This is a genomic window from Herbaspirillum frisingense, assembly GCF_047325095.1.
GTDB classification, from domain to species: Bacteria; Pseudomonadota; Gammaproteobacteria; order Burkholderiales; family Burkholderiaceae_D; genus Herbaspirillum; species Herbaspirillum frisingense.
In genome coordinates, this window is sequence record NZ_CP168558.1 from 1,133,097 (window position 1) to 1,190,767 (window position 57,671).

Genomic DNA, 57,671 nt, shown 5'->3' on the forward strand with positions numbered 1-57,671 from the left:
TGGCGGCCAGTTCTTCCCCTGGAATTTCTTCGTCCCGCTGCAACAGCCCTATGTGGCCGGCCTCAAGCGCCTGCAGGGCCTGTGGATCTACGTCAGCCGGGGTACCGGCTACTGGGGCCCGCCCAAGCGCCTGCTGGCGCCTTCCGAGATCACCCGGGTACGCCTGACGGCGCGCTGAGCTCCGACCCGGCGTCTTCCTGCCGTGCCAGCCCCCGCATGGCGTGCGGTGGCTGACCGAACAGGCGCAGGCAGACCCGGCGCATGCGGTCCGCGTCGCCGAACCCGGTAGCGCGGGCGATGCTCTCCAGGGTGTCCTGCGATTGTTCGATACGTAGCCGCGCCGCCTCGGCCCGCATCTGCTCGATGGCGCGTGCCGGCGTCTGGCCGGTCTCGGCCGCGAAGCTGCGGTCGAACTGGCGGCGGCTCAGGCAAGCCACCTCGGCCAGCACATCCACCGTCAACTCGTGCTGCAGGTGTTCGCGGGCATAGGCCAGGGCGCGGCGGATGCGCTCGGAGCCACCATCGATTTCCTGTAGCGCCGAGAACTGCGACTGGCCGCCCGGCCGGCGGTAATACACCACCAGCTCACGTGCCACCGAGCGCGCCAGTTCGGCTCCGTGATCGTCCTCGATGAGCGCCAGTGCCAGGTCGATACCGGCGGAAATGCCGGCCGAGGTCCACACACTGCCATCGCGCGAATAGATGCGGTCGCTGTCCACCATCACCTGCGGATGCATCTGCTGCAGCTTGGCCGCCATGCGCCAGTGCGTGGTGGCCCGCTTGCCATCCAGCACGCCCGCCGCCGCCAGCACGAAGGCCCCGGTGCAGACCCCGGCGATGCGTCGCGAGCGCGCTGCCGCCCGCACGATGTAGCGCCGCAGTTCGGGCGACACCAGGCCTTCGCGAGGGGCGCCACCGCCCGCCACCACCAGCGTATCGAAGCTGGTGCGGCCGATGCGTTCGGTCTGGATCATGGCCCCGGCCGAACTGCGGATCAGTCCGCCCGCCTCGGAATGGAGCGTGAGCCGATACAGCGAGCGACCCGCCACCCGGTTGGCCGCATCGAAGGCCGACAGGGGGCCGGTGAAGTCGAGCATGCTGCAATCGGCGAAGATCAGGAAGGCGGTATCACGCGGGGACATGGTGCAAAAAACCTCAAATGGCCTGAAGTGCCGGAATTATGACATTCAAGCCATGGCCGTGCACGGCACACTGCAGCGCATCTCCACCCGTGCCAGCCATCATGAAAACCCTTCCTGCCGTTCCATCTTCGCCCCCGGTCACCGCGCTCCAGGTAGCCTCCCCGCATCGCTGGAAGGTATTGGCCGCGGGAGTGGCGGCCAATGCCAGCTTCGCCGCCGTGTTTTCCGGCATTCCCGTGACCTCGCTGGTGCTGCGCAGCGATTACCAGCTCAGCAATGCGCAACTGGGCTGGGTGCTGGGCCTGTTGAGCCTGGGCGTGGCGCTGGGCGAATTACCCTGGGGTCTGCTGACTGATCGCCTGGGCGACCGCAAGGTGCTGCTCGCGGGCCTGCTGGGCTGCAGCGTCGCGCTCGGCCTGTTGATCCTGAATGCCTTGCCCGGTCACGGCACTGCGGCCTATGGCTGGCTGTGCGGCGGCCTGATGCTGGCCGGCCTGCTGGGCGGCAGTGTCAATGGCGCCAGCGGCCGCGCCATCATGGGCTGGTTTGCTGACGGTGAGCGCGGTCTGGCCATGAGCATCCGCCAGACGGCCGTGCCACTGGGTGGCGGCGCTGGTGCACTGGTGCTGCCGTCGCTGGCGGCCCATGCCGGCTTTGGCGCGGTCTATGGCGCATTGATGGCGGCTTGCCTGGGCAGTGTCGCCCTGGTCCTGCTGTGGCTGCGCGAACCGCCGGTCATGCCGCATGTGATCGCATCGACCACACCAGCCGCGCCCGCACTGCGTCGTCTGCTGGTATGGCGGCTGGCCCTGGGCATCGGCCTGCTGTGCGCGCCGCAGGTGGCGCTGATCAGCTTTGGCGGAATCTTCCTGCACGAGGCCGGTCAGGCTGGCCTGCTGGCGATCAGCGTGCTGCTGACCCTGGTGCAGGTGGGGGCGGCGCTGGCCCGCATTGCCAGTGGCCGCTGGACCGATCGCCGTGGCCGCCGGCGCGCCTATCTGCGGACCTGTGCGCTGGCCAGCGCCGCGCTGTTCGCCCTGCTGGGCGGACTCGCTTCCCATGCCATGTCGACGTCCTTGTTCTGGCTCTCGCTGGTGCTGGTGGTGGCAGGCGTGGTGGTATCGGCCTGGCACGGCGTGGCCTATACCGAACTGGCCGTGGTGGCCGGTCCGGCCCAGGTCGGCACCGCCCTGGGGCTGGGCAACAGTTGCGTGTTCCTGGTCTTCTTCCTCTGCGCCCAGGCCGTGCCGCTGCTACTGCAGTGGCAGGGCTGGCCGGCAGTGTGGCTGGGTACGGCAGGGGTGGCGCTGCTGGTGTGGTTCCTGTTCCCGCCGCCACCTTCGTCGCCCGCGTGAGCCGCCTGAATCAGCGAAAAAGACTGGTCTTAGACGACCGGTCTAATTTTTCGTTAGAATGGTCGCCATGCGAGAAAACTACGGCGAAAACAAACGCAACATCCTCCTGGCCGGCCGCGCAATCATTGCGCAGAAAGGCTTCTCCGGCGTTGGTCTGTCGGAAATCCTGGCCGCTGCCGACATCCCCAAGGGTTCCTTCTATCACTACTTCGGTTCCAAGGAACAATACGGCCGCGAACTGATCGAGCACTATGTGGCCGGTTACCTCGACCGGCTGGAACAGGTCCTCGGTCAATCCAGCCATGACAGCAGCGCCCGGGAGCGTCTGCTGACCTACTGGGGCTACTGGCTGGAAAGCCAGTGCTGCCAGGAAGTGGAGCAACGTTGCCTGGTGGTCAAGCTTTCGGCCGAGGTGGCCGATCTTTCCGAAGATATGCGTCAGGTCCTGCACGCCGGCACGCAGCGCTTTATCGAACGCATTGCCACCTGCATCGAAGAAGGTATCGCCGAAGGGTCCTTGCACACCGTGCTGGAACCGCTGGCCACGGCCACCATGCTCTATCAGCAATGGCTGGGTGCCAGCCTGCTGACCAAGCTCAGCCGCGACCGCAGACCGATGGAAGCCGCCATGCTGGTGACCCGGCGCGTACTGGTGCCGCCGCAATAGCGCGATAGCGCAACATGAACGTCGTGCTCTCACCCTGATTGAACAGAACACTGAAAGGAATACCCATGACCCAGATTGCCAAGACCAACCGCCGCATCGTCCTCGCCTCGCGTCCGACCGGTGCCCCCGGCCCCGACAACTTTCGCCTGGAAGAAGTCGCCATCCCCGAACTGCTGGAAGGGCAGATCCTGTTGCGCGGCGAGTGGCTGTCGCTGGACCCCTACATGCGCGGCCGCATGAGCGACGCCCCTTCCTACGCCCCGCCGGTGGAAATCGACGGCGTCATGACCGGTGGCGTCGTGTCCAGCGTGGTGGCCTCCCGTCACCCCGATTTCAAGGAAGGTGAGCGCGTGATGGCCTATACCGGCTGGCAGGAGTACGCCATCTCCGACGGTAGCGGCGTCAACAAGCTGCCCGCCGATTTCGCCCATCCCTCGCATGCACTGGGTGTGCTGGGCATGCCGGGTTACACCGCCTATGCCGGCCTGATCGATATCGGCCAGCCGCGTGCAGGTGAAACGGTGGTGGTCGCGGCCGCCACCGGTGCCGTCGGCTCGCTGGTGGGGCAGATCGCCAAGCAGCGCGGTTGTCACGTGGTCGGTATCGCCGGCGGTGCGCAGAAATGTGAATCGGCGGTCAAGGAACTGGGTTTTGACGCCTGCATCGACCACCGCGCCGCCGACTTCGCGCAGCAGCTGCAGGCCGCCTGCCCGCGTGGCATCGATGTGTATTTCGAAAATGTCGGCGGCGCCGTGCTGGACGCCGTCTTCCCGCTGCTCAACATCCACGCCCGCGTGCCGGTGTGCGGCCTGATCGCCCACTACAACGGCGCTACCCTGGCCACCGAGAGCGCCGCCTTCCTGCGTCGTGTGCTGACCCAGCGCATCCGCGTGCAGGGTTTCATCATCTTCGACTACTACGTCAACCGTCCCGACCTGTATGCCGCCTTCCAGAAGGAAGTCGGCACCTGGCTCAAGGAAGGCAAGCTGCACTACCGCGAAGACGTGGTGCAAGGCCTGGAAAACGCGCCGGAGGCCTTCATGGGCCTGCTGCAGGGCAAGAACTTCGGCAAGCTGGTGGTCAAGCTGGATTGAGGCGCCGTTCCCTGGCGCATCTGCTCATCCCGGGGCTACGCCCCGGCAACCGGTGCGGCGGCGATCCCGCTGCCCCCACAAGGATCCATTCATGATTCCGTTTTCCGTTCTTGATCTATCCCCGATCAACCAGGGCAGCAACGCCGCCCAGGCCTTCAACAACAGCAAGGAACTGGCGCAGCGCGCCGAAGCGCTGGGCTACAAGCGCTACTGGCTGGCCGAGCACCACAACATGCCCGGTATCGCCAGTGCCGCTACTGCGCTGGTGATCTCGCATGTCGCCGCCCATACCCGCAGTATCCGCGTCGGCTCCGGCGGCATCATGCTGCCCAACCACTCGCCGCTGGTCATCGCCGAACAGTTCGGCACCCTGGAATCACTCTATCCCGGTCGCATCGACCTGGGCCTGGGTCGCGCTCCCGGTTCCGACCAGCGCACCGCGCGCGCCCTGCGCCGCCACATGGGCGGGGATACCGCCGACAACTTCCCGCAGGACGTGCAGGAACTGCAGGAATATTTCGACGACCCGTCTGACTACCAGTCCCTGCGCGCCGTCCCCGGTGCCGGTCTCAAGGTACCGATCTGGTTGCTCGGTTCCAGCATGTTCAGCGCCCAGCTGGCGGCCGAACTGGGTTTGCCGTTTGCCTTCGCCTCGCACTTCGCCCCCGGCTTCATGAAGTCGGCGATCCAGATCTATCGCGAGCGCTTCAAGCCCTCAGCCACCCTCAAGAAACCCTATGTGATGCTGGCCCTGAACGTCTTCGCCGCCGATACCCAGCGCGAAGCCGAGCGCCTGTTCACCTCGCTGCAGCAGCAATTCCTGAACCTGATCCGTGGTACGCCCGGCCAGTTGCGACCGCCGGTGGATGACATCGACGCGCTCTGGCAGCCGGGCGAGCAAGCGCACGTCGAGCGCTCGCTGGCCTGTGCGGTGGTGGGTGACCGCGACACCGTGCAGGAAGGCCTGCAGGCCTTCATCGACGAACATGCGCCCGATGAGCTGATCATTACCGCGCAGATCTTCGATCATGCGGCGCGCCTGCATTCCTTCGAGATTGCTGCCGAGGCACGTGCCGCCCTGCAGGAAAATGTGACGATCTAGTCCAGTGCTAACGCTACGGAAAAAAGGCGGCAGGGACCACGTCCCAGCCGCCTTTTTTCTCGCCTTCAATCGAAGGCTTATTCCATCCCCAGCATCCGTGCCAGGCTGTTGCCGCTCTTCTCGCTGACCAGGTGGATATGTTCTTCCAGCGACAGCAGATGGGCTTCCATGGCCGCCACCGCGCCCTCGGCATCGCCCCGTTCGATCAGGTCCACGATATGGGTGTGTTCGTCATGCTCGCAGGCCGCATAGCCGGCCGGCTCATGCAGCGCCACGATCAGCGAGCAGCGTGACACCAGCTCGCTCAGGTAGCGTTGCAACGTGGCATTGCGCGACAGTTCGGCCACCCGCATGTGGAAGGACGACGCCAGCCGCGCCCAGTGCGTCTGCGCATAGCTGTGCATGACCTCGTGTTCTTCCTTCAGCTGCCGGCGCAGCTTGGCCAGGTCGGCGCGGGTGGCGTTCTGCACCGCCAGGCGCATGATGGCGCCTTCCAGTGCACGTCGCGCCTGGAAGATTTCGCGTGTCTCTTCCGGCGTCGGCATGGCCACCACCGCCCCGCGATTGGGTCGCAACTCCACGATGTGTTCATGTGCCAGTTTCTGCAAGGCCTTCTGCACCACCGTGCGTCCCACGCCGAACAGCTCGCACAGGGCCGCCTCCGGCAGCTTGGTCCCCGGCGTCAGGCGCTGGCTCATCACGCTGTCGAAAACGGTCTGGTAGATGCGGGCGATGATGTCCTCGCCCACTTCGCCGTCCAGTACCAGTGCCGGGGCATCGGTGAGCGCGTCGTGCCGCACGCGGGGACGGCCGGCGCGGCTCTGTCGGGCCGGTGCCGGGCTCACCTCCGGAGGCTTGCGGGTACGGGAAGAGGGCTTGGCAGTCTTGCGGGGAGAGGTGTCGCTCATCGTCTTGTCGAGTGGTGGTTCGCGCCCGGAACTCAGCCGGCGCCGCCTTGCAGCGTGCGCCAGATGCGGGTCGCCAGCCCGATCAGGGCCAGGTCGCTGCCCGCCGGGCCCAGCAATGATACGCCGATCGGCAGCCCGGCGGGGCTGGTAAAGGGCAGGCTCACCTGCGGCAGACCCGCCAGTCCGGCCACACAGGTCAGGCGGAAGGTGCGTGCGCGCACCTGATCGATCTCTGCCGCGCTGGCACCGCGCAGCGGCGCCACGCTGGATGCGGAGGGAATCACCGCCACCCCGTCGGCCCCCAGCAAGGTGCGCACCCGATGACGTACCAGGTCCTGTTTCTCCCGCGCGGCGCGGGCGGTCTCGGCGCTGGTCTCACGCGCCATGTCCCAGCGTGCCTGCACGGCCGGGCCGAACAGCGGCCGGGTCTGGCTGATCCAGTCACCATGGCATTGCCAGGCGTCGTAGGCCGAGGCACTGACGTAGGCCTGGCGCCACCTTTCCAGCTCTCCCTCCGCGCCCGACAGGCGCATGTGTTCGCCCGGCATGGTGCTGCGCAGGCCCTCATAGACCCGGTGCAGGACCGGGTGGAATTCGGGATCGGCCAGTTCCAGCATGTCGAACGGCAGCAGCACCTTGCGCAGCGGTGTATCGGCGGTTCCCGGCAGCAGTGTCCGGCCGACGCTCTCGAAGACCTCGGGGTCGTGCGCCAGCCAGGTGGCAGTGTCGAAGCTGGGGCACAGCGGCGCCATGCTGGCCGTGGACAGCAGGCCGAAGCTGGTGCGCAAGCCCCACACGCCGCAATAGCTGGCCGGCACCCGGGTCGAGCCGCCGGTATCGGTGCCCAGTGCGAAGTCGCACAAGCGTGCTGCCACGGCTGCCGCCGAACCGCTGGAAGAGCCACCCGGCACCCGCTCCGGCGCGGCACTGTTGATCGGCGTGCCGTAGTGGTGGTTGTCACCGTGGATGCTGTACGCCAGCTCATCGGTCAGGGTCTTGCCGACCAGCGTGGCACCGGCCTGCAGCAATTGATCGACCAGTGCATTGCTGCGCCGGGGGATGGGGTGTGTGCGCAGCCAGTCGGGATTGCCGGCGCCGGTGGGCTGGCCGGCCACGTCGAACAGGTCCTTGGCCGCGAAGCGCAGCCCAGCCAGCGGACCGCTGGCGGTGCCGGCGAGGGTGAAACGTCCATGCGCAACGAAGGCGCCGACGTGGTCATCGATGTCGAAGGCGGTGGTGGCGTTGGCGTTGGTGTTGGTGTTGGTGTTGGTGATGGCAGGGGCAATGCCTGAAGCAGTATTCAACTCATTCTCCAGAAACGGATGCCGGCCTCAGAAAGGCTGGCGCAATTGTTCCAGCGATGCGACGTGGTCGCAGATGGCACCGGGGGTAGTGAACCAGATCTCTCCCCGGTCGCGGGCGGCCGCCAGGTGTTGCAGGGCGCTGCGCAGATGGCGCAGACGATAGGGCTGGCCCACCAGATAGGGGTGCAGGGCGATCCCCATTACCAGCGGCTGTTGCACCGACTGTTCCAGCATCTCGTCGAAGTTGTCCACGATCATGCGGGCGAAATCGCGCCCGTCCATCTGGCGTGCCACGATCATGGGAATGTCGTTCAACTCCTGCGGATAGGGAATCGACCACAGCGTCTCCCCGCTGCGCGTGAGCATGTGTACCGGCTGGTCGTCATGCGCCCAGTTCAGGGTGTAGCGATATCCCGTTTCCTGCAACAGGTCCGGCGTGACCAGGCTCTCCGAAATCCAGGGCGAAAGCCAGCCGGTGGGGGCCACCCCGCTCTCGGCACCGATGCGCTCGCGGCAGTGACGCAGCAGCGCCGCTTCTGCCGCTTCGTCCAGCCTGCCTTGCTGATGGGCGTTGGTGTGGCCGTGACCGATCAACTCATCCCCTCGCGCCACAAAGGCCGCCACCAGCTCGGGGCAGTGATCGTAAAGTGCGGTATTGATCAACACCCCGGCTGGCAAGCCCAGTTGCTCGAAGAGTTCGAGACAACGCCAGGCGCCGACCCGGTTGCCGTATTCCCGCCAGGCGTAGTTGAGCACATCCGGTTCGGGGCACACCGGTCCCAGCTTGGCCCCCAAGCCCTCGCCGAAGGCAAAGTGCTCGATGTTGAAGCCCAGGTAGACCGCCAGTCGGGCGCCATTGGGCCAGCGATAGTGCGGCCGGCGATGGATGGCCGAATAGCCGAAGCGGCCATGCGAGGGCAGGGCGCCATAGGTATCGCGGCCGGCGTCTTGTCCCAGCGCAGCGTCGGCGCCTGGTGGCAGGATGGTGGTCTGCATGCGTCCTCCCTCAGAGTTCGGCCAGACCGGCGCGCACCAGCATGCGTTCGGCGCTGTCGTTCCACACGTCCATCTGTACGATCAGCCCGTGGCGCACCACGTAGCGGTCGACGTAACGGTTGCCTTCGAAGGCCTCGCCATCGGGCCACACGCCGTACAGCGTGCCGCGGTTATAGACGATGGCCTGTTCCAGCGTGGCACCGGTCACCACTTCGGTCGCTTCGAAACGCTTCTTGACCCAGCCGTAGCGTCCGGCATTGAAGGCCGCACATTGTGCAGGATCGATCATCTCGCGCCCGCCGGTAAACCGGATTTTCAGCTCCGGCGAAACGAAACGGCGCGCCGCCACCGGATCGGGAATCATCAGCACACGCAGGTATTCATCTACCAGCGCGGCAGGATCGTAGGTCAGGGGGCTGCTTGATGATGGTGCGGCGTGCATCATTTTCTCCAGGGTCTGCACAATATCTGTGCGTTATTGACTGCAATTAAAATAGGTTATCGGTGGCAATAATCTCTAATAAATGCTGCGACTATTAGATAAATATTGTCGGCAATAATTAGGCGATACGGTGCTGCTTGGCATAGCCCTTGCATAAGTCATGCCGGGCAGAGCACTCACTCAATTACTGGAACCTACTGGAGGGATTCACATGATCCGTTTCACGCGCCGTACCCTGATCGCCGCTGCAGCAGCCACCGTCGCCACCGCACTGTCGCCGCTGGCGCTGGCCGCCGACACCATCAAGATCGGTCTGGTCACCGCCCTGTCGGGCCAGTCCGCACAGGCCGGCGAAGCCTTGACCCGCGGCATGAGCATTGCCATCGACGAGATCAACGCCAAGGGCGGCCTGCTCGGTGGCCGCAAGCTGGAACTGGTGCGCCGCGATGACGAAGGCAACCCCGCCAAGGGTGTGGTGGCGGCGCGCGAACTGATCTTCAAGGAAAAGGTGGCGGTACTCTTCGGCGGTCTCGATACGCCGGTGTCGATGGCCATCGTTCCCATCATCAATCAGGAAAAAGTCCCCTTCGTCGGTCCCTGGGCGGCGGGCACCGGTGTGACCAAGAACGGCGCCAATCCCAACTACGCATTCCGCGTCTCGGCCGTGGATGAACTGGTGGACAAGGCCATGCTCAACTATGCGCAAAAGACCTTCAAGAGCAGCAAGGCCGGCCTGATCCTGGTCAACAATCCCTGGGGCGAGTCCAACGAGAAGGGCATCGTCGCCGCACTGGCCGAGAAGGGCATGAAGCCCGCCGGCATCGAGAAGTTCGAAGCCAGCGACGTCGACGTGGTGCCGCAACTGAGCCGCCTCAAGGCCGCCGGTGCCGATACCCTGTATCTGGTGGGCAACGTCGGTCCCTCGGCGCAGGTGGTCAAGTCGCTTGATCGCATGGGCTGGAAGGTGCCGGTGGTGTCGCACTGGGGACCGGCCGGCGGCCGCTTCACCGAACTGGCCGGACCAAACGCCAAAAACGTCCACTTCATCCAGACCTTCAGCTTCTTCGGCAAGCTCTCCCCGGTGGGCGAGAAGGTGGTTGCCGAGCTCAAGGCCAAGTATCCCGCCATCAAGGGGCCGGACGACATCACTCCCGCCGTCGGCGTGGCCAATGCCTATGACGGCATGCAGCTGGCCGCGCTGGCCATCGCCAAGGCAGGTTCCACCAATGGCGATGCAGTGCGCGAGGGCTTCTACAAGATCGATCGCTACGAAGGCCTGATCAAGACCTACGTCAAGCCGTTCAGCCCCGGTGTGCATGACGCCCTGCAGGCCGACGACTATGTCTGGGCGCAGTTCATCGACAACCGCATCCTGCCGGTCGGCCTGAGCCAGTAACGCAAACTTGGAAAGAAACGCGCCACCTTTCGTCCGTGCAGGGCCACGGGTGGCGCCAGGAGAACACGATGTTGCTGTTGTCGGCACTGATCAGCGGATTCGGACTGGGGAGCATGTACGGTCTGATGGCGCTTGGTTTCTACATGACGTATGCCGTTTCCGGCACCGTCAATTTTGCACAGGGCAGCTCCATGATGCTGGGCGCCGTGCTGTGCTTCACCTTCGCCCAGACCCTGGGCTGGCCGATGTGGCTGGCCATCCTGCTGGCCCTGGCAGCCTGTGCGCTCTACGGATTGCTGGTGGAGATACTGGCGGTGCGCCCCTTCGCGCGCCAGGGCTCCAATGCCTGGCTGATGTCCACCGTGGCGCTGGGTATCGTGCTCGATAACCTGGTCATGCATACCTTCGGCAAGGAACCGCGCAGCCTGCCTTCGCCGCTGGCGCTGTCGTCCATCGAACTGGGCGGCATGGGCCTGGGTGTGTACCCCCTGCACCTGCTGATCCCGGCCATTGGCCTGGCGCTGGCCGCCTTGCTGCATACCGTCTCGCGTCGCACCCGCTGGGGGACGGCCCTGCTGGCGGTGGTGCAGAACCGCGATGCGGCGCGCCTGATGGGTATTCCCATCACCCGTGCGATTGCGGTCGCCTTCGCGCTTTCGACCCTGCTGGCCGGCGTGGCCGGGGTGCTGATTGCGCCGCTGTTCAACGTCAATGCCGACATGGGTACGCTGTTCGGCCTGAAGGCCTTCGCGGTGGCCATCCTCGGTGGCATCACCAGCGCCTGGGGTGTGATGATCGCCGGCCTGCTGTTCGGCATGGCCGAGGCACTCATCACGGCCACCCTCGGTTCCGGTTACACCCAGATCATCACCTTCGCTTTGGTGATCGTGGTGCTGGCCATTCGTCCCAACGGCCTGTTCGGCCGCGCACAGGTGAAAAAGGTATGAATCGTCTGCCCCCTTCCATTGCCCGCAGTCCGCAGGCTACGGGCTCCACCTTGGCAGCATCGGCCGCATCGGCCGCGCCTTCCTCCTCATCCAACATCAAGCTCGGATTGGGTACGCCCGCCGCACTGATGTTTTCTGCGCTGAGCCTGATCGCCGCCATCACGCTGGCGCTCTCGATCAACAGCTACTACGTCTTCGTGCTGGCCGGCATTGCGCTGGTGGCCATCGTCGGCATCGGTCTGAACGTCCTGATCGGCCTGACCGGACAGGTCTCCTTCGGCCATGTCGGCTTCTATGCAGTGGGCGCCTATACGGTAGCCATCCTCACCACCAAGGCCGGGCTGTCGTTCTGGCTGGCCTGGCCACTGGCAGCGGTGGTTGCGGGTGCGCTGGGCATGCTGTTGGCGCTGCCGGCACTGCGCGTGAAGGGGCCTTACCTGGCCATGATCACGATTGCCTTCAGCTTCATCATCCAGCACGCCATCATCGAACTGCGCGACCTCACCGGTGGCCAGAACGGCATCATGGGTCTGGCCGCACCATCCTTCATGGGTTTGCAGGCCGAGCGCGCGATTGCCGTGCTGGGTCTGGTAACGGCGGCGGTGGTACTGGCCGCCTACTGCTGGCTCTCGCGCGGCAGCTGGGGCGCAGCCATGCGCGCCGTGCGCGACAGCGAGACGGCGGCCGAATCCATCGGTCTCAATCCGCTGGTGATCAAGACCGTCGCCTTCGCGGTGTCGGCTGCACTGGCCGGCCTGGCGGGTGGCCTCTTCGCGCCGCTGTCGACCTTCGTCACGCCGGACACCTTCAGCTTCATGCAGTCCATCCTCTTCGTACTGGTGGTGGTGCTGGGTGGCTCCGGTTCCATCCTTGGCCCGGTGATCGGTGCCGTGATCGTGGGTGCGCTGCCGGAACTGCTGTCCAGCCTGGAAGACTATCGTCTCCTGTTCTTCGGTGCCTTGCTGCTGCTGGTACTGTGGGTCGCCCCGGATGGCGTGACGGGACTGCTGGGCAAGCTCGCTGCGCGCCTGCGCAAGCCAGCCGTCTTCGCACCTTCCGTCATCGCTCCGCAGGACGATGACATGGCCCAGCCGGCGCTGCCGTCGAGGACGCGCCGCACCTTGTCCGCGGACGGACTTACCATGGTCTTCGGCGGCGTGCGTGCCGTCAGCGATCTCGGCTTCGAGGTGCCCGGTGCCGCCGTCACCAGCCTGATCGGCCCCAACGGCGCCGGCAAGACCACGGCGCTGAACATGCTCTCCGGCTTCTATCGCCCCAGCGCCGGTCGCTTTGTGCTGGGCGATACTGAACTGGCCGGCCTGCCGGCCTTCCGCATCGCCCGTCATGGCGTGGCCCGTACCTACCAGACTTCGCAACTGTTCGGCAGCCTGTCGGTGGCCGACAACGTGGCGCTGGCCTGTGGTCGCGGTCGCCTGGGCGGCCTGCTGTCCTCGCGTGGCTTCCTGGCCGGCGCGGTGCGCGAACGTAGCCGCCGCCTGCTGGACTTCTGCGGCTATCGCGGCGCACTCGACATTCCCAGCGCCGATCTGGCCCACGTGGACCGTCGACTGGTGGAAATCGCCCGGGCGCTGGCCGCCGATCCCGACGTGCTGTTGCTCGATGAACCGGCTGCCGGCCTGTCGCGCGAAGACAAGACACTGCTGGCGCAACTGCTGACCCGCATCGCCGAGGCCGGCATCAGCGTGGTGGTGGTCGAGCACGATATGGAACTGGTGATGCAGATTTCGCGCCGCATCGTGGTCCTGGACGCCGGCCAGCGCCTGGCCATCGGCAGCCCGCAGGAAGTACAGAACGACCCCGCCGTGCGCAAGGCCTACCTGGGCGAGGGCGGCCAGCAGCCGGTGGCGGCGGCCCGCGCTGCAGTGGCCGGTGCCAGCGAATTGCTGGGCGTGGGCGAGCTGGTCACAGGCTATGGCGCCGAACCGGTCCTGCATGGCATCAACCTGCAGGTCAGGCAGGGCGAGATGATTGCGCTGCTGGGCGCCAATGGTGCCGGCAAGTCCACCCTGATGCGCGCATTGGCCGGTTTGCATCGTCCGGTAGAAGGCGGCATCCACGCCGGTGGCGTGAACCTGATGCACCTGCGCGCCGAGCAGATCGTGCGCCATGGCGTGGTACTGGTGCCGGAGGGACGGCAGGTGTTCCCTGAACTCTCAGTGCTGGACAATATCCGCCTCGGTGCCTTCCTCTATCCGCAGGATGTGGACGCGCGGGTAGAGGAGATGCTGGGGCGTTTCCCGCGCCTGCGTGAGCGCCTGCATCATCGCGCCGGCCTGCTCTCTGGCGGCGAGCAGCAGATGCTGGCCATCGCCCGTGGCCTGATGTCGCGTCCGCGTGTGCTGCTGCTGGATGAACCATCGCTGGGACTGGCGCCGAAGGTGATCGCCGAACTGTTCGCGGCACTGGACCAGTTGCGCCGCGAAAACATGACCATCGTGCTGGTGGACCAGATGGCGGCCCTGGCGCTGTCGCTGGCCGACCGCGCCTATGTGATCGAAGGCGGGCGCGTGGTGGCACAGGGCACGGCCGCCGAGATCGCCGCCAACGATGCGCTGGCCAAGGCCTATCTGGGCGCACACTGAGGACACAGAGGAATCAGCATGGAATCGACACAACCGTTCGAGATCAACCTGCCGGAGGTGGTGGCCGAAGTGCGTCATGCCTTCCAGCGTTATGAAGTGGCCCTGACCACCAACCAGGTCGAAGTGCTGGATGAACTCTTCCTCGATGGACCGCATACCGTACGCTACGGCGCCACCGAGAACCTGGTCGGGACCGAGGCCATCCGCGCCTTTCGCCAGGGGCGCTCGCCGAAGAACCTGATGCGCACCCTGCGCCAGACCGTCATCACCACCTACGGTCAGGACTATGCCGTCGCCAATACCGAGTTCACCCGCGAGGGGGAAACGCGCACCGGCCGCCAGAGCCATACCTGGCTGCGCCTGCCGCAGGGCTGGCGCATCGTCGCCGCGCATGTTTCCTGGATGGATGCACCGAAAACGACACCGGCCTGAACGCCGCACCGTCCCCGGTTATCATCGCCGCATTGCCTTCCCATCCAATATAAAAACCTCAGGAGTCAGCCATGTTGTATAGCAAGACCTGTCTGGGCGGTATGGTCACCGCCCCTCATCACCTGGCCGCCCAAGCCGGCGCGCAGATCCTGCGCGAAGGCGGCAATGCGGTCGAAGCCATGGTGGCTGCGGCGGCCGCCATCGCGGTGGTCTATCCGCACATGAACGGCATCGGCGGCGACGGCTTCTGGCTGATCAGCGAGCCCGGTCGCGAGCCGGTGGCCATCCGCGCCTGCGGACCGTCGGCGGGTCTGGCGACCAAGGCGTTCTATGCCGGGCATGGCTACAGCGCGGTACCCACCCGTGGCGCGCATGCGGCGCTGACGGTGGCCGGCGCCGTGGGCGGCTGGTCGGCCGCGCTCGATTACGCGCAACGCTTCGGCCGCGCTCTGCCGCTGCCGGTGCTCTTGGCCGACGCCATCCGTCACGCACAGGCCGGGGTCCCCATCACCCGTTCGCAACATGAACTCACCCGCGACAAGTGGGCCGAACTCAAGGACCAGCCTGGCTTCGCCGCCACCTATGCCGCGGCCGGCATTCCGGCCCAGGGCACGGTGCTGAAACAGCCAGCCCTGGCCGCCAGCCTGTCGCGCCTGGCCGAAGCCGGGCTGGACGACTTCTATCGCGGCGACCTCGCCGCCACCCTGGCTGCGGGCCTGGAAGCGGCCGGCAGCCCGGTGCGTCGTGCCGATCTGGAAGCCTTCCGCGCCCAGATCGTGCAGCCGTTGATGGTGCAATTGCGCTCAGGCCGCGTCTACAACCTGCCGCCGCCGACGCAGGGCGTTTCCGCGCTGATGATCATCGGCCTGTTCGACCGGCTGGGGATCACCGAGGCCGACGGCTTCGCCCATATCCACGGCCTGGTGGAAGCGACCAAGCGTGCTTTCATCCTGCGTAACCGGCATGTCACGGACCCGGCCCACATGAGCGTGGATGCGGCCCACTGGCTGCTGGCCGAGGCACTGGACCAGGAAGCCCGCCAGATCCACCTGCAGCAGGCCGCGCCATGGCCGCATCCGGCCAAGCCCGGCGACACCATCTGGATGGGCGCGGCCGATGCGCAGGGCCGCGTGGTCAGCTACATCCAGAGCATCTTCTGGGAATTCGGCAGCGGCGTGGTGCCGGCCGATACCGGCATCGTCTGGCAGAACCGTGGCGCCAGCTTCACCCTGGACGATGGCGCCAACCAGCTGCAACCCGGCAAGCTGCCGTTCCATACCCTCAATCCCTCGCTGGCGCGTCTGGAGGATGGCCGTACCCTGGCCTACGGCACCATGGGTGGGGAAGGGCAGCCGCAGACCCAGGCCGCCGTATTCACCCGTCATGTGCTCTTCGGCCAGAACCTGCAGGCCGCCGTCAGCGCACCGCGCTGGCTGCTGGGGCGGACCTGGGGCGATGTCTCCACCAACCTGAAGGTCGAAGGCCGGGTACCAGCCGCCACCATCGACGCCCTGCGCCAGGCAGGTCACGAAGTACAGGTGGTGGAGGAATACACCGACATGATGGGACACGCCGGCGCAGTCTGCGTGCATCCGGATGGCGTCATCGAAGGCGCCACCGATCCCCGCGCCGATGGCGTGTGTGCCGGCCTGTAAATCTCCATTCCCCACCCCGCGACGGATGGCCGCGATCCTCACAGATCGTCGCCATCCGTTGTCTTTTTGCATTTCCCGTCTGTCGGGAAATGCTGTCTATTGCGCGCTTTTGCCTGCAGTCATGTCGCTTCGAGGGAGAAGCGCTGTGGAGTATTGGTGAGTATTTTCCTGCGTAAAAATTTTCTCGAAGTTTTTCGGGAAATGCGATGAAAAACCATAGTTGTTCTGGCAAGATGCCGAAATACCCAAGCGGTTCACAGGGGAGCCGTCATGCATCCAGTCGTATCGCAGCATTTTGTCTGAATTGAACAAGAAAAACGCCCCATCTCCGCCGAATCTGTCGTCGCTGATTACGCTGGGGGTGGTTATAACCGTGCTCATCACGACCGTGTCAGTGCTGATTCTGGTGGATCAGTTCACGCGCGGCTACGCGCGTTCGGAATCCGAAACACGCATGAAGCAGCTGGCCTGGCAGATGCAGGACGCGCTTGAGCGCGGCATGAGTGAACGCGAAATCGATCTGCGCCTGCTGTTGCAACGCCCGTCCATCCGCGCCGCGACCGACGTGGCGCGCGTGCGCCGGGTGCTCAACGAACTGCAGTCCAATGTGCCGCACTATGCCTGGATCGGCCTGGCGCAACCCGATGGCGCCGTGCTGGCGGCTACCAATGGCTTGCTTGAAGGTGTCAGCGTGGCCGAGCGCCCCTGGTTTCAGGAAGGCCGGAAAAGCGAATACGCGGGCGACTACCATCCCGCACTCCTCCTGAGCAAGAAGCTGCAGCCGCAGTCCGATCCCTGGCGTTTCGTCGACCTCTCCGCACCCGTGCAGGATGCAAATGGCCATCTGGTGGGGGTGCTGGGCATGCACCTGTCCTGGAGCTGGGCCCGCGATATCGCCGCCAAGCTGCTCGACCCCACCGGCAACCGCTATGACGTCGACGTGATCATCGTGCGCGATGACGACACCGTCATCCTCGGTCCGCGCAATCTCGAAGAAACCAAGATCGATACCGCCAGCCTGCGTGCCGCGCGCGCCTCGCGTACCGGCGGCTCGCTGCTGGAGACCTGGCCCGACGGTCTGCGTTATGTCACCGGTTACGCCCGTACCGGTCAGCAGGGCGGCATGAAACTGAACTGGAGCGTGCTGGTGCGCCAGCCCGAGTCGGTGGCGCTGGCCGCCTTCCGCGATCTGGAACGACGCGTGATCGTGGTAGGCACGCTCTCCGGGGCCGTGCTGGTGATCCTGGCCTATGTGCTCACGCGACGCCTGGTGGCGCCCATCAACGCACTCTCGGCAGCGCTGGAGCAACGCGCCGCCGGTCGCTCCGACGTCTCCATCCCGCGGGTGGACAGCTATCGCGAAATCCATCTGCTGTCCTCCACCCTGGTCAACATGGTGGCGCGCGAAGAAAGCTATCTGCGCGAAGTGCGCTCCCTCAATGAAAGCCTGGAGCATCGCGTCGCCGAGCGCACCAGCCGCCTGCACGAGACCGCCACCGCCCTGCAGCAGGCGCTGGACCAGCAACAGGCCAACCAGATCCAGCTGGAAGAAAGTGCCGCCGAACTGCGCGCCATCCTGGAAAACGCCCAGGACGCCTTCATTGCCGCCGACGAACACGGTCGGGTGGTCGAATGGAACCGTCAGGCCGAACTGCTGCTGGGCTGGCCACGTGACCAGGCCATGGGGCGCGACATGGCCGAACTGATCATCCCGCCCGACATGCGCGCCGCCCACAATCGCGGCATGGAGAAGTTCTTCGAAGATGGCACCAGCGTGGTCATCAACAACCGCATCGAACTGCAGGCCCTGCATCACGATGGACATGAATTGCCCATCGAGATCACGGTCGGGCATGTCAAGCGCCAGAGCGGCCACCTGTTCATCGCCTTCCTGCACGACATCACCGAACGGCTGGCCTTCCGCGACCAGATGCGCGAGCTGGCCCTCACCGACGTACTGACCAGCCTGCCCAATCGCCGCGCCTTCAGCGACCGCCTGCCCGAGGGCATGATGCGCGCGCGCCGCGCCCACCAACTGCTGGCGTTGTTCTTCATGGACCTGGATGGCTTCAAGGGCATCAACGACCGCTATGGTCACGAAGCCGGCGATGAACTTCTGGTCGAGTTTGCGCGGCGTCTGCAACAATCGGTGCGCGACGTCGATACCGTGGCGCGCCTGGCCGGTGACGAGTTCGTGGTGATCCTGGAAAACCTGCAATCCCAGGAAGACGCCCTGATGGTGGCCGAGAAGGTCCTCCATACCATCCGCGAACCCTTCCAGCTGACCCACTCCACGGTCAACATCTCCAGCAGTATCGGGGTGGCGGTCTATCATCCCGACCTGGACGGCGAAGTCGGCCCCGAAGAACTCCTGGCCATGGCCGACAAGGCCATGTACGCCGCCAAGCGCCTAGGCAAGAACCGCGTCGAACTGGGCAAGGTGTCCGACGTCTGATCGGCCGGCGCTGCCGGCCGCTATTGTTTTCTCCTGCAAGTCACCTCTTCTCGCCCGGCCCTACCTCGCTCCGCCCGCACGTCATCACCTTGCCGGCCCACGTTTACGTCTTGTTTACACCCCCGCCCCAAACATTTACCCGGATTTAATGCCGCTTTCCCTATCGTTCCACTGTCGCTGATTCCGGTTCCCGGAGCGGCGGGACACAACGTCAACAATGGAGTGGGAAATGTGGCAAACGGATTTTCTCTACGTGGGTATGCTGCTGCTCTGCGGCATCTCGATGTGGGCATTCATCGCCCTGTGCAGCCGTCTGGAACGGCAGGAAGGCGAGAAGAAATGAACCTCATGTATCTGCTGGGGCTGGTCGTTTCCATTGCCCTGTTGCTGTACCTGGTCTATGCGCTGATCAAGCCGGAGGACTTCTGACATGGACAGCAACAACTACCTCCAGCTCGGCCTCTACCTGGCCGTGCTGCTGATTCTCTCCCTGCCGCTGGGCTGGTACATGGCCCGCGTGATGGAGGGCAAGTCACGCGTGAACCGCCTCTTCGGCGGCGTCGAACGTGTCTTCTATCGCCTCTGTGGCATCAGCCGCGAGCAAGACATGGACTGGAAACAGTACGCCATCGCCGTGGTGCTGTTCAACTTCCTCGGGCTGATCGTGGTGTACCTGCTGCAGCGCCTCCAGCAATGGTTGCCGCTCAATCCGCAGGCCTTGCCCACCATCAGTCCCGACTCGTCCTTCAACACCGCGTTGAGCTTCGTTACCAATACCAACTGGCAGGGCTATGCGGGTGAAGCCACCATGAGCTACCTGACCCAGATGGCGGCGCTGGCGGTGCAGAACTTCCTCTCGGCGGCCACCGGTATCGCGATCGCCTTCGCGCTCATTCGCGGCTTTGCCCGCCACAGCAGCAAGGGCATCGGCAACTTCTGGGTGGACTTGACCCGCAGCGCGCTCTATGTGCTGCTGCCGCTGTCGGTGGTGCTGGCGCTGGTGCTGGTGCAGCAAGGCAGCATCCAGAACTTCCGCGCCTACCAGGAAGTGAAGACGCTGGAAGTGACCCACTACACCGTGCCAAAACTGGATGCTGCCGGCCAGCCTTTGAAGGATGCGAAGGGCGAACCGCTGGTCGATGCCCAGAGCACCGACCGGCAGACCTTGCCGATGGGGCCGGTGGCCTCGCAGGAAGCCATCAAGATGATCGGCACCAACGGCGGTGGCTTCTTCAATGCCAACTCGGCCCACCCCTACGAGAACCCGACTCCGCTCTCCAACTTCCTGCAGATGCTGGCCATCCTCATCATTCCGGCCGCGCTCTGTACCAGCTTCGGCGTGCTGGTTGGTGACCGGCGCCAGGGCTGGGCCATCCTGGCCTCGATGACCTTGCTGTTCGTGGTGCTCACGCTGGTACTGATGTACAGCGAATCGCAGACCAATCCCATGCTGGCATCGCTGCACGCTTCCGGCCCCGGCATGATGGAAGGCAAGGAGACCCGCTTCGGCATCCCGGCCTCGGCCCTGTTCGCTTCCATCACCACGGCGGCTTCCTGCGGTGCGGTCAATGCCATGCACGACTCGCTCTCGCCACTGGGCGGACTGGTGCCGATGCTGCAGATGCAACTGGGTGAGGTGGTGTTCGGCGGCGTCGGCTCGGGCCTGTACGGCATGCTCATCTTCGCGGTGCTGGCGGTGTTCATCGCCGGCCTGATGATCGGCCGTACGCCCGAATACCTGGGCAAGAAGATCGGCGTGTTCGACATGAAGATGATGTCGATCGCCATCCTCATGACCCCGGCCCTGGTGCTGATCTTCACCGCCCTGTCGGTGATGGTGGAGGGCGGCCTGGCCGGCATCGCCAACCCCGGTGCGCATGGTTTCTCGGAAATCCTGTACGCCTTCAGCTCGGCGGCCAACAACAACGGCAGCGCCTTTGCCGGGCTCTCGGCCAATACGCCGTACTACAACATCACGACCGGCCTCTGCACCTGGCTGGGCCGCTTCGGCATCATCGTGCCGGTGCTGGCCATGGCCGGTTCGCTGGCCGGCAAGAAGCGCCTGGCGGCCACCTCCGGTACCTTGCCCACGCACGGTCCGCTGTTCGTGGCCCTGCTGATCGGCGCGGTGATCCTGGTGGGTGCGCTGACCTATGTGCCGGCACTGGCGCTGGGTCCGGTGGTGGAACACCTGCAGATGATGGCGATGTAATTGAATCGATGGCTTGCGCGGCAGGGGCGTAGATGGCCCGCGCCGCGCAGCAACCCGCAACGGAAAACCTATGACTACCCCTTCCAGCAATACTCCGGCCGCTGCCAGCAAGCTGCAGGCCGATGCCATTCCGTCCGCCGCGCAGACCGCGCGCTGGATGTTCGATCCGAAGATCGTCAAGCCGGCCCTGGCCGATGCCGTACGCAAGCTGTCGCCACGCGTGCAGTGGCGCAATCCGGTGATGTTCGTGGTCTATCTCGGTAGCATCCTGACCACGCTGCTGTTCATCCAGGCGCTGGTCGGCAAGGGTGAGGCGCCGGCCGGTTTCATCGGTGCCGTAGCCGCCTGGCTGTGGTTCACGGTCCTCTTCGCCAACTTCGCCGAGGCCCTGGCCGAGGGCCGCAGCAAGGCCCAGGCCGCGGCCCTGCGCGGGGTCAAGAAGAGCGTGACGGCCAAGAAGCTACGCAATGCGGCCTCGGTGGCAGGCGCTGCGAACGCCGCCCGCCAGTGTGAAGTGGTGGAAGGCGACAGCCTGCGCAAGGGCGACCTGATCCTCATCGAAGCCGGCGATACCGTGCCGGCCGACGGTGACGTCATCGAGGGCGTGGCCACCGTGGACGAGAGCGCCATCACCGGCGAATCGGCACCGGTGATCCGCGAATCCGGCGGTGATTTTTCGGCTGTCACCGGCGGTACGCGCGTGCTGTCGGACTGGATCGTGGTGCGGGTCTCGGTCAATCCGGGCGAAGCTTTCCTGGACCGCATGATTGCCATGGTGGAAGGCGCCAGCCGCAAGAAGACCCCCAATGAACTGGCCCTCACGCTCTTGCTGGTGGCGCTGACGCTGGTGTTCCTGCTGGTGACGGTGACCCTGCTGCCGTTCTCGATCTTTTCCGTGACCGCCGCCGGTGCCGGTGCGCCGGTGTCGGTCACGGCCCTGGTGGCGCTGCTGGTGTGCCTGATCCCGACCACCATCGGGGGCCTGCTCTCGGCCATCGGTGTGGCCGGCATGAGCCGCATGATGCAGGCCAATGTGATCGCCACCTCCGGCCGTGCCGTGGAAGCCGCCGGTGACGTCGACGTGCTGCTGCTGGACAAGACCGGCACCATCACCCTCGGCAACCGCCAGGCCGCCGCCTTCATGCCGGCACCGGGCGTGGCCGAGCGCGAACTGGCCGATGTCGCCCAGCTGGCTTCGCTGGCCGATGAAACGCCGGAAGGCCGCAGCATCGTGGTGCTGGCCAAGAACCGCTTCAATCTGCGCGAACGCGAAATGGCCGGCCTGGGCGCGGAATTCATCCCGTTCTCGGCGCAGACCCGGGTCTCCGGCATCGACCTCGGCAGCCGTCGCATTCGCAAGGGTGCTGCCGATGCCATCCGCAAGCTGGTGCGCTCGGCCGACCAGCGGCTGCCGGCGCAGGTGGAGAGCGACGTGGAAGCCATCGCCCGTCGTGGCGGTACGCCGCTGGTGGTCATCGAATGGCACGCCGAGGCGGCCGTGGTCAACCAGGGTGCGCCGATCCGCATCCTCGGCACGGTGGAGTTGAAGGACATCGTCAAGGGCGGCATCAAGGAACGCTTCGGCGAACTGCGCCGCATGGGCATCAAGACCATCATGATCACCGGCGACAACCGCCTGACCGCTGCTGCCATCGCTGCCGAAGCGGGTGTCGACGACTTCCTGGCCGAGGCCACGCCGGAGCAGAAGCTGGCGCTGATCCGCCAGCACCAGGCCGAAGGCAAGCTGGTGGCGATGACCGGCGACGGCACCAACGACGCCCCGGCGCTGGCCCAGGCCGATGTCGCCGTGGCCATGAACAGTGGCACCCAGGCGGCCAAGGAAGCCGGCAACATGGTCGATCTGGACTCCAATCCGACCAAGCTGATCGAGATCGTCGAGATCGGCAAGCAGATGCTGATGACGCGCGGCAGCCTGACCACCTTCAGCATTGCCAATGACGTGGCCAAGTATTTCGCCATCATTCCCGCCATGTTCGTGGCGACCTATCCGCAGCTGGGCGCGCTGAACGTGATGCATCTGGCCAGCCCCGACTCGGCCATCATGTCGGCAGTGATCTTCAATGCGCTGGTGATCGTCGGCCTGATCCCGTTGGCCCTGCGTGGAGTGCGTTATCGCGCCCTGGGCGCGGCCGTGCTGCTGCGTCGCAACCTGCTGATCTATGGTCTGGGTGGTCTGTTGGTGCCGTTCGTGGGCATCAAGCTGATCGATATGCTGCTGGCCGTGTTCGGCCTGGTATGAACTTGTCTCCTAGCTCCAAGGGAAGCCTCATGAAAACCTCTACTCCTCATCCTTTGCGTCCGGCCATCACGCTGTTCATCCTGCTGGGCGTGCTGCTGGGCGGCCTCTACCCGCTGCTGGTGACCGGCCTGGCGCAGGCCTTCTTCCCGCAGCAGGCCAATGGCAGCCTGATCGAACGCCAGGGACAGCCGGTCGGCTCCGAACTGATCGGCCAGAACTTCAGCAGCCCGGCCTATTTCTGGGGCCGCCCCTCGGCCTCGGGCACCTTCCCCAACAATGGTATGGCCTCCGGTGGCAGCAACCTGGGCCCGACCAATCCGGCCCTGAAGCAGGCCGCCGAAGACCGTGCCAAGGCCCTGCAGGAAGCCGATCCCGGTAACACCGGCGCCATCCCCATCGACCTGCTGACGGCCTCGGCCAGCGGCCTGGACCCGCACATCAGCCCGGCCGCTGCCGACTACCAGGCCGCACGCGTGGCCCGTGCGCGTGGCGTGAGCGTAGAGCAGGTGCGGGCGCTGATCCGTGGCAATAGCGAGACCCCGCAATGGGGGCTGTTCGGTGAACCACGCGTCAATGTGCTCAAGCTGAACCTGGCACTGGATGTGGCAGCACCATTGCGCGCGCAGGCCGATCCCAAGTAAGTCAGACGTCCGCGCAAGCCAGGCCGGGGGCACGCGTTTGCCGTGCCCCCGGCCTTTTGCCACTACAATGCCAGCAACCCGAATACCCGCCATGGACCAACGCCCCGACCCCGACGACCTGCTGGAACGCGTGATGCGCGACGAAGAGCGCCAGGCACGCGGCCGCCTGAAGATCTTCTTCGGATTCTCGGCCGGTGTCGGCAAGACCTTTGCCATGCTGGAAGCCGCCCAGGCGCTGGCTGGCCAGGACGTGGACGTGATCGCCGGCGTGGTCGAAACCCATGGCCGTGCCGAGACCGAGGCGCAACTGGCCGGCATTGCACGCCTGCCCATGCGCATGGTGGCCTACCGCAATCGCCAGTTGCCCGAGTTCGACCTGGATGCCGCGCTGGAACGCCGGCCCGGCGTGATTCTGGTGGACGAACTGGCGCACTCCAATGTCCCGGGTTCGCGCCATGCCAAGCGCTGGCAGGACATCGATGAACTGCTGCGCGCCGGCATCGATGTCTACACCACCCTCAATGTGCAGCACATCGAAAGCCTCAACGACGTGGTGGGTCAGATCACCGGCATCCGCGTCTTCGAGACCGTGCCCGACCATGTCTTCGACGAAGCCGACGACGTCAAGCTGGTCGATATCCCGCCCGACGAACTGCTGGCGCGGCTGCAGCAGGGCAAGGTCTATCTGCCGCAACAGGCGGAGAAGGCCGGCCGCAACTTCTTCCGCAAGGGCAATCTCATCGCGCTGCGCGAGATCGCCCTGCGCCGCACCGCTGACCGTGTCGATGCCGACATGCGCCAGTACCGCGCCGACCGCTCCATCGCCCAGCTGTGGCAGGCGCGTGAGCGCATCGTGGTGGCCATCGGCAGCGGCGTCGGTGAGGAACGCCTGATCCGTGAAGGCGCCCGGCTGGCCGCCAAGCTGCAGGCCGAATGGCTGGCGGTACACGTGGATCTGCCGCGCCAGCGCCAGGCCATGGCCAGCCGTGAGCGGGTGGTGGCCTATCTGAAACTGGCGCAATCGCTGGGTGCGGAAACGGCCAGCATCAGTGGTGAGGAGCTGGCCGCCGCACTGCTGCAGTTCGCCCGCAGCCGCAACGCCGGCAAGCTGGTGATCGGCCAGCAGAGCCGCGGTCTGCGTCAGCTCCTGCAGTGGCCGCGTGGCTCGCTGGCGCAACGTATCGCCGCGGCCGGTGGCGAGATCGATCTCTACACCATCGCCCGCAGCCGCACGCGCGAGCAGCCCGAGCAGCGTTCCACCGACAGCGCCGCCAGCGCGGCGGAGGCCTTGCTTACGCGCCGGCGTCGCACGCGTGGCACCCTGTGGGCCGTGGCCAGCTGCGCAGCCACCACGACGCTGGCCTTCCTCTTGGACGGCAAGCTGCATCCGGCCAACGTCATCATGCTCTACCTGGTGGGCGTGATGCTGGTGGCGATGCGCCATGGGCGGGCAGCGTCGGCGCTGGTGTCGGTGCTGTCGGTGATCTCCTTCGATTTCTTCTTCGTCGATCCGCGTTTTTCGATCACGGTGTCCGACGCCCAGTACCTGCTGACCCTGGCGGTGATGCTGGCAGTGTCGCTGTTCATCAGTTCGCTCACGGCACGCCTGCGGCGCCAGGCCAGTGTGGCCATGCAGCGCGAGGCGCGGGCTGCCAATCTCTACATGCTGGGCAAGGAACTGTCGGCCCTGCTCACGCTGGACCAGATACTGGAAATCGGCCGCCGTCACCTGGCCGCCGTGTTCGGGGCGCGCATCGCCTTCTTCTTGCCGGACAGTGCCGACCAGTTGCGCTTGACCGCGCCGGAGCAGGACGGCAGCGGCGCGCATGTGTTGCACAGCGTGGATGCGGGGGTGGCGCAGTGGGTCTATGACAATGGACAGGCGGCCGGCAAGGGCACGGCCACCTTGCCCTCGGCCGCAGCCCTGTACCTGCCGCTGACGGCCACCATGCGGACCCGTGGCGTACTGGCTTTTGCCATCGATGCCGCCAGCGAGGAAGAGGGCCAGTTGGCGGCCGCCCAGCTGGCGCTGCCCGAGAATCGGCAGATGCTGGAAATCTTCTGTTCCCAGATCGCCATGGCCATCGAACGCCTGCACTACGCCGAGGTGGCCCAGGATGCGCTGGTGACGATGGAATCGGAACGCCTGCGCAATTCGCTGCTGTCGGCCATCTCGCACGACCTGCGCACGCCGTTGACTTCGCTGGTGGGCAGTGCCGACGTCCTGGCCGCCAATGCCCGTCTGGACGACGACGCCCGCGCCATGGCCCGCACCATCAGCGAGCAGTCGCAGAAGATGGTCGGGCTGATGAACAACCTGCTGGACATGGCGCGGCTGCAGGCTGGCGTGGTCACGCTGAACCGGCAATGGAATGCCCTGGAAGAATTGACCGGCTCGGCGCTGCGTCTGCTGGCCAAGGCGCTGGAAGGACGACAGGTCGAGACCCGCATCGCTGCCGACCTGCCCTTGTTGCGGGTGGACGCGGTCTTGCTGGAGCGGGTACTGGCCAACCTGGTGGAGAACGCCATCAAGTACTCACCCGCCGGCAGTCCCATCACCATCGCGGCCCATGTCGAGCAGAGCGATGGCAGCCGCCAGCTCAAGGTCAGCGTGAGCGATCAGGGGCGCGGCTTCCCGCCGGCCATGACGCAGCACGCCTTCGAGAAATTCACCCGTGGCGACAACGAGTCCAGCACCCCCGGCGTGGGCCTGGGACTGGCGATCTGTCGCGCCATCATCGAGGCGCACCAGGGCCGAATCTGGATCGCCCCGCAGGAAGCCGGGCAGGGGGCTACCGTCTGCTTTACCCTGCCGGTGGAAACGCAGCCGGCCCCGCCCGAGGAATGAGGAACACCATGCAAGAACACGCAGGCAATATCGTCTTCATCGAAGATGACCCGCACATCCGAAAACTGGTCAAGGGCGCGCTGGAACAGGAAGGCTTCATCGTCCACGAAGCCCGTACCGCCCGCGAAGGTATCACCGAGGCCGGGACCCGCAAGCCCGACCTGATCATCGTCGATCTTGGCCTGCCCGATGGCGACGGCAAGCAGGTGGTCAGCGAAATCCGCAACTGGAGCAGCGTGCCCATCGTGATTCTCTCGGCCCGCACCCAGGAGTCCGAAAAGGTGGAGGCACTCGACGCCGGGGCCGACGATTATCTGGTCAAGCCCTTCGGCATGCCTGAGTTGCTGGCCCGCATGCGCGCGCAATTGCGTCGCCATGCGCGTGCTTCCGCCACGGGACAGGCCAGCGGTCGCTACCGCATGGGGGAGGTGGCGGTGGACTTGCCGGCGCGCAGCGTCACGCGCAATGGTGAGCCATTGCATCTGACGCAGATCGAATATCGCCTGCTGGCCACGCTGCTGCGCGATGCCGGGCGCGTCATCACGCACCGCCAATTGCTGGTGGCCGGCTGGGGACCGTCGCACGTGGAAGATGGACATTACCTGCGCATCTACATGCAGCGCCTGCGCCAGAAGCTGGAGCGCGATGCCGCCCAGCCGGTGCACATCCTCACCGAGATCGGCGTGGGCTATCGGCTGGCCGATGTGGTGGCCGAATAGTCGTTGCGGCCAGCGCGATCAAGGCCAGTTCAGCAAGGGCAGCGCCAGCACCACCATGGCGATGCAGCCGAGATTGAGCAGCATGCGCTGGCGCTTGAGCACGAAGGACAGCAGCCAGGCCCCCGCCACGAAGACGATGAAGTTGGACAGATACTGCTTGGCCGCTGCGGCCACCGGCAGCTCCGGTGCATCGGCCAGGCCCGAGAATTTCCAGGCGCAGGCCAGCGCCGCCAGCACGGCGCAGTTGAAGTAGGTATTGACGGTGGGAAAGCTCTCTTCCTGATGCGCGGAAATCTCCACGCTCTGGCATTGCCCGTCGCGATACACCGCATCCAGCCAGTGGCGCTCGCCACGCCAGCGTTGCAGGGTGCTGCCGTCATCCTGTTCCACTTGCGCATGCGGCTTGCCCAGCCGGGCGAACAGGAAGTCAGGCGCGGTAGCGCGCCAGTCGCTGGTCTGCGCAGCACGAAACCCCTGTTCCAGCTGCCTCGCCTTGCGGCGTCGCCCCAGTTGCTTCAGGGCCAGTGAATTGAACAGGTAGATCCATTGCAGGATGGTGGCGTAATCGGCTTGCATGAGCAGTCTGATGAAAAGAGTAGCGGCGGGGATGCGGCATCTTGCCGTCAGCCCCGCCGCTTGTCCAGTCCATCGCACGCTCAGGGACGGGAAGTGAACCTAAAGGTCCCCCCATAGGTCGATCTGGCGCCGGATTTCGCCGCTGCGCGCATCGCAGATGAACATCACTTCGCGCAGGTCCTTGCGGACCACGTAGCGGAAATATTCGCGATCGCTGCGTGCCACGAAATCCTCGCTTTCTATCTTCCCCGCCATTACCTGGCCGATCTGGCGACGACAGTCCTCGCGGTGCTGCAGGGCCTGCGGCGAGGGGCCGTAGTCGTCTTCAGCGCGATAGGGCGACACCGCCTGGCTCAGTGGTGCCATGCCGGCGCATATCAGGAAGATCAGCAGCGCCACCAGCATGCAGCGGTAGCGCCGCCGCTGCGCGGTACGCAGGAACAGGTGGCGCGGTGAGAGCGGATGGAGGCGGTCCTCGCCCCGTTTCCAGTGCAGACGGCTACGCATGATGGATATCCTCCTTGCGCGTGGGATGGGGATCAGAAGCTCTTGTTGAGCGACGCGATCCACTGGTTGCGGCCGATGTTCTTGCCGCGCAGGGTGTAGCCGGCGTCGGGCGCGTTGCTGCCGGTATAGGCCAGGCCCAGCACATAGCCGGAGAAGTCGCGGCTCATGCCCAGCTTCCAGTCGGTGTAGGACAGGTTGGCGGCATTGGGGCCGGTGTAGTGCTGGCGGCCGATATGGGCCAGCCCGGTGATGCCGGCGAAGAGCTCATGCGTGAGCGACAGGTCGGCGTAGCTGCTGCCGCGGGTGTCGGCATTGCCGAAGGTGTTGCCGGTGCTGTACGAATACTTGAAGGCGATCCATCTGGCATCCAGTCCGAGGTAGAGCTCGGTGGTGTCGGGGTGGGTCATGCCATCGGGATAGCTGCCCGGATAGGCATAGTGCAGCACGCCGATGTCGCCGTTGAGCCAGTCGCTCAGGACCGACTTCCAACCGCCATAGATATCCGCTTCCAGGCTGGCCGAGGCGGCCGGGTTCGTATCCGAAATCCAGCTGATGTTGGACAGCCATACGCCGGCGTAGAGACCGTTGTCATGCGTGAGATCGAAGCCGCCCTGCAGGGCAGGCTTCTGGTTGGTCTGCGTGGTGCCACGGAAGACGTACTGGCTGACCACGCCGATGTTGCCTGTCAGGTGCAGGGCGGAAGTATCGGCCACAGGTGTGGCATTGGCATTTTCTTCAGCCTGCGCCGGGGTCACGACGGCGATGGCCAGCAGCACGCTGGCGGCCAGGGTCGCCAATCCGGCCACGCCGGCCAGTTGGGCGCGACGCAGGCGGCGCTGGCCCAGCGGGACCAATTCCGGTTGGGGTTGTTGATGTTGTTCCTGGTGACGGCGAATCATGCTGGGTGCTCCACGGGTTGAGGAGCACGCAGCTTAGGTGGGTGGGCGTTTAATCCGGATAAAACTTTGCGTGGGCATCGTAAACGTCAGATAAATGCCGCCTGCTGCGCTCGCTCGTCAGTAGGCTCCGGCATGCCAGCGCGGCACCCGTTTCTCCAGAAACGCATCGATCCCTTCCATCGCCTCCGCATCCATGATGTTGCAGGCCATGACCTCGGCCGCATGGGTGTAGGCGTCCGGCAGGGCCATCATCTGCTGTCGGTACAGCATGGCCTTGCCGCGCCGGATCGAGATGGCGGGCTTGCTGCAAATCTCGTGCGCCAGCGCCAGCGTGGCGGCGTCCAGTCCGGTATCGGGGACGGCCTGGTTGATCAAGCCCCACTGGGCCGCGGTGGTGGCATCGATGAACTTGCCGGTGACCAGCATTTCGAAAGCGCGCTTGATGGGCAGGTTGCGCGTCAGCGCGACCGCCGGGGTGGAACAGAACAAGCCGACATTGATGCCCGATACCGCGAAGCGGGCGCTCTCGGCCGCGACCGCCAGGTCGCAGCTGGCCACCAGCTGGCAACCGGCAGCAGTGGCCAGGCCTTGCACCTTGGCGATAACCGGCACGGGGAGTGCGCGCAGCGATTGCATCAGCCGGCTGCAACGGTCGAACAGCTGTTGGTAGTAGGCCTGCTGGGGCGTGGCCCGCATTTCGCGCAGGTCATGGCCGGCACAGAAGGCGCGGCCCTGCGCGGCCAGGATCACGCAGCGCACGTTCTCGTCCCGTGCGAGCTGATCCAGTTGTCCCTGCAGCGCATCGAGCATCGCTTCCGAAAGGGCGTTGAATTGCTGTGGGCGGTTCAGAGTGAGGGTGGTGATGCCATCCTGGTCCTGCCGCAGCAGGATAGATTCGTGAGCTGTCATACATGGGTCTCCTTGAGTATTGTTGTGGGATGGTAGCGCGTCATCGAAGGGATGGTCGGCCGCGTGTGTCATCCAGTGGCGGGGCGCTCCTGTTATCTGGGAATTACTATGCCGGGACTGAAAAATAGTCATGAAAAATACAGACTTTCGCTGGAATCACCCTTTAGCCGAGGACATTGCCGGCCGTAAACGAGAATGGGGGAGTGAACGTCGCGCCGGGGTCCCGGCAGCGGGTGGCGTGGGCATTCGGCTTTCCCGATCACCTTACAAACGCAGTGCAACCACGGCCACCTCTTTCCGCTCATGAACAATCTCTCCCTGAAGAAAAAACTCTGGCTTCCGCTGGTGTTCTCCTGGATCGCCCTGCTGGTGCTTTCGATCTGGCATGCCTACCAGACCCGCGACCTGCAGATTGCCGAACGGCAACGCGGTCTGGAAGACGTCACCGAGATGGCCTATACCACCATCGCCGGCTACGCCAAGCTGGAAGCCGACGGCAAGCTGTCCCGCGAAGAGGCACAAAAGGGCGCCATCGCACGCGTGCGCGACCAGCGCTATACCGGTGATGGCTACGCCACCATCGTGGCCGCCGATTCGGTCATCGTGATGCACCCGATCAATGGCAAGCTCGATGGCCGCAACATGATCGATTTCAAGGATGCCAAGGGCAATGCGCTCTACAAGATGATTGCGGCGACCGGCTCCTCGGCCGATGGCAAGGGCTACCTGGAATACTGGTGGCCGCGGCCGGGCAGTGACAAGCCCAGTCCCAAGCTGGGCTTCGTCAAGCGTTTCAAGCCGTGGAATTGGGACCTGATCTGTAGCGTGTATTCCGACGACATCGAGGCCGATTTCCGTCGTGCCCTGATCCAGGCGGTGGTGGTGCTGGTGGTGCTGGGTGTGATCCTGTCGCTGATCGCGGGCCTGGTCTCGCGCAACATCTTCCGCTCCATCGGCGGCGAACCCAGCGAGGCGGCGGAGATGGCGCGCAAGATCGCCGCCGGTGACCTCACCGGCACCATCCGTACCATGGGTGGTGACGACCGCAGCCTGGTGGCGGCCGTGGCCTACACGCGCGACCGTCTGGTCGATACCGTGCACGGCATCAAGGGCGCGACCGAGTCCATCAAGACTTCGGTCGATGAGATCGCCAACGGCAACATGGACCTGTCCAACCGCACAGAGCAGCAGGCCGGTTCACTGGAAGAAACCGCCTCGGCCATGGAAGAGCTGACCTCCACCGTCAAGCAGAATGCAGCCAATGCCCAGCACGCCAACGAACTGGCGTCCGGTGCGGCCAAGGTGGCGATCCAGGGTGGCGAGGTGGTGGGGCAGGTGGTGCAGACCATGGCCTCCATCAATGAGTCGTCGCGCAAGATCGTGGACATCATCAGTGTGATCGATGGCATCGCCTTCCAGACCAATATCCTGGCGCTGAACGCCGCCGTGGAAGCGGCCCGTGCCGGCGAGCAGGGACGTGGCTTTGCAGTGGTGGCTTCCGAGGTGCGTTCGCTGGCGCAACGCTCGGCGGCGGCAGCCAAGGAAATCAAGCAACTGATCGATGACTCGGTGGGCAAGGTCGACGCCGGGACGCATCTGGTGCAGCAGGCCGGGCAGACCATGCAACAAGTGGTGTCCAGCATCCAGGGCGTCTCGACTGTGGTGCATGAGATCGCAACCGCCAGCCATGAGCAGAGCTCCGGCATCGAACAGGTGGGCGAGGCCATCACCCAGATGGATGAGACCACCCAGCAGAACGCGGCCCTGGTGGAACAGGCCGCCGCTGCGGCGCAGTCCCTGCAGGAGCAGGCCGACAAGCTGGTGGGACTGGTGGGCGTGTTCACGCTGGATCGCCAGGCCGGTGCGGTGGCGGCGTCCCGTTCCTCTTCGCTGGTGGTCAAGTGCTGAGGAAATCCGTGGTGGCCTGCTGCGGCACCGCAGGCCTTGCGATCAAACCGGGGTGGCTCAGTTCGAAGTGGTGCATGCTGCGCCAATTTGGTTTGTTCGAATAATTAATCTGTAAATCATGAAATGGCAGCAGGAAATGCTGTCAACGCTGTTTCTCCAGATCAAATACGGCAGCACTTTTTGCCGTCTGTTCTCTACCATGAAGGCCGTTTGGATGCGCTGCAACATGCATCCGGCGGCCTTTTTTCATGGGCCGTCGGGCAGGGTGGCGCTCCTGTTGCCTACCTGGAGTCCGAGATGTCCACCGCCATTGCCAGCCCCCATGCCACCCGATCCGCAGCTGCCCGGCAACCGGCCATGAGCCGCCTGTTCCTGGTCTGCGTGGTACTGGCGATCTGCATCTGGGGCGGTAACTGGCCGGTGATGAAGTTCGGCAGCCAGTTCATTCCGCCGCTGTGGTTTGCGGCCAGCCGTTTCCTGTCGGCGGCGCTGCTCAGCTTCGCAATTGCTGCCGTCATTGGCAAGCTGCGCCTGCCCACTCGCCAGGAGTGGCCGGTGGTGATCGGGGTGGGGGTGCTGCAGATGGGCTTGTTCACGGCACTGGTGACCGGCGCCTTGCATTTCGTCATGCCGGGCCGTGCTTCGCTGATCGCCTATGCCACCTCGATCTGGGTGGTGCCGGGCGCCGCGCTGGTATTGAAGCACAAACTGAACGGCCGGCAATCGCTGGCCACCGTCTGCAGCTATGTGGGGATTGCCGTGATCGTGCTGCCGGCGCTGCTGCATGCGGACCTGCACAGCATGATCGGCTACCTGATGCTGGGCGCGGCCTCGCTGTCGTGGGCCATGAACATCCTGCAGATCAAGCTGACCCCGGGCGTGAAGCTGGACTTCGACCTGCTGCCCTGGCAGACGCTGGTGGCGGCCGTGCCGCTGTGCGTGTTGGCGACGCTGGTCGATGGTGCACCGACCTTCCTGGCCGACCCGCACTCCTGGGGCGTGATCGCCTATACCGGTCCGCTGGCCACCGCGCTGACCTTCCTGATCGTATTGCAGATGACCCAGCGCCTGTCGCCGGTGACGGTGTCGGTGTGCATGCTGGGCGTGCCGGTGGTGGGCCTGACGCTGTCGTCGCTGATCTTCGGGGAGCGTCTCTCCCCCGATCTGTTGCTGGGCATGGGCCTGCTGTGCCTGGGCCTGTTGCTGCCGGCGCTGCCCGCCATGGGTTGGCGCCGCCTGGCCATCAAGGGCTGAACCCACGGCTGAAGCTCGACTTCAGCGGTCGGCGAGATAACGCGCGATGCGCTCGCCGAGCAGTTCGCGCAGCGCCCGCACCGTCGGTGACAGGCTCATGCGATGGGTACACACCAGATCCAGTGGCGAGGGTTCGCCCAGATAATCTTCCATCACCGCTTCCAGCTTGCCGCTGCGCAGGTCGGCCAGCACGTCCAGGCGCGACTTGTAGGCCAGGCCGCGGCCATCGACTGCCCAGCGGTGGACCAGCTCGCCATCGTCGCAGACGCGGTCGCCGCTGACCTGCACCTGGATTGGTGTGCCGTCCTTGAAGAAGGTCCACTGCGAATGCAGCATGTCCGACAGCAGGTAGCGCAGGCAATTGTGCTGGCGCAGGTCAGCTGGTGTGCGCGGGCGTCCATGGCGTGCCAGATAGTCGGGCGAGGCGCACAGCACGCGCCGGTTTTCTGGGGCCAGCGGCAGGGCGACCAGGCTGGAATCGTCGGGCGGACTGTAGCGGATGGCCACCTCCACCGGTTGCCGGAACATGTCGGCCACGCGGTCGCTGATGCGTACCTGCAGGCTGACCGCCGGATGCTGGGCCTGGAATTCGTCGAGCCAGCGGCACATCAGGTTGCGGCCAAAATCGGAGGGCACCGACAGCGAGAGATTGCCACCCACCATGCGCCGGCCATGGGCCACCGCATCGCGCCCGGCATTGACTTCGGCCAGGGCATTGCGGGCGTATTGCAGGTAGCGTTCGCCATCGGGGGTGAGGCGCAGGCTGCGCGTGGAGCGGGCCAGCAGACGGGCGCCCAGTTCGGCTTCCAGCCGCTTCATGGCGGCGCTGGCCACAGCAGGCGTGACGTCATGCTGGCGGGCAGCAGCGGAGAGGCTGCCATTGTCGGCAGCGCAGACGAAGATGGCGAGGTCGTCCAGGCGGATCATGGGTGGGCGTCGAGGCAGAGGTGAGATCAGGCGGCTATTTTACTTTCAATTTTTTTTTGAAAATGTTTTTGCCGCGCCGTACTTTTTTGAAAGTGCGTCCTGCCGGAAGATGTCATGCAAGCAGCCGTCCCACAGGCATGCCTCCGCATTCTTCAACACCATCGCCAACCCGTTCACAAGGAAATCCCATGAGCCTGCTCCACGCCGCCCGCAAGCGCCATTCCACCAAGGCCTTCGATCCCAGCCGCAAGATCCCCGAGACCATCATCGCCGAACTGCGCGAACTGCTGCGCCTGGCACCGTCATCGGTGAACTCCCAGCCTTGGCATTTCGTATTGGCGTCGACCGATGCGGCCAAGGCGCGTATCGGCAAGGCGGCCGAGGCCGGCTATCCGTACAACCTGCCCAAGATCCTCAATGCCTCCCACGTGCTGGTGTTGTGCGCCCGCACCGCCATCAGTGAGACGCACCTGGAGGCCTTGCTGGAGAAGGAACAGGCCGATGGCCGTTTCGTCAATGACGAGGCGCGCGCCGGCCAGCGCGGCTCGCGCCTGTCGTACAGCAATCTGCATCGCTATGAATTGAAGGATGCCCAGCACTGGATGGAGAAGCAGGTCTATCTCGCCCTGGGCACGCTGCTGCTGGGCGCGGCCGAACTGGAAGTGGATGCGGTGCCGATGGAAGGCTTCAATGCCAAGGTGCTGGACGAGGAACTCGGCCTGCACGCGCAGGGCTTCACCAGCGTGGTCCTGGTCGGGCTGGGCTATAGCGGTGCCGAAGATTTCAACGCCAAGCTGCCGAAGTCGCGCCTGGCAGCGGAGACGGTTTTCACTGAACTCTGATTTGCGTGGGGCAAGCTGTTCGCTGCCGGCCCGTACAGCGCCCGATTGATGATTGCCGCAGTGCATAACGCCATTTCCCGAGAGGGCAATGGCGTTTTTTCCATCATCAGGCCGGACCGGCAGGTTTGCTGTCTTCCCTTTGCTGGTTCGCCTTTTCGTCGTTGGCCTGGCGCTGGATCAACGGAGTTTGAGGTTTTTGCTGTAGTTGCGCACGTAGCTTGTCGCGCAATGCGCTGAACACATCCATGTTCAGCAGCGCAGTGCGCCTGAGCAGTTTTTCCATCAGCTTGCGCTGTCTGGCGGTCGTCTGGGCTGAAGACGCGTCCGTCCCGATCCGGTCGGTGAGGCTGCCCTGCAACTCCTCGGCCAGGCGCTGCCTGGCCTCTCCGGACAGCTTGACCACCGTCGAGGTGGCATTGAGTGCCACGCTGTCTTGCCCGGCGTCGCTCGCCGCTGCCGGATCGGCCGCCGCCGGTAATGCGAGCTCTCCAGTGCTTGTCGTGCTTGCCGTGGTTGTTGTTCTTGCAATCTGCATGATCGTCTCGCCAGGAATTCGATTCCGGTATTATCGGCGGCCAATTGTCCCGCTGAAGCCGATGTCAGGAAGTTTACCTGCCCAAAGGTGCAACTTTTGGGCTGTATGACAACCTTAGTCATATCGTGGGCGAACGTATAATGCGTAAAAACTCATTAATCCTTCGCACAATAAAAATTCGAGCATCCATCCACATGAGCGATCACCAGCAGCCCCATTCATCCGCCCCCGCCGGGAGCCACCGGCCCAGCCGTGTCGCCCTGATCAGCACGGGGATTGCCGGGTTTGACGAGATCCTGGGTGGCGGTCTGCCAGCGGGCAGCCTGTATCTGATCCAGGGGCTGGCCGGCAGCGGCAAGACCACGCTGGCCTCGCAGGTGGGCTTTGCCCAGGCGCGTGGTGGCAACAAGGTGATGCTGTTGACGCTCATTGCCGAATCGCACGCCAAGATGCTCAATCATGTGAGCAATTTTGATTTTTTCGATGAAAGCCTGGTCGGCGAGCAGATGCAGATGCTCAGCGGCTATGGCGCGCTGGCCAGCGAGGGTTTGCGTGGCCTGTTGCGGCTGATCAGTGCCGAACTGAATCGTCATCGTCCGGCCATGCTGATCATCGATGGTTTCCGTTCTGTGCGCGATTCGGGGCCTTCGGACCTGAATCTCTCGGAATTCATGCATTCGCTCAATGCCCTGGTCTTCGCCATGAATTGCACTACCATCCTGCTTTCCCCGGTGGAGGGCAACATGCCCGAGTCCGAGAACACCCTGGTGGACGGTGTCATCGAGCTGAGCCAGCACGAGTCGGGCATGCAGCTGGTGCGCGAGATCAAGGTCTTCAAGCTGCGCGGCGCCAATCACCTGCTGGGCAAGCATGTCTTCGAAATCAACCAGAGCGGGGTCGAGATCTTCCCGCGCTTCGAGGCCACCGCCACCCGCGCCGGCAAGGTGCCGGGCACCTCCGACCGCTATGTCAGCGTGGGTATCCCTTCCTGGGACAAGTGCATCGGCGGTGGCGTGGTCAGTGGTTCCCTGACCTGCCTGCTGGGCAGCCCCGGGGTGGGCAAGACCCTGATGGGCCTGCATTTCATCGAGCAGGGGCTGAAGGATGACCAGCAGTGCCTGATCCTGGGTTTCTACGAGTCCCCCGAGCGTCTGCTGGCCAAGGCCCGCAAGGCCGGCATGCCGATGGAACAGCATATCGAGAGCGGTGCCCTGCAGATGATGTGGCAGCTGCCGCTGGAAATGCTGTGCGACGACCTGGCCAAGCGCATGCTGGACAACATCTCCAGCCGTGGCGTGACACGCCTGCTGATCGATGGCGTCGACGGCCTGCGCAGCATCGTGGTGCAGCAGCAGCGCGTACGGCCCTTCCTGGTGGCGCTGACCAACGAACTGCGGGCGCGGGGCGTGACCACCTTCATCACCGAGCAACTGCCGTATTTCCGCGAATCCCGGCCCCAGGTCGATCCCAGCTCCTCGCAGCTGTATGAAAACATGATGTTGCTGGAGTACGTGGTCCAGCACGATGTCAGCCGTCGCCAGATTTCAGTGATGAAACTGCGCGAAAACGGCTATGACGGCGCCAGCCGGCTGATGAACATTTCGGATGCCGGCATTGAGATCGATGGCCTGGTCTCCCCCTCTACCGCGCCGGTTGCGGATGGACGTTGACCATGTCCGGCGTGTCATCCGCACCAACGGCGGCATTGCCGCTACTGTTGATCGTCGACGATGAGATCGATATCACCGATACCTATTCCATGCTGCTGGAGCTGCATGGATTCCGGGTGGTGACGGCTCAGCATGGCGCCGATGCGCTGGTCAAGGCGCAGCAGGAGTGGCCAGACCTGGTCATCTCGGATTGCATGATGCCGGTCATGAATGGGCTGGAGCTGTGCGCCGCGCTGCGCGCCTTGCCTGGCGGACAGAACTTGCCGGTCATCCTGTGCAGCGGGGCGCCGGAGCGTCACGATCTGTCGCAATCCAGTCACAACCTGTTCCTGCGCAAGCCCGTCTTCTTCGACCGCCTGCTGGAAGAAATCCAGCGCCTGCTGCCTTCCTCTCCCTGATCCCCCTCGGACTGCCCGCCCTACGGCCGAGCTTGGCCGGGCGCGGGTTGGCGTCTCTTTTGCGCTCCTCCACTTCGTCGTTTTCACCCCTGCCCGCCGTCCGTGCAGGGGGCGCCTTGTCGCACTGTCCGCGTGGCCAGGCGGCAATGTTGTCGAGAGTTTCAGGAATTTCCTGATATCCCGATTCATCGCCAACCATCACCATCAGTCACAACAAGTCACCGTGACATCGTGTGCGGGATGAATGACAGGAGGGATGTTGTGGCAACCAGCGACAAGCAAACGACCGTACTGGTCGTCGAAGACCATGCGGACTCGCGCGAAATGCTGTGCGAGCTGCTGCGCCAAGGGGGACTGACGGTCATGGCGGCGGCCGACGGGGTGGACGCCATCGCCATGATGCAGGCCGCCACGCCGGCGCTGGTACTGACCGATCTGCGCATGCCGCGCATGGATGGCATGGAGCTGGCGCGCTATATCAAGTCGCATGAGCGCTACGGCCATATCCCGGTGGTGTTGATCAGTGCGCACCTGCCTGCAGCCAGTGCCCGCATTCCCACCATTGCTGCCTTTCTTCTCAAGCCTTGCTCGGTCGACCACCTCCTTGGAACCGTCACCGGGCTGCTGCGCCAAAGCGCGCAAAGCCAGGCGCAGCGGAGTTTTCAGGGCTGAGGGATCTGCGAGTTTTTATGATTTTATGCGCAGATATTTTCTGTATAACGTTGTGATTATGGAAAGCATCTCCCTGCCTGCAGGTAGGCCCGGATGCACGTACGGAACAGTACGCGGGGGATGCTCCGGAAGTCATAAAAACAGTTTTCATCCGGAACGCTAGAGTATGAAAGTATTAATTGTTGAAAGCGATCTTGAGTGGCGCAATTCGCTGAGCGCGCACGTGGGGGAGTTGGGATATGAAATCTCGGTCTGTTCCGCATTGGCACAGGCGCGGGATATCCTGAGGAGCCGCCAGCCCGACATCCTGTTATCCGACGTCGGTCTGCCTGACGGTAGCCTGATGCCCGAACTGGCTTCGCTGCGCCAGCATTTCCCGTCCATGGGCATCATCGTGTTGACCGCTGCCAGTCGCAGCGAAGAACGGGTGCGCTGCATGAGCGACGGCGCCGACTACACCCTGGCCAAGCCGGTCAAGCTGGACGAAGTCTCGGCCACCCTGACGGCCCTGGCGCGCCGCATGAAGACGGCGCCGCATCAGAGTTCGCCGCAGTCGGAGACCTGGGCCTTCCATCGCCGCTCGGGGCGCCTCTCCAGCAATGGGGCGGTGGCACTGCAATTCACCGACAAGGAGAGCACCGCCCTGGCGGCTCTGCTGCAGAGTCCGAATTATCCGGTGTCGCATGGCCAGCTGTTCGACCTGCTGCGCTCCGGTGGCGAAGAGTACGACGCCCACCGCATCGACGCACTGATCTATCGCGTGCGGCAGAAATTGCGCTCGTTGCCGGAGTCGCCCATGCAGATTCGCAACATCTACGGCGAAGGCTTCCTGATGCTGCGTCGCAGTTCGTCGGTCGATATCGTGCTGGAATCCTGACCTGTCTATCGGTGGTCGGCTCGCAACAGTGCCGGTACCACCTGCTTTTGCGGGCGAACTGCCTGCCAGCACGTTCATATTTGAAGCTCGCATTGCGAATATATTGCAATGCGGGCTTTTTGCCTTCTGCAGCACTCCCAACGTGCCACCGCTGCTGATGCTGCGCAGCTTTCCAGTCACGGCAAGAAATGCTGCGCCGCGAAAGTTTTGCCGCTTTCGGGTATCATTAAGTCAGTTTCGACGCTAAATCGTATATCTCTACTCTACGTTTTTTGCTGAATCTGTCCTGCGCAGACATGCCGTCTGCGACCACCCGACCGAAAAGATGAAGCAGGCCACCCGGCCCGCTGCGCCATTCCCATGCACTTCGTGCAGCGGCGCAGTCGCGCCGGATGTCTGCTTTGCCGTTAGTGAACCATCATGACCACTTCCGCTGAATTTACCGGGGCCTTGAACGAGTCCCAGCATCGCCCCCTCACTTCCTCCGACTATCGCACCCTGGGCCTGTCGGCCCTGGGCGGCACGCTGGAGTTCTACGACTTCGTCATCTACGTGTTCTTTGCCGCCGTCGTCGGCAAGCTGTTCTTCCCGGCCGACATGCCGGAATGGCTGCGCATGCTGCAGACCTTCGGCATCTTCGCCGCGGGCTATCTGGCGCGTCCGGTGGGCGGCATCATCATCGCCCACTACGGCGACGTGATCGGCCGCAAGCGCATGTTCACGCTGTCGATCTTCCTGATGGCCGTGCCCACGCTGGTGATCGGCCTGTTGCCGACCTATGCCAGCATCGGCGTGGCCGCGCCCATCCTGCTGCTGTTGATGCGCACCCTGCAGGGTGCGGCCATCGGCGGCGAGATGCCCGGCGCCTGGGTGTTCGTGGCCGAGCACGTCCCGGCCAACCGCTACAGCTTCGGCGTCGGCTCGCTGACTGCCGGCATCACCGGCGGCATCCTGCTGGGTTCGCTGATGGGCATCTTCATCAACAGCGTCTATGCACCGGCCGAGGTGGCGGGTTACGCCTGGCGCATCCCCTTCATCCTGGGCGGCGTGTTCGGCCTGGTGTCGGTCTACCTGCGTCGCTACCTGGAAGAAACGCCGGTGTTCCGTGAACTGGCCGCGCGCCGCAAGCAATCCACCGAACTGCCGCTCAAGACCGTCCTGCGCGAACATCGCGCCGCCAGCATGCTGACCGCCGGCATGACCTGGTGCCTGTCGGGCGCCGTGGTGGTGGTGATCCTGATGACCCCGTCCTACCTGCAGACCGTGCATCACCTGCCAGCCAAGCTGGTGATGCAGGCCAACTGCGCCGGTACCCTGATGCTGACCATCGGCTGCCTGGCCATCGGCTGGCTGTGCGACCGCATCGGCACCCGGGCCAGCATGATCATCGGCTGGGGCGGACTGGGTTTGTCCACCTGGTGGTTCTACGGCCAGCTGCCGGGTTCGCCCGAATCGTTGATCTGGGGCTATGCGCTGGTGGGCCTGTTCGTGGGCAGCATCTCGCTGACCCCGATCGTCTCGACCCGCGCCTTCCCGCCGGCGGTGCGCTTCACCGGCCTGTCCTTCGCCTACAACATGGCCTATGCCATCTTCGGTGGCCTGACCCCGGTGCTGATCTCGCTGTGGATCAAGGCTGACCCGCAAGGCCCGGCGCTGTACGTGATCGGTCTGTCCATCCTGGGCGTGCTGCTGGCCTTCGTGCCGATGAGCAGCAAGGGCTATCGCGCCTGATCCGCACTTCCACATCCTGGCGCCACCAGGCCCGGTGACCGCAAGGCACCGGGCCTGGTCGTTTTTGTGGATGGCTCGCGTACAATGCCGGCACCTCTGGCCGTCCCCGATCCGTCGACCATGCCCCCTTTGCCCCGTTGCGCCGGCTGGCGCCTCTCCACAGGCCTGTTCACCTGGCTCGTGCTGACCGTGCTGCTGGCCTCCTGTTCTCGCCATCCCGCCACCGAGGTCGGGCTGGCCCAGGATGTCTATGTCTGGCAGCGCCAGTGGACGCCCGCGCTGCGCAATGCCCTGTCTGCCTCCAATGCCCATGTGGCGCGCTGGCATGTGCTGGCCGCCGAGCTGGGGGCCTCCGGCGGCTGGGTCGACATCCAGCCCGAAGTCGGCTTGCTGGCCTCGACCGGCCGGCCGCTGCTGTTGACGGTGCGCATCAATGGCCAGTTGGCACGTTTCGATGGTGCCGCCATCCAGACCCATCTGCTGGAACTGGTCGACGCCTGGCGACAGCGCGGATTGCAGCCGGCCGCGCTGGAAATCGACTATGACTGCGCCACCGCGCGCCTGCCCGAATACACCGCCTTCCTGCGCAGCCTCAAGACGCGCATCGCCCCGCTGGACCTGACCGTGACCGCCTTGCCCACCTGGCTGGCCAGCCCGCGCCTGGCCGATCTGCTGGCCGTGGCCGATGCATCCACGTTGCAGGTGCATGCGGTGCAGGACCCACGCCTGGGCCTGTTCGATGCCGAGCGTGCCCAGGACTGGATGCAGCAATATGCCCAGCGCACCCGTCGCCCCTGGCACGTGGCCTTGCCGGCCTATGGATCGCGCGTGGTCTGGAACGGGCAGGGCAGGATCGCCGCCGTCGAGAGCGAGTCGGCGCTGCTGGTCGGTGGCGTGGCGCAGGAGCTCATGGCCGAGCCACGCACCATGGCGCGCTTCGTCACGCAGTTGGAAAAAGCGCCACCGGCGGGCCTGGCCGGCATCGTCTGGTTCCGCCTGCCGACCGGAGACGATCGTCGCGCCTGGAGCCTGTCGACCTGGATCGCCGTCCTGCAGCGCAAGCCGCTCAAGGAGGGCCTGGCGGTGCAACTGGTGGCCGCCCATCCCGGCCAGCCTGCACGCGACATCCGCCTGGACAATGCCGGCAATGCCGACGCCCCCTTGCCGCTGCGCATACGGGTGCGCCAAGGACGTTCGGCACCGGCCGGACCGGACGGGAACACCTGCACCGCTGACGGCATCAATGGCTACACGCTGGAAAACGATGCGCAGGGACGTTACCTGCGCCTGAGCCAGGCTGGCCTGCTACGCGCCGGTGCCAGCCGCACCATCGGGTGGTTGCGCTGCGACGATGCGGCCGCCCCGGATATCACACTGGAAATGGGATCCTGATGAAACGAACCAACCCGGCCGTCCGCGTTGCCTGCGCACTGAGCGGACTGCTGGTTCTGGGCGCGGCCACGGTAGTGGCCTGTGGCCCGGACTTCCCGCTGCAGCTGCTGGACGACCGCGCCGGCAGCCTGCGCAACACCCCCGCCAATTCCTTCACCTGGGAGACCGCTCATCTGGTGACTGCGACCGACCGGCTGCAGGCCGACGAGGGCAGTGGCTATGAGCAGGCCAGTGGCGGTCCTGATGATCCGCGTTCGCTGCGCATGCTGGAGAAGGGCCAGCTGGACGCCACGCAATGGGCCGCGCTGCAGGCCATGCGCGCCGCCTCCGATGGTGAGGCCGCCTATGCCGCCGGTGCTGCGCTGCCGCCTGCGATCCGGCTCTACACTGCCGGCGCCCAGGATTTCCGTCAAAACGCACTGGAACCGGCACGCCAGCGTTTCGAGGCCGTGCTGGCCCTGCCGCCGACGCAGGCCAGCGAGCGCGCCGTATGGGCGGCCTACATGCTGGGTCGCCTGCATGCCATGCAAGGCCAGCGGACCCAGGCCCTCACCAGTTTCGACAAGGCCCGCACCCTGGCGGCAGCGGGCGCGCCCGATCCGCTGGGGCTGGCAGTGGCCAGTTATGGCGAACAGGCGAGGCTGTTGCTGGTCGGCACGACGGGTGCCTGCAACTGGTCCGATTTCAACGAGGGCCGCAACTGTGGCGAGAGCATCCCGCCGGCCGATCTGAAGCAGGCCATCCGGCTGTACGCAGAGCAGGCCGCGCGCGGCTCCTACAGCGCGCCCTCCTCGCTGCAGGCGCTGGCCGCGTGGAGCCTGGCGCGCCCGGCGATCACCATGGCCCTCATCGATGATGCGGTCGCCCAGAAGCTGCTGGTGGCCTATGCGCTGGCGCGCGTGGGCGATGTCAGCGAAGGCCCGCAGATGGCCGGTAGTGACTACGACCCGGGCGCAGCCGGTAGCGGCTCCTCCGGTTATGCCGATGCCGCCCGCGGCAGCCGCATCCAGCCCAATCCGGTGCTGGTGAACCTGGTCGATGCTCTGCGCCGGCGTGGTCTGGAAAAGATCGCCGGCGCCGATCGCGTGGCTGCACTGGCCTATCGCACCGGTCGGTATGACCTCGCGGCCTCGCTGGCCGGCCGGCAGGAGTCGGCGCTGTCCTGGTGGGTACGCGCCAAGCTGGCGCTGCGCCAGGGTGACAACGACGGCGCAGCGCAGGCCTATGCCCGTGCCGCGCAGGGATTCCCGCGCAACGATGCCAGCGTCGAACCGGGCAATGCCAATCTGCTGGTCGGCGAGCAGGGGGTGCTGACGCTCTCACGCGGCCAGTACGTGGAAGCGCTGGCGCAATTCCACCGCGCCGCCCGCCAGACTGCGCAGGCCGGCAGCAATGCTTTCGCCGCCTACACTGACTATTACAACGACCTGGCCTACGTGGCAGAGCGGGTGCTGACCACCGACGAATTGAAGACCTATGTGGATGCCCACGCCCCGGCTTCGCCCATGCCGTCACCGGAAGCGGTCGCCAAGGCAGCGGCGCAGCAGGAACCCGGCCGGCAGTCCCTGCGCTGGGTCGCGGTGGGCCTGTCGGCAGTCACTGTGGAAGACCGTCTGCGCCAACTGTTGGCGCGCCGTCTGGTGCGCGAGGGCAGGGTGGATGCATCACTGGCCTACTTCCCCGATGAACGCGACGAGCGTTTCGTCGACAGCAGCTACGACGACAACGGCAAGGAACTGCCGGTGACCTGGCGGGTACGCGCCAAGGCACGCGACTATGGCCAGGCGCTGGAGCGCGGGCAGCATGCCTGGCGCGCCAACAGTCGCGCCCAGGGCTGGTACGAGGCGGCCGTGATTGCGCGGCGCCAGGGCATGGAGATCATGGGATACGAACAGGGACCGGACTTCGCCGTCTATGGCGGCAGCTATCCCTGGGGCGCCGGACGTGCTGCAGCCCCGTATGGCGACGAGAACAAACCGCTTCCGACCACGCCCCAGGCGCGTGCCCAGGCCGACCTGCCCGGGCCGCTGGTGACCGAGGGCGAGCGCCAGCGCTATGCCGCCAGTGAAGCCAAGCCCTACAAGCGCTTCCACTACCGCGACATCGCAGCGGGCTACGCCATGAAGGCGGCCGACGAACTGCCGCCGCGCTCTCAAGCCTTCGCGGCGGTGCTGTGCCAGGGTGTGAATTTCGTGTATTACGACCAGCCGCGTGCCGAGCAGCTTTATCTGCGCTATGTGCGGCAGGGTGCCGCCGTGCCGTTCTCAGCGGACTTTGGGCAACACTGCGTGGAACCGGACTTTGCCGCAGCGGCGCGCTTTCCCTATCAACAGGCCTGGCGCAGTACACGGCAGTGGGTGAGTCAGCATCGTGCGCTCAGCGCGGCGCTATTGCTGGCCATCGTGGTCGGTGGTGGATGGAGCGTGGCGCAGTGGCGTCGCCGCCGCCGCGCCGGAAGTGCGGAAACAGGAATTAGTTGACCAGTTCGCGCTTGAGTTCGGAAATGAGTGCCGGGTTCAGCGGCCCCGCGCACAGGAAGGCGGGCCATTGTCCCTTCACCAGATCCATCTCCCGCTCATCGCGGCAGAGCAGGATCACCGGTACATCGGCCAGCGTGTCCTGTGCCTTGAGGTAGTGTGCCAGGCGCAGGCCGCTCATACCGTCCATGGCCAGCTGGGCCAGCACCAGGTCGGGCCGGTCCAGGGCGATGTGCTCGATGGCATCATTGCCGCTGCCGGCGATCTGGATATCGATGTCGTTGATGGCCAGCCACTCGGTCAGCGCGCGGCTGACTTCGGGTTGGGAAGTGGCGATCAGGGCGGTCTTGTGCATGAGGGGTTCTCGCGATGGTCGTTGGACAAGCTCATCATGCCCCGATGGCAACACTGTCACCATCGGGGTTTTCCTGAGGCCATCTCACCCATCCTCACGCTCTCTCACAGCGATCCCCGCAGCAACAGGCTCAGGTATTGACGATCTCGCCCCCGTTGGGATGCAGCACCTGCCCGGTCATGTACGAAGCGCCTTCGGTGGCCAGGAACACGTACGCCGGCGCCACTTCGTCCGGCTGGCCGGGGCGGCCCAGTGGCACGTTCTTGCCGAAGCTGGCGACTTCTTCCGCACTGAAGCTGGAGGGGATCAGCGGGGTCCAGATCGGCCCTGGGGCCACGGCGTTGACGTGGATGCCGGCGGGCGCCAGCTGTTGCGACAGCGAGCGCGTGAAGGCCACGATCGCGCCCTTGGTGGCGGCATAGTCCACCAGATGCTTGCTGCCGCGATAGGCCGTCACCGAAGTGGTATTGATGATGCGCGCGCCTCGGGTGAGGAAGGGCATGGCTTCCTTGACCATGTAGAACATCGAGAAAATGTTGGTGCGGAAGGTATGCTCCAGCTGCTCAGGCGAGATCTGCTCGATGCTGTCGGCCGGATACTGCTGGGCCGCATTGTTGACCAGCACATCCAGACGGCCATAGGCATCCATCACCGAACGCACGGCACGGCGGCAGAACTCGGGCGACCCGACATCGCCGGGCAGCAACAGGCAGGGCGCATCCAGTGCCTGGACATCCTGCTGGGTCCGCCGTGCATCTTCTTCCTCATCCAGATAGACGATGGCCAGCTTGGCCCCTTCCCGCGCATAGGCCAGGGCGACGGCGCGTCCGATACCGCTGTCGCCGCCGGTGATCAGGGCCACCTTTCCCGCCAGCCGTCGTCCGGGTTCGCCGGCCGGCGCGCTTTGCGGGCGGGGTTGCATCTGCTGTTCGTCACCCGGTTGCCGGGGTTGGTGTTGGGCGGGGACGCTTTCAGGTCTGCTATCAGGTCTGCTATCGCTCATGCTTGCCTCCATATTGATGCTTCATGGTAAGAAGGGCAGCGCCGCCAGTCTGTAGGCCCAAGCCGCGATGTGGACGCGGCTGCGCACCGACGGCGGTGACGGAGAGGCTGAAGATGAGCCTGCGTATATCCATATGCGTACAGTTTCGTTGACCCTGGCCTGTCGCATGGCCACACTGGCGGGCTCATCGGGATATCGGGAAATGATTTATAGTGCGCCTCTGAGCCGGCGCAGACCGGTCACCGCGAAAACAGAGAGGGACACATGGCAACACCCCATCCATCCGACAAGCAGCTCTGGCGCTTGCGCGAGTTCATCACCGGGTTTGCCGGCCTGCTCGATGGCAAGCCTGGGCAGGCCATCATCCTGGAGCAGGGCGGCGCCTTGCTGCGCCAACTGGTGGCGCACGATGACTGGTTGCCCGATGCCTATGCCCAGCCGCATCCCGAGCGTTACCAGCAATTCCTGTTGCATGCCGATTCGGCCCAACGCTTCTCTGTCGTCAGCTTCGTCTGGGGGCCGGGGCAGCGTACGCCGATACATGACCACACCGTCTGGGGACTGATCGGCGTGCTGCGCGGCGCCGAGCATGCGCAGTCCTTTGGCTGGCAGCGCGAGCAGCTGCAGCCGGTGGGCGAACGCGCGCTGCTGCAAGTCGGACAGGTGGAGGCCGTGGCACCGGATCATCCCGAACTGCACGACGTGCATCAGGTCAGCAATGCCTTTGCCGACCAGGTGTCGATCAGCATCCATGTCTATGGCGCCAATATCGGCGCGGTCCGGCGTTCCGTGTATCACCCGGATGGACGGCGCGTGCCGTTCATCTCCGGCTATTCCAATTCCACCTTGCCCAATATCTGGGACCTCTCCATCGAACAAGCCTCCTCATGACTCAAGACCACGCCGCTGCTTCCATCCCTGTCATCAGCTACGCCGAGGTGCGTGCCGCGCTATTGGCCCGCGAAGAGATCGCCCTGCTTGACGTGCGCGAAGAAGCACCGCATGCGCAAGCGCATCCACTGTTTGCTGCCAATTTCCCGTACTCCCATCTGGAACTGAACGCCTACAGCCGCCTGCCGCGTCGCGACGTGCGCATCGTCACGCTGGATGACGGCGAAGGGCTGGCCGTGCGCGCCGCGCTGCGCCTGCGCACCCTGGGTTATACCCGCGTGGGCGTACTGGCCGGCGGCGTGCGCGGCTGGCGCGAGGCCGGCGGCGAGTTGTTCCAGGATGTGAACGTGCCCAGCAAGGCCTTCGGCGAACTGGTGGAGTCGCAACGCCATACCCCGTCGCTCTCCGCCGAAGAGGTCAAGGCCTTGCTCGACAGCGGGGAGGACGTGGTGGTGGTCGATGCCCGCCGCTTCGATGAATACCAGAACATGAACATCCCCGGCTCCATCAGCGTACCCGGCGCCGAACTGGTGCTGCGCCTGCCGGCCATCGCACCGGACCCGAAGACGCGTGTGATCGTCAATTGCGCCGGTCGCACGCGCAGCATCATCGGGACCCAGTCGCTGGTCAATGCGGGCATTCCCAATCGCGTGCATGCGCTGCGTAACGGCACCATCGGCTGGACACTGGCCGGCCAGCAGCTTGAGCACGGGCAGGCGCGTCGTTTCCCGCAACAGGTCGAGGTCGGCCAGCAGCAACAGTCACGTCGCCAGGCTCGCAGCGTGGCCGACCGGGCCGGGGTGAAGCGCATCGCGTTCGCCGCGCTGGACACCCTGGCGCAGCCCGGTCGCACCGTCTATCGATTCGATGTCCGCACGCCCGAGCAGTACCGGGAGGGGCATCTGCCGGATTTCCTCTCGGCACCCGGTGGCCAGCTGGTGCAGGAGACCGAGATGAACGCGCCGGTTCGCGGAGCGCGCATCGTGCTGGCCGACGATGATGGCGTACGCGCCGACATGACCGCCTCCTGGCTGGCCCAGATGGGATGGGAAGTGTATGTGGTGGAGGGCGCGACGCCGGCTGACTTCGCCGTCAGCGGCGAGGCGCCGCGCGCGCTGCCGGTGGCTGCCGTTACGCCGCAGCAGCGCATTGGTCCGCAGCAGTTGAAGAGCTGGCTGGATGCCGACAGGAGCGCCCAGGGTACCGTAGTCATCGACCTAGCCCTGAGCGCCCGTTACGTGGCAGGCCATATTCCGGGTGCATGGTTCGCCCTGCGCTCGGAGATCGCTGCCGTGGCACATCGCTTCCCGGCGGCCACACGTTTCGTGCTTACCTGCGGCAGCGCCTTGCTGGCGCAGTTTGCCGTTGCCGACCTGCAGGCGCTGGTGTCGCAGCCGGTCTTTCTGCTGGAGGGGGGCAACGCCGCGTGGGCGCAGGCCGGCCTGCCTCTGGAGAGTGGCGAGCAGCATCTGCTCTCGCCCCGCATCGATCGCTATCGCCGTCCCTATGAAGGTACCGACAATGCGGCCACTGCCATGCAGGCCTATCTCGACTGGGAGTTCGGGCTGGTGGAGCAGTTGGGCCGGGATGGGACGCACGGGTTTTTCGTGATTTGAGCAAGACGTACCGTTCTGTTTAAATGTCGCGTTGTCGCCCATCGGCGACGCGGTCACATTGTTGTCACAGGAATGAAATATGATCCGCGGTCAATCCAGAAATCACTACGCGGGCGTGTACGGTGGAAAGCCATTTCAGTCTGACTCCGGCCATGGGGAGCAAGTTGTTCCAACCGACAGCGGGAGCGCTGGCGGTACAGGTGCCGGTCGTCCAGTTCGATGAGAACAATGCAGCCGTGCTGGACATCTTCGGTCAGCACAAGGAGCTGGTGAGCCTGCCGGTGGTGGAGCAGCAGCGGCCGATCGGGCTCATCAGCCGTCATATCTTCATGTCCCAGATGTCCAAGCCGTATCACCGCGAGCTGTACGAGCGCAAGAGTTGCATCGCGTTCATGGACAAGGACCCCCTTATCGTCGAAGCCGATACGCCCATCGAGACCCTGGGCGCGCTGGCCGTGGCCTCGGGCGACAAGACCCTGGCCGATGGCTTCCTGATCGTCGACCAGGGCCGGCTGGCGGGGCTGGGTGCCGGTCTGGCGCTGATGCGCGAACTGGTGGCCATGCAGGAAGAAAAGAACCGCCAGGTGATGCAGAGCATCGACTACGCCAGCGTGATCCAGCGTGCCATGCTCAGCGCCTCGCGTGCGGCCATGACCCAGGCACTGGACGACGCCTGCCTGGTGTGGGAACCACGCGATGTGGTCGGAGGTGACTTCTACCATTTCGAAAGCCATGCGGATGGCTGGTTTGCCGCCGTGGCTGATTGCACCGGGCATGGCGTGCCGGGCGCCTTCCTGACCCTGATCGCATCTTCCTCGCTGAAGCAGGCGCTGGAACTGCATGGTCCGCACGACCCGGCGCGCCTGATGCGCGAGGTCAACCGCAGCATGAAGCGGGTGCTGGGCCAGCATGGCGACTCCGGCAAGGCCTCGGAATCCGATGATGGCATGGATGCCTGCTTCTTCTGGTTCGACCGCGCCAGCCATACCCTCACCAGTGCCCACGCCAAGATGGCGCTGTTCGTGCTGTCCGCCGATGGCACCGATGTGGTCACGGTGGAAGGCAAGCGCGTCGGCCTGGGCTATGTCGATACCCCCGATGACATGCAGTGGGACAACCATAGGCTGCAGCTCGAACCGGGGGCGATGGTCTTCGTCTGCACCGACGGCGTGATCGACCAGATCGGTGGACCCAAACACATTGCCTTCGGCAAGCAGCGCCTGCGCCGCACGTTGCTGGAGCATGGCAGCGGCAGCCTGCGCATGCCGGAACTGGCGCGGGTGGTGATGGACATCCACGCGCATTACCAGGGAACGCAGCGCCGCCGCGACGATATCTGTTTCTTCGGCGCTCGCCTGGGCGCCTCCTTCACTCAAGACAGTCAACACGGAACACACGCATGAACGGTATCCAGCAGGAGTGGGCGGAGTTCCACAGCTATGTCGCGCGACGCGACATCGTCTTTTACTACGTCGGCTATTTTTCCCAGACCATCATCGCCGCCATGGCCGAGGCCGTGAAGCTGCGCGCCGAGCATACTGGCGCCCTGGCACAGACGCGCCGCAAGCTGTTCTCATCCTTCATCGAGATGGCACAGAACATCGTCCACTATTCGGCCGACCTGCATGAAAAGGAAGGCAAGGTCACCGAGCCGCCGATGCGCCATGGCGCGGTCTTCATCACCCAGACCGATGGCCACTATTTTCTGCACTGCGCCAATCCGGTCGATGCCGACATGGCCGGCAAGCTGCGCACGAAACTGGAACATCTGCGCTCGCTGACCAATGACGAGATCAAGCTGGCCTACAAGGAAATGCTGCGTTCTGAAACACCGCCCGACAGCAAGGGTGCGGGCCTTGGCTTCCTGACGGTCGCGCGCGATGCCAGCGCGCCGCTGGATTTCGAATTCTCCGCGCCCGAGGAAAATGGCGACCAGACCTTCTACCTGAGGGCCACCATCTGAGGCGAGCCTGATCCAGGCCCGCCGGTATCCGGACACGCGACAACATGGACAATTTATTCATCGCCGCCAGCGCCAGCTCTCCCGAAGTGGACTTCCGCTTCGACCAGCGCATGCTTTCGCTGAAGGGCGAATCCTATCCTGAGAATGCCGCCCAGTTCTGGGGCGAGATCATCACCACGCTGCGCCGCTTCCTCGCCGACGACGAGGGCGGCGGCACCATCACCGTCAATGTGGCCCTGGCCTACTTCAACAGTTCCAGCACCAAGATGTTGTTTTCCCTGTTCGATGCCTTGAACGAGAAGGCCGAGGACGGCACCGAGGTGGTCCTGAACTGGTACCACGATGAGGAAGACGACACCATCTTCGAGTTCGGCCAGGAATTGCAGGAAGACTTTTCCGCGCTGGTCTTCCACGATCACGCGGTACAGAGCTGATGGACGAGGTCGACCTTTTCGAAGCGGAAGCCCAGGCCCTGAGCCGCGCCAATGCCGTGCTGGCCGATGCCGGCGCCGAGCCGGCCGCCCATCGGGCAGCGCTGGAGGAGCTGGTACAGCACTATGGTCAGCTGATGCGGCAGAGCCGTCGCCTGATCTCGCGCAGTGACCGCACCGAGCGCGAGCTCAACCAGCTCAATGCGCGCCTGAAGCAACTGAGCGATGAGCTCGACTACAAGGCCAGGCACGATAACCTGACCGGCGCGCTCAACCGGGGGGCGGTGTTCGAGCGGGCTCACCAGATCCTGGAAAAATCGGCAATGTCACTGGTGGTGCTGGATATCGATTTCTTCAAGCGCATCAACGATGAATTCGGGCATCCGACCGGCGACGCCGTGATCCGGGAACTGGTCGGCCGCCTGCGCAGCACGCTGGCGGGGACCGGTGTGGTCGGACGGGTGGGTGGAGAGGAGTTCACCATCCTGCTGGCCGGGATGGCGCTGGAGCAGGCGGTAATCTTGGCCGGAAAGATCCGGCAGGCGATTGCGGGGGAACGCTTTCAGTGTCTGCCGGAACGGGCGGTGACGTCCAGTTTCGGTGTGGCCTGGGCTGACGCCGGCAGCGATTTCGAAGAGGCCTATGCACGCGCCGATCAGGCCTTGTATCAAGCCAAGCGCGGCGGCCGCAACCGGGTGGAATCCGAGGATACCGTCACCGGCTGAGGCTGCCGCGTTGCCAGGCGGCGCCAGGTGAATCAGTAGCGGGTCATCGCCGTCACCAGTTCGGCCAGCGAACCGGCGTGCATCTTGCGCATCACCTGCTGCCGATGGGCCTTTACCGTCCGTTCCGAGGTGCCCAGTTCGGCGGCGATCTGCTTGTTCAGGCGACCCTTGACCAGGCGCTCCAGCACTTCGCGCTCGCGACGGGTGAGCGTCTTCAGGCGCTGGTGGTGTTCCTGCCGCTGCTGCATCTGCGGACCGGATTCATCGAAGGGCATCAGCGCACCGCGGAAGGCGGCTACCAGCTGCTGGTGCAGCATCGGCTGGCTGCGGTTATCCTCCTGCTGCAGCGTGCCTCGGGTGTCGCGAATGGCGGTGGGTCGCGGTTCATTTCCTTCTGCCGGACGCTGGGCCTGCGAGGTGATCACGATCAGCGGCATGCCGAGCTGTCGTTCTCCCAGCAGCGAACGCAATTGCGGTGCGTCGACATCCTGCATGTGGACTTCCAGCACCGTGCCGCCGGGTGGGGCGGTCGGCTCCTGCAGGAATTCGTCTGCAGAGGGATGGTGTGCCACGTGGAAGCCGGCGGCCTCCAGCATGCGACCCAGCGGGCCACCGAGGGAATCGTCACCACCAACGATATGAGCGAGATTTGTATTTGCCATGTTTTTCTTCCTTGACCGATATGGACGCATCAAACGGGATAAAGGGCTTCACCGACTTCCTCGCCGCGGCACCGTTTGCGCCACTGAACGAGGACATGCGGGAAGAAAAACTGCAGTTTCACCGTGCCGTCGAATTTAGTCGATAGGATGGAAAATTTCTGGCGTAATACTTCGAATTTCTTCGAGAAGAATCTCAATTTTTTTCGACAAGAGGCCACATAGCGTGGCATATAAGAGACTTGCCGGCGTGGCTAATTGACACTTTCAGGCGCTTGTCCCTTGCGCGATTTCCACTTCTGCATACACCTGTGCCCGACCGTGCGCCATGGCCTGGTAAAGGTTCTGGTCAGCCAGCGCAATCAGCCCCGCCGGCGAGCTACCGGGATCGGGTGCCGTGATCGACGCCACGCCGATACTGAGCGTGACATGCGGTCCCACCTCGGAACGCGCATGGGGCAAATTCAACCGCGCCACCGACTGGCAGACATTCTCGGCCAGCCTGATGGCTTGTTCGCTCCCCGCCATCGGCAGGATGCAGGCGAACTCTTCACCCCCATAGCGTGCCACGCAGTCATAGCTGCGATGGAAGTTGCTGCGGATGGCGTGCGCCACTTCGGCCAGGCATTGATCGCCGGCCTGGTGGCCGTAGTGATCGTTGTAGCGCTTGAAGTAATCGATGTCGATCATCAGCAGAGAGATCGCCTGGCCGGAGCGTTTGCAGAGTTCCCATTTCTCGGCCAGTTCGCTATCGAACTTGCGACGGTTGAACAAGCCCGTGAGCGAATCGGTCACCGCAATGTTGCGATAGAAATCGGATTGCAGCTTCAGGGTCAGGTGCGTCAGTACACGCGCTTTCAGTACCGTGCCGTGGATCGGCTTGCTGATGAAATCGACGCCACCGACATCGAAGCCACGGGCCTCGTCCTCCTCGCTATTGAGGCCGGTCAGGAAGATCACCGGAATACCCAGCGTAGCGGTGTTCTGCTTGAGCCGTTCGCAGGTTTCGTAGCCATTCAGGCCGGGCATGTTGACGTCCATCAGGATCAGGTCCGGCTGCACCTTCTCGCACTGCTCGATGGCCTGCATGCCGCTGGTGGCCATGAAGATATCGTAGTCACCCTTGAGCAGCGCATTGGCCAGGCGGATATTGATCGGCTGGTCGTCGCAGAGCAGCACCCGCGCCCGACTGCCGCGCAGCGACGAAAGTTCTTCCAGGATGCGTTTCAACTTGCTTCTCCAAAATGTTGATCGAGATGGCTCAGCGCCGACGCGAAGTCGAGTCGTTCGATCAGCTCCCACAATTGCTGGTACCGAACGTGCTGCGTCAGTCCGTGCCGCTTGCTGATGGACTCGGCCAGGTCGAGTGCCTCCAGGTTGCTCGACGATAACAAGTCACGCAGGCGCTGCCTATCAGGAAAATCGGAAGCCTGTGGCGCTGGCGTCACCAGTGGCGCGGCTTCGGTGTCGCTGGCCGGCAGAGCCGGCGCCCCCTGCATGGCCTGCATCAGCAATTGCTGCAGGACCAGTTGGGCGTCGCGCTGGCTGGGGGCGAACTCCTGGCGCCAGCGCTCCAGCAGCGCATCGGTCTCGATGGACGCCGCTTGTGCGCTGTGCGCTTCGACGGTGCCGAAATAGGCCGCCAGACCGCAGGCACCGATGGTGGCGCTCAGGCCCTTGATGGCATGACTGGCAGCACCGATGGCGGGCAGCGCGCCTTCTTCCAGCGCCTCCCGGTATTGCGTCAGGAGACGCTCCAGCTCTGGTCCTGCGGTATCCAGGGTGAATCGGTAGATATCGCTGGCCTGACGGAATCGCCGCATCACCGTCTGGTAACTGTCCACGCTCTGGCGCGAGCAGGGCGCATCGGTGATGGCATCGGTGACAGTTTCCGTCATCGACACTGTTGCCGCTGACAATCGGTCATGGCCCAGGTGTGACAGCAGAGTGGGGATCAGAGTGGTGACATCGATGGGCTTGGCGATATGCCCGGCCATGCCCGCCTGGATGCAACGCCGCTTGTCCTCCGGCGATGCATTGGCCGTCATGGCCAGGATGGGAATGCCGCGCAGATCGTGCTGGCGCCGGATGCGGCGGGTGGCCTCCATGCCGTCGATGCCCGGCATCTGCAAGTCCATCAGGATCAGGTCGAAATGGCGCGCCGGGTCGCTGGCGATGGCCACGCCCGTGCTGCCGTTGTCGGCGCAGGTAACCTGCGCACCAGAAAGCGCCAGCAGGCCGCTGGCGACCTGGCGATTGACGGCGTTGTCTTCCACCAGCAGGATCTGCACACCTTCCAGTTCGCGCGACGGGGCCGGTGCGGCGTCGCCACTTTCCATCGTTACGGATGCAGTGTCCGGCCGCGCCTCCGACAGCGGTGTTGCATCTTCCACCGGCAATTGCAGATCGAACCAGAAACGGCTGCCCCGCCCCGGCTCGCTGCTGACCTGCAGCTGGCCACCCATCAGTTGCACCAGATGGCGGCTGATGGCCAGACCCAGACCCGTACCACCGTAGCGGCGGGTGGTCGAGGCCTCGGCCTGGGTGAAGGCGTCGAAGATGTCCTCCAGCCGTTCGGCAGCGATGCCGATGCCGGTGTCCTTGACCTCCACCCTCAGGTTCAGTTGCTGTGCGCTGGATGCAGCGAGCTTCTGCAAGCGCACATCGATGCGGCCCAGGTGCGTAAACTTGAGCGCATTGCCGATCAGGTTGACCAGTACCTGATGCAGGCGGTAGGCATCGCCCACCACGCGCTGCGGCAATGCGGGATCGAGTTCGATATTCAGGCTGACCCCCTCCTGGGGCGGCGAACCGGCCAGCACCGCGACGAGGTCGTGGCGGAAATGATCGAGATCGAAGGCCTGCAGCTCCAGCTGCAATTGCTGCACATCCATCTTGGAAAAATCGAGCAGGTCGTTGAGCAGGTTCAGCAGCGACTTGGCCGAGATCTCCGCCTTCTCCAGGTAGTCACGCTGGCCCGGTAGCGGCTGGGTCCGCTGCAGCAGCTGGATCATCCCCAGTACCCCGTTCATGGGCGTGCGGATCTCGTGGCTCACGCTGGCCAGGAACAGGCTCTTGGCCGAGTTGGCCTGTTCCGCCTTCAGTCGCGCATCGACCAGGTTGTTCTCGAATTCGATGCGTTGCGTGATGTCCAGGTTGATGCCGATCACCCTTACCGCCGACCCCATGCCATCGCGGTCCACATGGGCGCGCGCCTGCACGTAGCGGATGCCGCCGTCTTCGCGCACCACGCGAAACACCGGTTCGAATTCCCCGCTGCCGGCCAGGGCCGCCTGCAGCGCATTTTCCACATAGACCACGTCGTCCGGATGCACGCGGCGGCGCCAGGCTTCGTAGGTGGTGGTCTGGGTACCGATGCCGTTGCCAATGCCGTAGATCTCGGCGATCCGACGATTGAACTCGAAGGAATCACTCTGCATGTCCCACACCCATACCCCCAGCTTGGCCACTTCCGCAGCCAGCATCAACTGGTCGCGGGCGGCTGCCAGTTCGGCCTCCTGCTTGCGTTGCAGGCGCATGTCCATGGCGATGTAGAGATAACCGAGATGACGCTGGCGGTGATCCAGCATCGCGGTCTGCTGGCGCGCCACCGGTAGCGTTGCGCCATCCTTGCGGCGGTAGGGCAGGTCGGCCACGGCCTGGTCGGTCTCTCCTTTCTGCGGTGAGGCGGGGGGCGCCACACGCTGGCCGGAGAAGGCCTCTTCGTTCAGCTGGCCGATCACTTCTTCGGCACGGTAGCCCAGCATCTGCTCGGCGCCGCGGTTGAACAGGGTGATCATGCCGTCCGGCGCAGTCGCGATGATCGCCACCCCGGTGGCCGAGCCCAGCACGTTGTTGAGCAGGGCATTGGTTTCCTGCACCTGGTCCAGCAGCGACTGGTTCTGTTCCAGCGCTTCCCATAGCTGGTTGCGGTTATGGGTAATCTCGGTGACGTCGTGCGCCACCACATAGAAGCCGATCACCTCGCCCTGATCCGAGATGTCGGGGATATAGGTGGTCAGTACATGCTTCATCCCCAGTGAGGGATCATCGAAGGTGCGCTCGAAGGTCTGTTTTTCTCCGGCGAGCACCGCCTCGATATGGGGCAGCGCCTTTTCGAACAGGTCATTGCCCACCAGGTCGGGCATGTACATGCCATTGATCTCGCCCGGCGAGCGATGGAACACCCGTTCGTAGGAGGCATTGGCGAAACGGTTGATCAGGTGCTTGTCCCAGTAGCCCACCAGCGAAGGCATGACGTTGAGCACCGTCTGCAGCATGGTCTTGGCCTGGTGCAGCGCATGGGTGCGCTGCTGGACGGTCAGCTCCAGTTCTTCGTTGATGCGATGCAGCTGGCGTTCGATGCGCTTCTCGCGGGTGATATCGCGCAGCATGAAGGCCTTGCCGATCGGCCGTCCCGCGCGGTCGCGCAACGGGAACAGCAGCGCAGAGGCATAGCGTATCGGATCGCCCGGCAGGCTGATGACCTGCGCCGTCGTTGCCTGCTCGGACATTGTTGTGACTTCCGACGCACCACCGCGCTCATCCAGTTCGCGCAGGGTGGCGTGATCGGACAGACTGCTCCCCAGCGCGCGGCTTTCCGGCAGGTGCAGATAATCGCTTGCCCCCTTGTTCCAGGAACTGATCCGGCCCTGGGCATCGGTGGTCACGATGGCATCGGGAGAACTGTCGACCACAGCCGCCAGCAGCGCACGGGCTTCCTGCAGCTTCTGTTCGCGGCTGGAAAAGACCTGGTAGGCCAGGGCGATGACAACGATCAGGGCCAGCAGCGTGCCGCAGGAGAGCAGCATGGCGCGGTCGCTGATGAACTGGTGCGTCTGGCTGTATTCGGGCGAAGCGCGGATTACCAGTCTCCAGGCGCGGCCATAGAGAGGCACCGCCGTGTCCAGGCTGACCACTTCATCGAGCTGGTTGTAACCTGCGCTGCGGAACAGTTCCACCGGCGGTTGATCGCTGGCCACATCCTCGATCAGGATTTCCAGTGAATGCATGTTCCAGCGGCGGCTCAGCTCGGACAGGATGTCCTGCACCGACAGCGGGGCATAGGCCCATCCGACGATCTGCTCGCGTCGCTGTTCCATGGTCGCAGGTGTCACCGAACCGGCATAGATCGGCAGCAGGAACAGGTAGGCGTTGGCACCTGACCCTTGCTTCTGCACCAGCTGGATCGGCGTGGTCAGTTCGGCACGGCCGGTCAGCATGGCGTGGTCGGCTGCCGAGCGGCGTTCCTGGGAGGAGGCGATATCCAGGCCCAG

Annotated in this window: 49 protein-coding genes (2 of these 49 cut by a window edge); 33 read left to right on the forward strand and 16 right to left on the reverse strand. The window is 64.7% G+C overall.

What is annotated here, in order from left to right; all coding sequences use genetic code 11:
* On the forward strand, nt 1–178 hold the end of the coding sequence (locus ACEOAC_RS05265; protein WP_413445803.1) for a metallophosphoesterase. It extends 986 nt beyond the left edge of the window; only the last 178 of its 1,164 coding nucleotides appear in the window; the start codon falls outside the window, past its left edge; its stop codon occupies nt 176–178.
* On the opposite strand, the gene ACEOAC_RS05270 is transcribed toward ACEOAC_RS05265, so the two are convergent.
* Nucleotides 150–1,142 carry a GlxA family transcriptional regulator gene (locus ACEOAC_RS05270; RefSeq protein ID WP_413628719.1) on the reverse strand — a complete coding sequence of 331 codons (993 nt, stop codon included), beginning with the start codon at nt 1,140–1,142 and terminating at the stop codon, nt 150–152. The genes ACEOAC_RS05265 and ACEOAC_RS05270 overlap by 29 nt on opposite strands.
* A gap of 101 nt (nt 1,143–1,243) precedes the next feature.
* Between ACEOAC_RS05270 and ACEOAC_RS05275 the strand changes: the two genes are divergently transcribed.
* From ACEOAC_RS05275 to ACEOAC_RS05290, 4 genes are all read left to right on the forward strand, one after another.
* Nucleotides 1,244–2,497 (forward strand): MFS transporter, encoded by a 1,254-nt coding sequence (locus ACEOAC_RS05275; protein WP_413445369.1) that lies wholly within the window; start codon nt 1,244–1,246, stop codon nt 2,495–2,497.
* A 67-nt stretch (nt 2,498–2,564) separates the two neighbouring features.
* Entirely contained in the window at nt 2,565–3,164 is a 600-nt protein-coding gene (locus ACEOAC_RS05280) for a TetR/AcrR family transcriptional regulator (protein WP_241812225.1), read from the forward strand.
* Nucleotides 3,165–3,229: 65 nt separating this feature from the next.
* Nucleotides 3,230–4,258, forward strand: a complete 1,029-nt coding sequence (locus ACEOAC_RS05285) for an NADP-dependent oxidoreductase (protein WP_413445370.1) — start codon at nt 3,230–3,232, stop codon at nt 4,256–4,258.
* 91 nt (nt 4,259–4,349) lie between these two features.
* The gene (locus ACEOAC_RS05290; RefSeq protein ID WP_077235440.1) at nt 4,350–5,360 is read left to right on the forward strand and encodes an LLM class flavin-dependent oxidoreductase; all 1,011 of its coding nucleotides are present in this window, start codon (nt 4,350–4,352) and stop codon (nt 5,358–5,360) included.
* A gap of 77 nt (nt 5,361–5,437) precedes the next feature.
* Here the strand turns inward: ACEOAC_RS05290 and ACEOAC_RS05295 are convergent, their stop codons facing one another.
* From ACEOAC_RS05295 to ACEOAC_RS05310, 4 genes are read right to left on the reverse strand one after another with little or no spacing between them, the layout of a single operon-like run.
* Entirely contained in the window at nt 5,438–6,268 is an 831-nt protein-coding gene (locus tag ACEOAC_RS05295) for a GntR family transcriptional regulator (protein ID WP_077235441.1), read from the reverse strand.
* Between the two features lie 32 nt (nt 6,269–6,300).
* On the reverse strand, nt 6,301–7,572 hold the full coding sequence (locus tag ACEOAC_RS05300; RefSeq protein ID WP_413628720.1) for an amidase: 1,272 nt from the start codon (nt 7,570–7,572) through the stop codon (nt 6,301–6,303).
* Nucleotides 7,573–7,599: 27 nt separating this feature from the next.
* Entirely contained in the window at nt 7,600–8,568 is a 969-nt protein-coding gene (locus ACEOAC_RS05305; protein WP_006462037.1) for a polysaccharide deacetylase family protein, read from the reverse strand.
* 10 nt (nt 8,569–8,578) lie between these two features.
* Nucleotides 8,579–9,010 (reverse strand): hypothetical protein, encoded by a 432-nt coding sequence (locus ACEOAC_RS05310; RefSeq protein ID WP_006462038.1) that lies wholly within the window; start codon nt 9,008–9,010, stop codon nt 8,579–8,581.
* A gap of 211 nt (nt 9,011–9,221) precedes the next feature.
* Here ACEOAC_RS05310 and ACEOAC_RS05315 point away from each other — a divergent pair, with 211 nt between their 5' ends.
* The 12 genes from ACEOAC_RS05315 (at nt 9,222) to ACEOAC_RS05370 (ending at nt 27,178) form a co-directional block, all read left to right on the forward strand.
* Nucleotides 9,222–10,406 (forward strand): ABC transporter substrate-binding protein, encoded by a 1,185-nt coding sequence (locus tag ACEOAC_RS05315; protein WP_077235444.1) that lies wholly within the window; start codon nt 9,222–9,224, stop codon nt 10,404–10,406.
* A 68-nt stretch (nt 10,407–10,474) separates the two neighbouring features.
* Nucleotides 10,475–11,353, forward strand: a complete 879-nt coding sequence (locus tag ACEOAC_RS05320; RefSeq protein ID WP_077235445.1) for a branched-chain amino acid ABC transporter permease — start codon at nt 10,475–10,477, stop codon at nt 11,351–11,353.
* A complete protein-coding gene (locus ACEOAC_RS05325) occupies nt 11,350–13,956 on the forward strand; it encodes an ATP-binding cassette domain-containing protein (RefSeq protein ID WP_413628721.1) in 2,607 nt (868 codons plus the stop codon). The genes ACEOAC_RS05320 and ACEOAC_RS05325 overlap by 4 nt, the downstream gene beginning before the upstream one ends.
* Before the next feature lie 18 nt (nt 13,957–13,974).
* Nucleotides 13,975–14,388, forward strand: coding sequence for an oxalurate catabolism protein HpxZ (gene hpxZ / locus ACEOAC_RS05330; RefSeq protein WP_413445878.1), 414 nt, complete (start codon nt 13,975–13,977; stop codon nt 14,386–14,388).
* A gap of 71 nt (nt 14,389–14,459) precedes the next feature.
* A complete protein-coding gene (locus ACEOAC_RS05335) occupies nt 14,460–16,043 on the forward strand; it encodes a gamma-glutamyltransferase family protein (protein WP_241812219.1) in 1,584 nt (527 codons plus the stop codon).
* A gap of 454 nt (nt 16,044–16,497) precedes the next feature.
* Nucleotides 16,498–18,498, forward strand: a complete 2,001-nt coding sequence (locus ACEOAC_RS05340; RefSeq protein ID WP_241812246.1) for a diguanylate cyclase domain-containing protein — start codon at nt 16,498–16,500, stop codon at nt 18,496–18,498.
* Nucleotides 18,499–18,837: 339 nt separating this feature from the next.
* A complete protein-coding gene (kdpF, locus tag ACEOAC_RS05345; RefSeq protein ID WP_017452361.1) occupies nt 18,838–18,927 on the forward strand; it encodes a K(+)-transporting ATPase subunit F in 90 nt (29 codons plus the stop codon).
* A gap of 1 nt (nt 18,928) precedes the next feature.
* Nucleotides 18,929–20,710, forward strand: a complete 1,782-nt coding sequence (gene kdpA / locus ACEOAC_RS05350; protein WP_241812217.1) for a potassium-transporting ATPase subunit KdpA — start codon at nt 18,929–18,931, stop codon at nt 20,708–20,710.
* A gap of 70 nt (nt 20,711–20,780) precedes the next feature.
* Nucleotides 20,781–22,970 (forward strand): potassium-transporting ATPase subunit KdpB, encoded by a 2,190-nt coding sequence (gene kdpB / locus ACEOAC_RS05355; RefSeq protein ID WP_413444869.1) that lies wholly within the window; start codon nt 20,781–20,783, stop codon nt 22,968–22,970.
* 29 nt (nt 22,971–22,999) lie between these two features.
* On the forward strand, nt 23,000–23,611 hold the full coding sequence (gene kdpC, locus ACEOAC_RS05360; protein WP_241812216.1) for a potassium-transporting ATPase subunit KdpC: 612 nt from the start codon (nt 23,000–23,002) through the stop codon (nt 23,609–23,611).
* Between the two features lie 91 nt (nt 23,612–23,702).
* Nucleotides 23,703–26,459, forward strand: coding sequence for a DUF4118 domain-containing protein (locus ACEOAC_RS05365; protein WP_413628722.1), 2,757 nt, complete (start codon nt 23,703–23,705; stop codon nt 26,457–26,459).
* A gap of 8 nt (nt 26,460–26,467) precedes the next feature.
* Complete coding sequence (locus ACEOAC_RS05370) at nt 26,468–27,178, forward strand: response regulator (protein ID WP_077235453.1); 711 nt, start codon at nt 26,468–26,470, stop codon at nt 27,176–27,178.
* Between the two features lie 18 nt (nt 27,179–27,196).
* Here the strand turns inward: ACEOAC_RS05370 and ACEOAC_RS05375 are convergent, their stop codons facing one another.
* The 4 genes from ACEOAC_RS05375 to ACEOAC_RS05390 all read right to left on the reverse strand — a co-directional run bounded on the left by ACEOAC_RS05375 (nt 27,197) and on the right by ACEOAC_RS05390 (nt 30,069).
* Complete coding sequence (locus ACEOAC_RS05375; RefSeq protein ID WP_413445655.1) at nt 27,197–27,754, reverse strand: hypothetical protein; 558 nt, start codon at nt 27,752–27,754, stop codon at nt 27,197–27,199.
* A 99-nt stretch (nt 27,755–27,853) separates the two neighbouring features.
* Nucleotides 27,854–28,261, reverse strand: coding sequence for a hypothetical protein (locus tag ACEOAC_RS05380; protein ID WP_413444522.1), 408 nt, complete (start codon nt 28,259–28,261; stop codon nt 27,854–27,856).
* Between the two features lie 32 nt (nt 28,262–28,293).
* A complete protein-coding gene (locus tag ACEOAC_RS05385) occupies nt 28,294–29,160 on the reverse strand; it encodes a TorF family putative porin (RefSeq protein ID WP_413444521.1) in 867 nt (288 codons plus the stop codon).
* A gap of 117 nt (nt 29,161–29,277) precedes the next feature.
* Nucleotides 29,278–30,069, reverse strand: a complete 792-nt coding sequence (locus ACEOAC_RS05390; RefSeq protein ID WP_413444520.1) for an enoyl-CoA hydratase — start codon at nt 30,067–30,069, stop codon at nt 29,278–29,280.
* 303 nt (nt 30,070–30,372) lie between these two features.
* On the opposite strand from ACEOAC_RS05390, the gene ACEOAC_RS05395 reads away from it, so the two are divergent.
* Entirely contained in the window at nt 30,373–31,977 is a 1,605-nt protein-coding gene (locus ACEOAC_RS05395) for a methyl-accepting chemotaxis protein (protein WP_413444519.1), read from the forward strand.
* A gap of 297 nt (nt 31,978–32,274) precedes the next feature.
* Nucleotides 32,275–33,231: a DMT family transporter gene (locus tag ACEOAC_RS05400; RefSeq protein ID WP_413444518.1), complete on the forward strand. Its 957-nt coding sequence runs from the start codon at nt 32,275–32,277 to the stop codon at nt 33,229–33,231.
* 21 nt (nt 33,232–33,252) lie between these two features.
* On the opposite strand, the gene ACEOAC_RS05405 is transcribed toward ACEOAC_RS05400, so the two are convergent.
* Complete coding sequence (locus ACEOAC_RS05405; protein ID WP_006462057.1) at nt 33,253–34,158, reverse strand: LysR family transcriptional regulator; 906 nt, start codon at nt 34,156–34,158, stop codon at nt 33,253–33,255.
* A 188-nt stretch (nt 34,159–34,346) separates the two neighbouring features.
* Between ACEOAC_RS05405 and nfsB the strand changes: the two genes are divergently transcribed.
* Nucleotides 34,347–35,000: an oxygen-insensitive NAD(P)H nitroreductase gene (gene nfsB / locus ACEOAC_RS05410; RefSeq protein ID WP_413444517.1), complete on the forward strand. Its 654-nt coding sequence runs from the start codon at nt 34,347–34,349 to the stop codon at nt 34,998–35,000.
* Between the two features lie 106 nt (nt 35,001–35,106).
* On the opposite strand, the gene ACEOAC_RS05415 is transcribed toward nfsB, so the two are convergent.
* A complete protein-coding gene (locus ACEOAC_RS05415; protein WP_241812208.1) occupies nt 35,107–35,535 on the reverse strand; it encodes a hypothetical protein in 429 nt (142 codons plus the stop codon).
* Nucleotides 35,536–35,729: 194 nt separating this feature from the next.
* Here ACEOAC_RS05415 and ACEOAC_RS05420 point away from each other — a divergent pair, with 194 nt between their 5' ends.
* The 7 genes from ACEOAC_RS05420 to ACEOAC_RS05450 all read left to right on the forward strand — a co-directional run bounded on the left by ACEOAC_RS05420 (nt 35,730) and on the right by ACEOAC_RS05450 (nt 44,755).
* Nucleotides 35,730–37,205, forward strand: a complete 1,476-nt coding sequence (locus ACEOAC_RS05420) for an ATPase domain-containing protein (RefSeq protein WP_077235461.1) — start codon at nt 35,730–35,732, stop codon at nt 37,203–37,205.
* Nucleotides 37,206–37,207: 2 nt separating this feature from the next.
* Nucleotides 37,208–37,603, forward strand: a complete 396-nt coding sequence (locus tag ACEOAC_RS05425; protein ID WP_039874365.1) for a response regulator — start codon at nt 37,208–37,210, stop codon at nt 37,601–37,603.
* Nucleotides 37,604–37,864: 261 nt separating this feature from the next.
* Entirely contained in the window at nt 37,865–38,275 is a 411-nt protein-coding gene (locus ACEOAC_RS05430; RefSeq protein WP_413444516.1) for a response regulator, read from the forward strand.
* 166 nt (nt 38,276–38,441) lie between these two features.
* Nucleotides 38,442–39,152, forward strand: a complete 711-nt coding sequence (locus ACEOAC_RS05435; protein WP_039874370.1) for a response regulator transcription factor — start codon at nt 38,442–38,444, stop codon at nt 39,150–39,152.
* 420 nt (nt 39,153–39,572) lie between these two features.
* Nucleotides 39,573–40,883, forward strand: coding sequence for an MFS transporter (locus ACEOAC_RS05440; RefSeq protein ID WP_006462064.1), 1,311 nt, complete (start codon nt 39,573–39,575; stop codon nt 40,881–40,883).
* 120 nt (nt 40,884–41,003) lie between these two features.
* Nucleotides 41,004–42,275, forward strand: coding sequence for a DUF3142 domain-containing protein (locus ACEOAC_RS05445; RefSeq protein WP_413628723.1), 1,272 nt, complete (start codon nt 41,004–41,006; stop codon nt 42,273–42,275).
* Nucleotides 42,275–44,755 carry a hypothetical protein gene (locus ACEOAC_RS05450; RefSeq protein WP_413628724.1) on the forward strand — a complete coding sequence of 827 codons (2,481 nt, stop codon included), beginning with the start codon at nt 42,275–42,277 and terminating at the stop codon, nt 44,753–44,755. Before ACEOAC_RS05445 ends, ACEOAC_RS05450 begins: the two co-directional genes overlap by 1 nt.
* Here ACEOAC_RS05450 and ACEOAC_RS05455 read toward each other — a convergent pair.
* Both ACEOAC_RS05455 and ACEOAC_RS05460 read right to left on the reverse strand, forming a co-directional pair.
* Entirely contained in the window at nt 44,748–45,107 is a 360-nt protein-coding gene (locus ACEOAC_RS05455) for a response regulator (protein WP_234294500.1), read from the reverse strand. The two genes, ACEOAC_RS05450 and ACEOAC_RS05455, sit on opposite strands and share 8 nt — an antisense overlap.
* A 130-nt stretch (nt 45,108–45,237) precedes the next feature.
* Nucleotides 45,238–46,110, reverse strand: a complete 873-nt coding sequence (locus tag ACEOAC_RS05460) for an SDR family oxidoreductase (protein ID WP_413445348.1) — start codon at nt 46,108–46,110, stop codon at nt 45,238–45,240.
* A 264-nt stretch (nt 46,111–46,374) separates the two neighbouring features.
* On the opposite strand from ACEOAC_RS05460, the gene ACEOAC_RS05465 reads away from it, so the two are divergent.
* From ACEOAC_RS05465 to ACEOAC_RS05490, 6 genes are all read left to right on the forward strand, one after another.
* Entirely contained in the window at nt 46,375–47,001 is a 627-nt protein-coding gene (locus ACEOAC_RS05465; protein ID WP_413445349.1) for a cysteine dioxygenase, read from the forward strand.
* Nucleotides 46,998–48,617: a rhodanese homology domain-containing protein gene (locus ACEOAC_RS05470; RefSeq protein WP_413628725.1), complete on the forward strand. Its 1,620-nt coding sequence runs from the start codon at nt 46,998–47,000 to the stop codon at nt 48,615–48,617. Before ACEOAC_RS05465 ends, ACEOAC_RS05470 begins: the two co-directional genes overlap by 4 nt.
* A gap of 122 nt (nt 48,618–48,739) precedes the next feature.
* Entirely contained in the window at nt 48,740–50,020 is a 1,281-nt protein-coding gene (locus tag ACEOAC_RS05475) for a SpoIIE family protein phosphatase (RefSeq protein WP_413444265.1), read from the forward strand.
* Nucleotides 50,017–50,580, forward strand: a complete 564-nt coding sequence (locus ACEOAC_RS05480; protein WP_413444266.1) for a SiaB family protein kinase — start codon at nt 50,017–50,019, stop codon at nt 50,578–50,580. Before ACEOAC_RS05475 ends, ACEOAC_RS05480 begins: the two co-directional genes overlap by 4 nt.
* 44 nt (nt 50,581–50,624) lie before the next feature.
* A complete protein-coding gene (locus ACEOAC_RS05485) occupies nt 50,625–51,014 on the forward strand; it encodes a DUF1987 domain-containing protein (RefSeq protein ID WP_077235469.1) in 390 nt (129 codons plus the stop codon).
* A complete protein-coding gene (locus tag ACEOAC_RS05490) occupies nt 51,014–51,736 on the forward strand; it encodes a GGDEF domain-containing protein (protein ID WP_413444267.1) in 723 nt (240 codons plus the stop codon). Before ACEOAC_RS05485 ends, ACEOAC_RS05490 begins: the two co-directional genes overlap by 1 nt.
* Before the next feature lie 32 nt (nt 51,737–51,768).
* On the opposite strand, the gene ACEOAC_RS05495 is transcribed toward ACEOAC_RS05490, so the two are convergent.
* The 3 genes from ACEOAC_RS05495 to ACEOAC_RS05505 form a co-directional block, all read right to left on the reverse strand.
* Nucleotides 51,769–52,398 carry a response regulator transcription factor gene (locus ACEOAC_RS05495; RefSeq protein WP_077235471.1) on the reverse strand — a complete coding sequence of 210 codons (630 nt, stop codon included), beginning with the start codon at nt 52,396–52,398 and terminating at the stop codon, nt 51,769–51,771.
* A 264-nt stretch (nt 52,399–52,662) separates the two neighbouring features.
* Nucleotides 52,663–53,625, reverse strand: coding sequence for a diguanylate cyclase domain-containing protein (locus tag ACEOAC_RS05500; RefSeq protein ID WP_413444268.1), 963 nt, complete (start codon nt 53,623–53,625; stop codon nt 52,663–52,665).
* Nucleotides 53,622–57,671, reverse strand: partial view of a CHASE domain-containing protein gene (locus tag ACEOAC_RS05505; RefSeq protein ID WP_413444269.1) — the 3' portion only. The gene runs 456 nt beyond the window's last position; 4,050 of the gene's 4,506 nt are visible here — the last part of the coding sequence; the start codon falls outside the window, past its right edge — the gene reads right to left on this strand; the stop codon is at nt 53,622–53,624. The genes ACEOAC_RS05500 and ACEOAC_RS05505 overlap by 4 nt, the downstream gene beginning before the upstream one ends.

Bases quoted from the DNA above. Each gene is read 5' to 3' on its own strand.
- ACEOAC_RS05270 (WP_413628719.1), bottom strand. From the start codon at position 1,142: ATGTCCCCGCGTGATACCGCCTTCCTGATCTTCGCCGATTGCAGCATG.
- ACEOAC_RS05275 (WP_413445369.1), top strand. From the start codon at position 1,244: ATGAAAACCCTTCCTGCCGTTCCATCTTCGCCCCCGGTCACCGCGCTC.
- ACEOAC_RS05280 (WP_241812225.1), top strand. From the start codon at position 2,565: ATGCGAGAAAACTACGGCGAAAACAAACGCAACATCCTCCTGGCCGGC.
- ACEOAC_RS05285 (WP_413445370.1), top strand. From the start codon at position 3,230: ATGACCCAGATTGCCAAGACCAACCGCCGCATCGTCCTCGCCTCGCGT.
- ACEOAC_RS05290 (WP_077235440.1), top strand. From the start codon at position 4,350: ATGATTCCGTTTTCCGTTCTTGATCTATCCCCGATCAACCAGGGCAGC.
- ACEOAC_RS05295 (WP_077235441.1), bottom strand. From the start codon at position 6,268: ATGAGCGACACCTCTCCCCGCAAGACTGCCAAGCCCTCTTCCCGTACC.
- ACEOAC_RS05305 (WP_006462037.1), bottom strand. From the start codon at position 8,568: ATGCAGACCACCATCCTGCCACCAGGCGCCGACGCTGCGCTGGGACAA.
- ACEOAC_RS05310 (WP_006462038.1), bottom strand. From the start codon at position 9,010: ATGCACGCCGCACCATCATCAAGCAGCCCCCTGACCTACGATCCTGCC.
- ACEOAC_RS05315 (WP_077235444.1), top strand. From the start codon at position 9,222: ATGATCCGTTTCACGCGCCGTACCCTGATCGCCGCTGCAGCAGCCACC.
- ACEOAC_RS05320 (WP_077235445.1), top strand. From the start codon at position 10,475: ATGTTGCTGTTGTCGGCACTGATCAGCGGATTCGGACTGGGGAGCATG.
- ACEOAC_RS05325 (WP_413628721.1), top strand. From the start codon at position 11,350: ATGAATCGTCTGCCCCCTTCCATTGCCCGCAGTCCGCAGGCTACGGGC.
- hpxZ (WP_413445878.1), top strand. From the start codon at position 13,975: ATGGAATCGACACAACCGTTCGAGATCAACCTGCCGGAGGTGGTGGCC.
- ACEOAC_RS05335 (WP_241812219.1), top strand. From the start codon at position 14,460: ATGTTGTATAGCAAGACCTGTCTGGGCGGTATGGTCACCGCCCCTCAT.
- ACEOAC_RS05340 (WP_241812246.1), top strand. From the start codon at position 16,498: ATGAAGCAGCTGGCCTGGCAGATGCAGGACGCGCTTGAGCGCGGCATG.
- kdpF (WP_017452361.1), top strand. From the start codon at position 18,838: ATGAACCTCATGTATCTGCTGGGGCTGGTCGTTTCCATTGCCCTGTTG.
- kdpA (WP_241812217.1), top strand. From the start codon at position 18,929: ATGGACAGCAACAACTACCTCCAGCTCGGCCTCTACCTGGCCGTGCTG.
- kdpB (WP_413444869.1), top strand. From the start codon at position 20,781: ATGACTACCCCTTCCAGCAATACTCCGGCCGCTGCCAGCAAGCTGCAG.
- kdpC (WP_241812216.1), top strand. From the start codon at position 23,000: ATGAAAACCTCTACTCCTCATCCTTTGCGTCCGGCCATCACGCTGTTC.
- ACEOAC_RS05365 (WP_413628722.1), top strand. From the start codon at position 23,703: ATGGACCAACGCCCCGACCCCGACGACCTGCTGGAACGCGTGATGCGC.
- ACEOAC_RS05370 (WP_077235453.1), top strand. From the start codon at position 26,468: ATGCAAGAACACGCAGGCAATATCGTCTTCATCGAAGATGACCCGCAC.
- ACEOAC_RS05375 (WP_413445655.1), bottom strand. From the start codon at position 27,754: ATGCAAGCCGATTACGCCACCATCCTGCAATGGATCTACCTGTTCAAT.
- ACEOAC_RS05380 (WP_413444522.1), bottom strand. From the start codon at position 28,261: ATGCGTAGCCGTCTGCACTGGAAACGGGGCGAGGACCGCCTCCATCCG.
- ACEOAC_RS05385 (WP_413444521.1), bottom strand. From the start codon at position 29,160: ATGATTCGCCGTCACCAGGAACAACATCAACAACCCCAACCGGAATTG.
- ACEOAC_RS05390 (WP_413444520.1), bottom strand. From the start codon at position 30,069: ATGACAGCTCACGAATCTATCCTGCTGCGGCAGGACCAGGATGGCATC.
- ACEOAC_RS05395 (WP_413444519.1), top strand. From the start codon at position 30,373: ATGAACAATCTCTCCCTGAAGAAAAAACTCTGGCTTCCGCTGGTGTTC.
- ACEOAC_RS05400 (WP_413444518.1), top strand. From the start codon at position 32,275: ATGTCCACCGCCATTGCCAGCCCCCATGCCACCCGATCCGCAGCTGCC.
- ACEOAC_RS05405 (WP_006462057.1), bottom strand. From the start codon at position 34,158: ATGATCCGCCTGGACGACCTCGCCATCTTCGTCTGCGCTGCCGACAAT.
- nfsB (WP_413444517.1), top strand. From the start codon at position 34,347: ATGAGCCTGCTCCACGCCGCCCGCAAGCGCCATTCCACCAAGGCCTTC.
- ACEOAC_RS05415 (WP_241812208.1), bottom strand. From the start codon at position 35,535: ATGCAGATTGCAAGAACAACAACCACGGCAAGCACGACAAGCACTGGA.
- ACEOAC_RS05420 (WP_077235461.1), top strand. From the start codon at position 35,730: ATGAGCGATCACCAGCAGCCCCATTCATCCGCCCCCGCCGGGAGCCAC.
- ACEOAC_RS05425 (WP_039874365.1), top strand. From the start codon at position 37,208: ATGTCCGGCGTGTCATCCGCACCAACGGCGGCATTGCCGCTACTGTTG.
- ACEOAC_RS05435 (WP_039874370.1), top strand. From the start codon at position 38,442: ATGAAAGTATTAATTGTTGAAAGCGATCTTGAGTGGCGCAATTCGCTG.
- ACEOAC_RS05440 (WP_006462064.1), top strand. From the start codon at position 39,573: ATGACCACTTCCGCTGAATTTACCGGGGCCTTGAACGAGTCCCAGCAT.
- ACEOAC_RS05445 (WP_413628723.1), top strand. From the start codon at position 41,004: ATGCCCCCTTTGCCCCGTTGCGCCGGCTGGCGCCTCTCCACAGGCCTG.
- ACEOAC_RS05450 (WP_413628724.1), top strand. From the start codon at position 42,275: ATGAAACGAACCAACCCGGCCGTCCGCGTTGCCTGCGCACTGAGCGGA.
- ACEOAC_RS05455 (WP_234294500.1), bottom strand. From the start codon at position 45,107: ATGCACAAGACCGCCCTGATCGCCACTTCCCAACCCGAAGTCAGCCGC.
- ACEOAC_RS05460 (WP_413445348.1), bottom strand. From the start codon at position 46,110: ATGAGCGATAGCAGACCTGATAGCAGACCTGAAAGCGTCCCCGCCCAA.
- ACEOAC_RS05465 (WP_413445349.1), top strand. From the start codon at position 46,375: ATGGCAACACCCCATCCATCCGACAAGCAGCTCTGGCGCTTGCGCGAG.
- ACEOAC_RS05470 (WP_413628725.1), top strand. From the start codon at position 46,998: ATGACTCAAGACCACGCCGCTGCTTCCATCCCTGTCATCAGCTACGCC.
- ACEOAC_RS05480 (WP_413444266.1), top strand. From the start codon at position 50,017: ATGAACGGTATCCAGCAGGAGTGGGCGGAGTTCCACAGCTATGTCGCG.
- ACEOAC_RS05485 (WP_077235469.1), top strand. From the start codon at position 50,625: ATGGACAATTTATTCATCGCCGCCAGCGCCAGCTCTCCCGAAGTGGAC.
- ACEOAC_RS05490 (WP_413444267.1), top strand. From the start codon at position 51,014: ATGGACGAGGTCGACCTTTTCGAAGCGGAAGCCCAGGCCCTGAGCCGC.
- ACEOAC_RS05495 (WP_077235471.1), bottom strand. From the start codon at position 52,398: ATGGCAAATACAAATCTCGCTCATATCGTTGGTGGTGACGATTCCCTC.